The sequence below is a fragment of the Sulfuricurvum sp. genome, assembly GCF_028681615.1.
GTDB lineage: Bacteria > Campylobacterota > Campylobacteria > Campylobacterales > Sulfurimonadaceae > Sulfuricurvum.
In genome coordinates, this window is record NZ_JAQUHV010000001.1 from 343,527 (window position 1) to 401,197 (window position 57,671).

59 protein-coding genes and 1 tRNA gene (2 of these 60 cut by a window edge) are annotated in these 57,671 nt (G+C 44.0%); 12 read left to right on the forward strand and 48 right to left on the reverse strand.

What is annotated here, in order from left to right:
* The 3 genes in view from PHE37_RS01755 to msrP are tightly spaced (at most 11 nt apart) and all read right to left on the reverse strand, a layout consistent with a single transcriptional unit that may run on beyond the window.
* A protein-coding gene (locus PHE37_RS01755; protein ID WP_299993911.1) for an aminoacetone oxidase family FAD-binding enzyme crosses the window boundary here: on the reverse strand, window positions 1-405 show its 5' end (the start). It extends 744 nt beyond the left edge of the window; 405 of the gene's 1,149 nt are visible here — the first part of the coding sequence; it begins with the start codon at window positions 403-405; its stop codon lies beyond the left edge, outside the window.
* A complete protein-coding gene (locus tag PHE37_RS01760) occupies window positions 402-1,004 on the reverse strand; it encodes a ferric reductase-like transmembrane domain-containing protein (RefSeq protein WP_299993909.1) in 603 nt (200 codons plus the stop codon). Before PHE37_RS01760 ends, PHE37_RS01755 begins: the two co-directional genes overlap by 4 nt.
* Window positions 1,005-1,015: 11 nt before the next feature.
* A complete protein-coding gene (gene msrP / locus PHE37_RS01765) occupies window positions 1,016-1,936 on the reverse strand; it encodes a protein-methionine-sulfoxide reductase catalytic subunit MsrP (protein ID WP_299993908.1) in 921 nt (306 codons plus the stop codon).
* 51 nt (window positions 1,937-1,987) lie between these two features.
* On the opposite strand from msrP, the gene rimO reads away from it, so the two are divergent.
* Both rimO and tilS read left to right on the forward strand, forming a co-directional pair.
* Complete coding sequence (gene rimO, locus PHE37_RS01770) at window positions 1,988-3,304, forward strand: 30S ribosomal protein S12 methylthiotransferase RimO (RefSeq protein WP_299993907.1); 1,317 nt, start codon at window positions 1,988-1,990, stop codon at window positions 3,302-3,304.
* Complete coding sequence (gene tilS / locus PHE37_RS01775; RefSeq protein ID WP_299993906.1) at window positions 3,297-4,313, forward strand: tRNA lysidine(34) synthetase TilS; 1,017 nt, start codon at window positions 3,297-3,299, stop codon at window positions 4,311-4,313. Before rimO ends, tilS begins: the two co-directional genes overlap by 8 nt.
* On the opposite strand, the gene lon is transcribed toward tilS, so the two are convergent.
* Together lon and bamD are read right to left on the reverse strand one after the other, a co-directional pair.
* On the reverse strand, window positions 4,267-6,690 hold the full coding sequence (gene lon, locus PHE37_RS01780) for an endopeptidase La (RefSeq protein ID WP_299993905.1): 2,424 nt from the start codon (window positions 6,688-6,690) through the stop codon (window positions 4,267-4,269). The genes tilS and lon overlap by 47 nt on opposite strands.
* Before the next feature lie 19 nt (window positions 6,691-6,709).
* A complete protein-coding gene (gene bamD, locus PHE37_RS01785; RefSeq protein WP_299993904.1) occupies window positions 6,710-7,429 on the reverse strand; it encodes an outer membrane protein assembly factor BamD in 720 nt (239 codons plus the stop codon).
* Window positions 7,430-7,555: 126 nt separating this feature from the next.
* Between bamD and fliW the strand changes: the two genes are divergently transcribed.
* Window positions 7,556-7,945 carry a flagellar assembly protein FliW gene (fliW, locus tag PHE37_RS01790; RefSeq protein WP_299993903.1) on the forward strand — a complete coding sequence of 130 codons (390 nt, stop codon included), beginning with the start codon at window positions 7,556-7,558 and terminating at the stop codon, window positions 7,943-7,945.
* Window positions 7,938-8,699 (forward strand): pyrroline-5-carboxylate reductase, encoded by a 762-nt coding sequence (locus PHE37_RS01795; RefSeq protein WP_299993902.1) that lies wholly within the window; start codon window positions 7,938-7,940, stop codon window positions 8,697-8,699. The genes fliW and PHE37_RS01795 overlap by 8 nt, the downstream gene beginning before the upstream one ends.
* A 6-nt stretch (window positions 8,700-8,705) precedes the next feature.
* Here PHE37_RS01795 and PHE37_RS01800 read toward each other — a convergent pair whose 3' ends face one another.
* From PHE37_RS01800 to PHE37_RS01830, 7 genes are read right to left on the reverse strand one after another with little or no spacing between them, the layout of a single operon-like run.
* Window positions 8,706-9,224, reverse strand: coding sequence for a hypothetical protein (locus PHE37_RS01800; protein WP_299993901.1), 519 nt, complete (start codon window positions 9,222-9,224; stop codon window positions 8,706-8,708).
* Entirely contained in the window at window positions 9,221-9,745 is a 525-nt protein-coding gene (locus PHE37_RS01805; protein WP_299993900.1) for a hypothetical protein, read from the reverse strand. The genes PHE37_RS01800 and PHE37_RS01805 overlap by 4 nt, the downstream gene beginning before the upstream one ends.
* Entirely contained in the window at window positions 9,742-10,776 is a 1,035-nt protein-coding gene (locus PHE37_RS01810; RefSeq protein WP_299993899.1) for a hypothetical protein, read from the reverse strand. The genes PHE37_RS01805 and PHE37_RS01810 overlap by 4 nt, the downstream gene beginning before the upstream one ends.
* Window positions 10,773-11,624 carry a tyrosine-type recombinase/integrase gene (locus PHE37_RS01815; protein WP_299993898.1) on the reverse strand — a complete coding sequence of 284 codons (852 nt, stop codon included), beginning with the start codon at window positions 11,622-11,624 and terminating at the stop codon, window positions 10,773-10,775. Before PHE37_RS01815 ends, PHE37_RS01810 begins: the two co-directional genes overlap by 4 nt.
* Entirely contained in the window at window positions 11,614-12,237 is a 624-nt protein-coding gene (locus PHE37_RS01820) for a lysophospholipid acyltransferase family protein (protein WP_299993897.1), read from the reverse strand. Before PHE37_RS01820 ends, PHE37_RS01815 begins: the two co-directional genes overlap by 11 nt.
* Window positions 12,230-13,531 carry a tRNA (N6-isopentenyl adenosine(37)-C2)-methylthiotransferase MiaB gene (miaB, locus tag PHE37_RS01825; RefSeq protein ID WP_299993896.1) on the reverse strand — a complete coding sequence of 434 codons (1,302 nt, stop codon included), beginning with the start codon at window positions 13,529-13,531 and terminating at the stop codon, window positions 12,230-12,232. The genes PHE37_RS01820 and miaB overlap by 8 nt, the downstream gene beginning before the upstream one ends.
* On the reverse strand, window positions 13,531-13,773 hold the full coding sequence (locus PHE37_RS01830; protein WP_299927557.1) for an HP0268 family nuclease: 243 nt from the start codon (window positions 13,771-13,773) through the stop codon (window positions 13,531-13,533). Before PHE37_RS01830 ends, miaB begins: the two co-directional genes overlap by 1 nt.
* A 161-nt stretch (window positions 13,774-13,934) precedes the next feature.
* Here PHE37_RS01830 and nusA point away from each other — a divergent pair, with 161 nt between their 5' ends.
* Window positions 13,935-15,068 (forward strand): transcription termination factor NusA, encoded by a 1,134-nt coding sequence (gene nusA / locus PHE37_RS01835; protein ID WP_299994990.1) that lies wholly within the window; start codon window positions 13,935-13,937, stop codon window positions 15,066-15,068.
* Window positions 15,069-15,366: 298 nt separating this feature from the next.
* On the opposite strand, the gene PHE37_RS01840 is transcribed toward nusA, so the two are convergent.
* The 3 genes from PHE37_RS01840 to PHE37_RS01850 form a co-directional block, all read right to left on the reverse strand.
* Complete coding sequence (locus tag PHE37_RS01840) at window positions 15,367-16,320, reverse strand: ABC transporter permease (RefSeq protein WP_299994987.1); 954 nt, start codon at window positions 16,318-16,320, stop codon at window positions 15,367-15,369.
* Window positions 16,321-16,400: 80 nt separating this feature from the next.
* A complete protein-coding gene (locus tag PHE37_RS01845) occupies window positions 16,401-17,600 on the reverse strand; it encodes a porin (RefSeq protein ID WP_299994985.1) in 1,200 nt (399 codons plus the stop codon).
* 264 nt (window positions 17,601-17,864) lie between these two features.
* Complete coding sequence (locus PHE37_RS01850) at window positions 17,865-17,996, reverse strand: hypothetical protein (RefSeq protein ID WP_299994982.1); 132 nt, start codon at window positions 17,994-17,996, stop codon at window positions 17,865-17,867.
* 1 nt (window position 17,997) lies between these two features.
* On the opposite strand from PHE37_RS01850, the gene PHE37_RS01855 reads away from it, so the two are divergent.
* Entirely contained in the window at window positions 17,998-18,324 is a 327-nt protein-coding gene (locus PHE37_RS01855) for a hypothetical protein (protein ID WP_299994979.1), read from the forward strand.
* Between the two features lie 131 nt (window positions 18,325-18,455).
* Here the strand turns inward: PHE37_RS01855 and fabI are convergent, their stop codons facing one another.
* The 4 genes from fabI to gap are packed head-to-tail and all read right to left on the reverse strand — an operon-like array spanning window position 18,456 to window position 22,276.
* A complete protein-coding gene (gene fabI / locus PHE37_RS01860) occupies window positions 18,456-19,280 on the reverse strand; it encodes an enoyl-ACP reductase FabI (protein WP_299994977.1) in 825 nt (274 codons plus the stop codon).
* Window positions 19,281-19,286: 6 nt separating this feature from the next.
* Window positions 19,287-20,006 (reverse strand): triose-phosphate isomerase, encoded by a 720-nt coding sequence (locus PHE37_RS01865; protein WP_299994974.1) that lies wholly within the window; start codon window positions 20,004-20,006, stop codon window positions 19,287-19,289.
* Between the two features lie 29 nt (window positions 20,007-20,035).
* The gene (locus tag PHE37_RS01870) at window positions 20,036-21,226 is read right to left on the reverse strand and encodes a phosphoglycerate kinase (RefSeq protein WP_299994971.1); all 1,191 of its coding nucleotides are present in this window, start codon (window positions 21,224-21,226) and stop codon (window positions 20,036-20,038) included.
* 45 nt (window positions 21,227-21,271) lie between these two features.
* Window positions 21,272-22,276 (reverse strand): type I glyceraldehyde-3-phosphate dehydrogenase, encoded by a 1,005-nt coding sequence (gene gap, locus PHE37_RS01875; protein WP_299994968.1) that lies wholly within the window; start codon window positions 22,274-22,276, stop codon window positions 21,272-21,274.
* Between the two features lie 77 nt (window positions 22,277-22,353).
* On the opposite strand from gap, the gene nadD reads away from it, so the two are divergent.
* The 3 genes from nadD (at window position 22,354) to PHE37_RS01890 (ending at window position 23,959) form a co-directional block, all read left to right on the forward strand.
* Entirely contained in the window at window positions 22,354-22,899 is a 546-nt protein-coding gene (gene nadD, locus PHE37_RS01880; RefSeq protein WP_299994966.1) for a nicotinate (nicotinamide) nucleotide adenylyltransferase, read from the forward strand.
* Window positions 22,883-23,209 (forward strand): ribosome silencing factor, encoded by a 327-nt coding sequence (rsfS, locus tag PHE37_RS01885; RefSeq protein ID WP_299994963.1) that lies wholly within the window; start codon window positions 22,883-22,885, stop codon window positions 23,207-23,209. Before nadD ends, rsfS begins: the two co-directional genes overlap by 17 nt.
* 213 nt (window positions 23,210-23,422) lie before the next feature.
* Window positions 23,423-23,959 carry an ElyC/SanA/YdcF family protein gene (locus tag PHE37_RS01890; RefSeq protein WP_299994960.1) on the forward strand — a complete coding sequence of 179 codons (537 nt, stop codon included), beginning with the start codon at window positions 23,423-23,425 and terminating at the stop codon, window positions 23,957-23,959.
* 51 nt (window positions 23,960-24,010) lie between these two features.
* Here PHE37_RS01890 and PHE37_RS01895 read toward each other — a convergent pair.
* The 4 genes from PHE37_RS01895 to mqnP form a co-directional block, all read right to left on the reverse strand.
* Window positions 24,011-24,087: transfer RNA gene (locus PHE37_RS01895), tRNA-Arg, on the reverse strand.
* Between the two features lie 58 nt (window positions 24,088-24,145).
* Window positions 24,146-24,661 carry a hypothetical protein gene (locus PHE37_RS01900; RefSeq protein ID WP_299994958.1) on the reverse strand — a complete coding sequence of 172 codons (516 nt, stop codon included), beginning with the start codon at window positions 24,659-24,661 and terminating at the stop codon, window positions 24,146-24,148.
* Window positions 24,658-25,179 carry a hypothetical protein gene (locus PHE37_RS01905; RefSeq protein ID WP_299994956.1) on the reverse strand — a complete coding sequence of 174 codons (522 nt, stop codon included), beginning with the start codon at window positions 25,177-25,179 and terminating at the stop codon, window positions 24,658-24,660. Before PHE37_RS01905 ends, PHE37_RS01900 begins: the two co-directional genes overlap by 4 nt.
* The gene (mqnP, locus tag PHE37_RS01910; RefSeq protein ID WP_299994954.1) at window positions 25,176-26,036 is read right to left on the reverse strand and encodes a menaquinone biosynthesis prenyltransferase MqnP; all 861 of its coding nucleotides are present in this window, start codon (window positions 26,034-26,036) and stop codon (window positions 25,176-25,178) included. Before mqnP ends, PHE37_RS01905 begins: the two co-directional genes overlap by 4 nt.
* Window positions 26,037-26,187: 151 nt before the next feature.
* Between mqnP and miaA the strand changes: the two genes are divergently transcribed.
* On the forward strand, window positions 26,188-27,090 hold the full coding sequence (miaA, locus tag PHE37_RS01915) for a tRNA (adenosine(37)-N6)-dimethylallyltransferase MiaA (protein ID WP_299994952.1): 903 nt from the start codon (window positions 26,188-26,190) through the stop codon (window positions 27,088-27,090).
* On the opposite strand, the gene PHE37_RS01920 is transcribed toward miaA, so the two are convergent.
* From PHE37_RS01920 to PHE37_RS02030, 23 genes are all read right to left on the reverse strand, one after another.
* Window positions 27,082-29,439: a tetratricopeptide repeat protein gene (locus PHE37_RS01920; RefSeq protein WP_299994950.1), complete on the reverse strand. Its 2,358-nt coding sequence runs from the start codon at window positions 29,437-29,439 to the stop codon at window positions 27,082-27,084. The two genes, miaA and PHE37_RS01920, sit on opposite strands and share 9 nt — an antisense overlap.
* Window positions 29,440-29,469: 30 nt before the next feature.
* Window positions 29,470-30,975, reverse strand: coding sequence for an NADH-quinone oxidoreductase subunit NuoN (gene nuoN / locus PHE37_RS01925; RefSeq protein WP_299994948.1), 1,506 nt, complete (start codon window positions 30,973-30,975; stop codon window positions 29,470-29,472).
* Complete coding sequence (locus PHE37_RS01930; protein WP_299994946.1) at window positions 30,975-32,522, reverse strand: NADH-quinone oxidoreductase subunit M; 1,548 nt, start codon at window positions 32,520-32,522, stop codon at window positions 30,975-30,977. Before PHE37_RS01930 ends, nuoN begins: the two co-directional genes overlap by 1 nt.
* Before the next feature lie 9 nt (window positions 32,523-32,531).
* The gene (nuoL, locus tag PHE37_RS01935) at window positions 32,532-34,418 is read right to left on the reverse strand and encodes an NADH-quinone oxidoreductase subunit L (protein ID WP_299994945.1); all 1,887 of its coding nucleotides are present in this window, start codon (window positions 34,416-34,418) and stop codon (window positions 32,532-32,534) included.
* A 3-nt stretch (window positions 34,419-34,421) separates the two neighbouring features.
* Window positions 34,422-34,727 (reverse strand): NADH-quinone oxidoreductase subunit NuoK, encoded by a 306-nt coding sequence (gene nuoK / locus PHE37_RS01940; RefSeq protein ID WP_299994944.1) that lies wholly within the window; start codon window positions 34,725-34,727, stop codon window positions 34,422-34,424.
* On the reverse strand, window positions 34,727-35,305 hold the full coding sequence (locus PHE37_RS01945; protein ID WP_299994942.1) for an NADH-quinone oxidoreductase subunit J: 579 nt from the start codon (window positions 35,303-35,305) through the stop codon (window positions 34,727-34,729). Before PHE37_RS01945 ends, nuoK begins: the two co-directional genes overlap by 1 nt.
* Before the next feature lie 11 nt (window positions 35,306-35,316).
* Window positions 35,317-35,940, reverse strand: a complete 624-nt coding sequence (gene nuoI, locus PHE37_RS01950) for an NADH-quinone oxidoreductase subunit NuoI (protein ID WP_299994940.1) — start codon at window positions 35,938-35,940, stop codon at window positions 35,317-35,319.
* 12 nt (window positions 35,941-35,952) lie between these two features.
* The gene (gene nuoH, locus PHE37_RS01955) at window positions 35,953-36,942 is read right to left on the reverse strand and encodes an NADH-quinone oxidoreductase subunit NuoH (protein WP_299994938.1); all 990 of its coding nucleotides are present in this window, start codon (window positions 36,940-36,942) and stop codon (window positions 35,953-35,955) included.
* A gap of 2 nt (window positions 36,943-36,944) precedes the next feature.
* On the reverse strand, window positions 36,945-39,431 hold the full coding sequence (locus tag PHE37_RS01960; protein WP_300008128.1) for an NADH-quinone oxidoreductase subunit G: 2,487 nt from the start codon (window positions 39,429-39,431) through the stop codon (window positions 36,945-36,947).
* Window positions 39,428-41,680 (reverse strand): 2Fe-2S iron-sulfur cluster-binding protein, encoded by a 2,253-nt coding sequence (locus PHE37_RS01965; RefSeq protein ID WP_300008130.1) that lies wholly within the window; start codon window positions 41,678-41,680, stop codon window positions 39,428-39,430. Before PHE37_RS01965 ends, PHE37_RS01960 begins: the two co-directional genes overlap by 4 nt.
* A 12-nt stretch (window positions 41,681-41,692) precedes the next feature.
* Window positions 41,693-43,729, reverse strand: a complete 2,037-nt coding sequence (locus PHE37_RS01970; protein ID WP_299996701.1) for an FAD-dependent oxidoreductase — start codon at window positions 43,727-43,729, stop codon at window positions 41,693-41,695.
* 9 nt (window positions 43,730-43,738) lie between these two features.
* Window positions 43,739-43,963: an NADH-ubiquinone oxidoreductase subunit E family protein gene (locus PHE37_RS01975; RefSeq protein WP_299996704.1), complete on the reverse strand. Its 225-nt coding sequence runs from the start codon at window positions 43,961-43,963 to the stop codon at window positions 43,739-43,741.
* 12 nt (window positions 43,964-43,975) lie between these two features.
* On the reverse strand, window positions 43,976-45,202 hold the full coding sequence (gene nuoD, locus PHE37_RS01980; protein WP_299996706.1) for an NADH dehydrogenase (quinone) subunit D: 1,227 nt from the start codon (window positions 45,200-45,202) through the stop codon (window positions 43,976-43,978).
* Window positions 45,203-45,211: 9 nt separating this feature from the next.
* On the reverse strand, window positions 45,212-46,018 hold the full coding sequence (locus tag PHE37_RS01985; protein WP_299996709.1) for an NADH-quinone oxidoreductase subunit C: 807 nt from the start codon (window positions 46,016-46,018) through the stop codon (window positions 45,212-45,214).
* Complete coding sequence (locus PHE37_RS01990; RefSeq protein WP_298691925.1) at window positions 46,018-46,527, reverse strand: NADH-quinone oxidoreductase subunit B family protein; 510 nt, start codon at window positions 46,525-46,527, stop codon at window positions 46,018-46,020. Before PHE37_RS01990 ends, PHE37_RS01985 begins: the two co-directional genes overlap by 1 nt.
* A complete protein-coding gene (locus tag PHE37_RS01995) occupies window positions 46,509-46,898 on the reverse strand; it encodes an NAD(P)H-quinone oxidoreductase subunit 3 (RefSeq protein ID WP_299996713.1) in 390 nt (129 codons plus the stop codon). The genes PHE37_RS01990 and PHE37_RS01995 overlap by 19 nt, the downstream gene beginning before the upstream one ends.
* A 377-nt stretch (window positions 46,899-47,275) precedes the next feature.
* The gene (locus tag PHE37_RS02000) at window positions 47,276-49,012 is read right to left on the reverse strand and encodes an ATP-binding protein (protein WP_299996716.1); all 1,737 of its coding nucleotides are present in this window, start codon (window positions 49,010-49,012) and stop codon (window positions 47,276-47,278) included.
* Entirely contained in the window at window positions 49,009-50,553 is a 1,545-nt protein-coding gene (locus tag PHE37_RS02005) for a long-chain-fatty-acid--CoA ligase (protein WP_366881101.1), read from the reverse strand. Before PHE37_RS02005 ends, PHE37_RS02000 begins: the two co-directional genes overlap by 4 nt.
* Entirely contained in the window at window positions 50,550-51,752 is a 1,203-nt protein-coding gene (locus tag PHE37_RS02010; protein ID WP_299996719.1) for an outer membrane protein transport protein, read from the reverse strand. Before PHE37_RS02010 ends, PHE37_RS02005 begins: the two co-directional genes overlap by 4 nt.
* A complete protein-coding gene (nfo, locus tag PHE37_RS02015; protein ID WP_300008132.1) occupies window positions 51,752-52,600 on the reverse strand; it encodes a deoxyribonuclease IV in 849 nt (282 codons plus the stop codon). The genes PHE37_RS02010 and nfo overlap by 1 nt, the downstream gene beginning before the upstream one ends.
* Window positions 52,601-52,630: 30 nt before the next feature.
* The gene (locus tag PHE37_RS02020; RefSeq protein WP_299997903.1) at window positions 52,631-53,779 is read right to left on the reverse strand and encodes a pyridoxal phosphate-dependent aminotransferase; all 1,149 of its coding nucleotides are present in this window, start codon (window positions 53,777-53,779) and stop codon (window positions 52,631-52,633) included.
* Window positions 53,766-54,266: a hypothetical protein gene (locus PHE37_RS02025; protein WP_299997905.1), complete on the reverse strand. Its 501-nt coding sequence runs from the start codon at window positions 54,264-54,266 to the stop codon at window positions 53,766-53,768. Before PHE37_RS02025 ends, PHE37_RS02020 begins: the two co-directional genes overlap by 14 nt.
* Window positions 54,238-55,254: an aldo/keto reductase gene (locus PHE37_RS02030; protein ID WP_299997907.1), complete on the reverse strand. Its 1,017-nt coding sequence runs from the start codon at window positions 55,252-55,254 to the stop codon at window positions 54,238-54,240. Before PHE37_RS02030 ends, PHE37_RS02025 begins: the two co-directional genes overlap by 29 nt.
* A gap of 94 nt (window positions 55,255-55,348) precedes the next feature.
* Here PHE37_RS02030 and PHE37_RS02035 point away from each other — a divergent pair, with 94 nt between their 5' ends.
* Window positions 55,349-55,678 (forward strand): hypothetical protein, encoded by a 330-nt coding sequence (locus PHE37_RS02035; RefSeq protein ID WP_299995732.1) that lies wholly within the window; start codon window positions 55,349-55,351, stop codon window positions 55,676-55,678.
* A 118-nt stretch (window positions 55,679-55,796) separates the two neighbouring features.
* On the forward strand, window positions 55,797-56,651 hold the full coding sequence (locus PHE37_RS02040) for a DUF234 domain-containing protein (RefSeq protein ID WP_300008134.1): 855 nt from the start codon (window positions 55,797-55,799) through the stop codon (window positions 56,649-56,651).
* On the opposite strand, the gene PHE37_RS02045 is transcribed toward PHE37_RS02040, so the two are convergent.
* Both PHE37_RS02045 and aguB read right to left on the reverse strand, forming a co-directional pair.
* Window positions 56,634-57,422, reverse strand: coding sequence for a J domain-containing protein (locus PHE37_RS02045; protein WP_299995735.1), 789 nt, complete (start codon window positions 57,420-57,422; stop codon window positions 56,634-56,636). The two genes, PHE37_RS02040 and PHE37_RS02045, sit on opposite strands and share 18 nt — an antisense overlap.
* Window positions 57,423-57,474: 52 nt before the next feature.
* A protein-coding gene (aguB, locus tag PHE37_RS02050) for an N-carbamoylputrescine amidase (protein WP_299995737.1) crosses the window boundary here: on the reverse strand, window positions 57,475-57,671 show its 3' portion. It continues 652 nt past the right edge of the window; the window shows 197 of its 849 coding nt (coding positions 653-849); the start codon falls outside the window, past its right edge — the gene reads right to left on this strand; it ends in the stop codon at window positions 57,475-57,477.

Sequence of the window (57,671 nt, forward strand, 5' to 3'; positions counted from 1 at the left end):
TTCCCCCTCAACCAAAAGAATCTTATGGTTCAAAAGCATATCGCTCCCCTGAGCACGTCCGAGTAAAATCGAAATCACCTCATCACTGCTTTTGGGGCAAAAATAGTAACGCTCTTTCCGGATCACCGGACGCAGCCCTCTTTTGTGAAAATACTCCAGAAGAGCCTCTTTGGAAAAAATACTCAGAGCATGGGAAACCAATGCCTCATCACCCAAAAAATGGCTGGTATCCACTTCCACATTGGTGAGGTTGCACTTCCCTCCTCCTGAGGCTTTTAGTTTCAATGCCGGACGGGAATTTCCCTCAATAACGGCTACACTCAGCGAACTATGCTCCCGAAGCTGTGCGGCACACATGAGGCCGCTTGCACCGCCCCCTAAAATGATGACATCGTACTGCTTCATCGTTTAATCAGCCGAAGAACCAGAAGAGATATAAGAACCCCGCCCATGGCAATATTGTCCCATGTGATCGTTTTATGGCTCATCAAATAGTGGACCACAATCAACACGACAGCGATATAGACCATTCTGTGCCATGTTCTGAACATTCCGAACAGTTTTTTGCTCGAGGTAAGCGCCATCGTGAGCATAATAATAAAAGCCCCCATCCCGTAAGCAATAAAAGGCTTCGTCACCACTTCATGGATCACACCGTGAATATGAAATTCCTGATCAATCCCGATAAAAAGCATCGCATGAATCAACACATAAAAAAAAGAGAACAATCCGGCTGTACGGCGATATCGGATAAGATTGAGTTTTAAAAATACGCGTACGGGGGTAAATGTCAGGGTAAGTGCTAAAAGCCAAAATGCACTGTTGCCCGATAAATTGGTTAGAAACTTTAAAGGATCGTTCGGGAATTTGGATAGTGTTAATGGGACAAAATGTTCTAAATACATAAAAAAACCATGTAACCATTCCGGCTGAAATTCAGCACTGAAGCGCAGCAATGCATACACAATAGGAAGTAACGCACCTATCCAAATAAGTATTCTCATTTAACCTCTTTTTAGTAAAACTTTTTTAAATCCATATTTTTATACAAATGCGCCACATCTGCGCCATAGCCGTTAAAGGCCAGCGTATCTTGTTTAAAAAATTTTCCAAGTACCCGTTCGCGCGCTTGAGACCACCTCGGATGATCGACGGCAGGGTTGACGTTGGCATAAAACCCGTACTCATTTGGTGCTAATTGATTCCACGTCGAACGTGTTTGGTGTTCGCTGAGGGTAATTTTGACAATACTTTTAATACTTTTAAACCCATATTTCCAAGGTACGACAAGCCGAATCGGAGCACCGTTTTGAGGTAATAATTCTTTGCCGTATAAACCTACTGCTAGAAGAGTAAGCGGGTGCATCGCTTCATCGATTCGAAGCCCTTCTCGGTATGGAAACGGAATATTACCAAAAGTTTGCCGTTGTGCCGGAAATTGGGCTGGATCAAAGAGCGTTTCAAACTCAACGTATTTGCTTTTGGAAGTCAATCCGGCTTGTTTTAGCAAAGATGAGAGACTAAATCCCACCCACGGTACCACCATCGCCCATCCCTCAACACAACGGAAACGGTATATCCGCTCTTCCAACGGTATTTTTTTAATCAGTGTATCGATATCAAGTGTTTGTGTTTTTTGCACTTCTCCTCCGACATGAAGCGTCCATGGCCGGGTTTTAAGATTTTTGGCAAGTTTTGCAGGTGATTCTTTATCGGTACTGTATTCATAAAAATTGTTATACGTCGTAATTTGATCAAACGACGTCAGTTCCAGAGGGCTTTTGGCTTTTTCATATCCCAGTGCCGCCATTAGCGGTGACGTTCCCAACAGCGCTGCCGCCGCACCCAGTTTCATCAACTCCCTCCGTTCACGGTAAACCTGCTCGGATGTTATCTCAGATGAAGGTATCACATCATAATTGGTTCGTCTAAGCATCTTCAACCTCCAGTTGGCTATAATTGCACTATATTATCCAAGGGTTGGTAAATGTCCAAAAAGCTCCACATTGTCTCTTTAGGCTGTACTAAAAATCTCGTCGATACCGAGGTTATGCTTGGACGGCTGAAAGATTTTGAAATGACCGATGCAAGCGGTGAGGCGGATGTTATTATCGTCAACACCTGCGGATTCATCGATGCTGCAAAACAAGAGTCGCTGAACACTATCTTCAATCTTGATGCGGGACGTAAAAAAGATTCGGTTCTGGTTATGGCGGGATGTCTTTCCGAACGCTACAAAGAGGAACTTTCCAAAGAGCTCAGCGAAGTCGATATCTTCACCGGTGTCGGCGATTACGACAAGATCGACGAGCTGCTCGCCGCCAAACAAAGCCGTTTTACCCCTGAAGTCTATCTCATTGACGGTGCGGAACGTGTTGTTACGGGTTCGACCTATCACGCCTACATCAAACTCTCCGAAGGGTGCAATCAAGTGTGCAGTTTCTGCGCCATCCCTTCGTTTAAAGGAAAACTCCACTCGCGCGATTTGGAGAGCATCGCAAAAGAAGTCGAAGGTCTGGTTACAAAAGGGTATTACGATTTCAGTTTCGTATCCCAAGACTCCAGTTCCTATCTGCGTGATCAGAATATCCAAGACGGCCTTATCCACCTCATCAAACGGATCGAACTGATCGACGGAGTCAAAAGTGCACGCATTTTGTATCTCTATCCTTCGACAACAACGCTGAAACTGATCAAAACCATCGGCGATTCAAAAGTGTTCCATAACTACTTCGACATGCCGATCCAGCACATCAACGACGAAATGTTGAAAATCATGAAACGCGGATTCGGGAAAGAGAAAACGCTGGAACTGCTCAATGCGATGAAAGCATTGCCGTCCTCATTTATCCGTACCAGTTTCATCGTCGGTCATCCAAAAGAAAGCGAAGCGATGTTCGACGAAATGGCAGAGTTTGCAAACACTTTCGGATTTGACCGTATCAACGTCTTCAGCTACTCCGATGAGGAGGGGACAAGCGCCTATACGATGGAGGATAAAATCCCTTGCAAAGTGATCAATGCACGTGCTAAAAAACTGGGGAAAATCGCCTCGAGTGTCGAAGATGAAAGTTTGAAGAAATTAGTCGGCCAAGAAATCGCCCTCGTCATCGACGGAGAGAGTGACGAGCACGAATACCTCCTTAGCGCACGTGCATTACTCTGGGCTCCGGATGTGGACGGTGAAATCTATGTTAACGACCGAGAGATCGAGGGTGAACTCACTTTCGGAAAAATCTACCGTGCCCGCATTACCGAACTCGCCGAGAAACGGCCTCTTGCTACCGTAACGGGCGATGTCTGATCTGCTCCATCTGGATCTTCTAAACGAGGGAAGAGTCCTCCTTGCCTTCTCGGGAGGGGTCGATTCAACCGCCCTATTCCATCTGCTCTGTGAGCATAAAATCGCTTTCGACATTGCACACGTTAACTACCATATGCGCGAAAACAGTGATGCTGAAGAAGCAAGTGCGATCGCTTTAGCCCAAAAACACTCGATGCAATGCCATCTCCATTCCTGCCGTCTCGGCGGTGCCAATTTTGAATCCCGTGCCCGTGACGAGCGGTACCGATTTTTTAACTATCTGATGAGCAAACACGGATACACCTATCTCCTCACCGCACATCAGCTCAATGACCGTCTGGAATGGCTTATGATGCAGATGTGTCGCGGATCTGGGCTGCCTGAAATGCTGGGGATCCGATCACACGACAAACGTGACGGAATAGAAATTTTACGCCCCCTGCTCGAGTGGGACCGTGAATCGATCGAAGCGTATCTGCACCGGCACAGCATCCCTCACCATATCGATGAGAGCAATGCGGATGAACGCTATACCCGTAATTTTTTTCGTCACCGTTTCAGTGCTCCTATGATGCGTGAATACCGGGATGCGATTCGTCGAAGCTTCCGTTATCTGGAAGAAGATAACGACGCATTGATAGAAACAATGGACTTTACAACCATAGATCAGCTCTCCTATGCCCATAATCCATCCTCCCTCCGTTCCCTTCTCTACGGTATTGATACGTTTTTTAAAACGAACGGATATCTGTTAAGCCAACATGACAAAGAAGCATTAAAAGGGGGAGGAGAACACATTATCGGAAGACGTTTTGTTGTCTCTATTGATACAAACTATACGTTTATTGCTCCGTATGAGCATAGTGTTGTCATGGATAAAGGGTTTAGAGAAGAGTGCAGAGAGTTAAAGATCAGTTCAAAACTGCGAGGCTACCTTTACGGTGCCCCGAGGGCATATGATGTTATGCGTCGATTAAAAGGCGCTCTAACACCTCTTCGATTCGACTGACACCGATAATCTCGATTGCCCCTTTTACTTCATCCGGGATATCGTTCAAATCGCGATCATAATTTTTTTGTGGAATCAATGCCAATTTCATCCCGGCACGATGCGCCGCAATCAATTTTTCTTTGAGTCCGCCGATCGGAAGGACATTTCCGGTGAGGGACACTTCACCGGTCATCGCGATATCAGCACGTACTTTTTTGTTAGCCAAAATAGATGCAATAACCGTGGACATTGCAATCCCCGCACTCGGACCGTCTTTAGGTGTAGCACCATCCGGAACATGCACATGCAGATCAAAGCGCTTATACACTTCACTCGCATCGAGCGGAGTATCACTTTCCCTCTCAGCAGGTGAAAGAGGGATGATCGAATGATCCACACTGATTTTCCCTTCATCGATTAACGTTTTAACGACAGAAAGTGCAATTCGGGCTGACTCTTTCATCACATCACCCAAACTACCTGTAAGCTGGAGCGTTCCTTTCCCGTTAATGCGAATTGCCTCGATTTTCAGAACATCTCCGCCGACTGCCGTCCAAGCGAGCCCGTTAACGACACCGATTCGGTCAACATGGTCGGTACGGTCGATCTCAAAAATCGTTTTTTCCAAAAAGTCTTTAAGATTTTTCAAACTCACATTGACTTTTTGAGTCGTCGGCTCTTCGAGAATCTTTTTCGCCGCTTTACGGACGATATCCGCCACACGGCGGCGAAGGTTACGGACTCCCGCCTCACGGGTATGTTTTTCGATCACTTCAGCCAAAGCCGTTTTCGAAATGGACAGTTCGCTCGGTTTAAGCCCGTGCTTTTTCAACTCTTGGGGAATCAAATATTGTTTTGCGATTTGGAATTTCTCCTGCGGCGTGTAACTGCTCACAGAGATAAATTCCATACGGTCGCGCAACGGTCCCGGAATCTGTCCTACATCATTTGCCGTAGCGATAAAAATCGCTTTGGAAAGATCGAGATTGAAATTGAGATAATAATCTCTAAAATGGGTGTTTTGTTCCGGATCGAGAATTTCGAGCAATACCGCCGTCGGATCGCCGCGATGGGATTTTGCCACTTTATCGATCTCATCGAGGACAATGACCGGATTCATTTTTTTCGCTTCGATAACCCCTTGAACAATACGCCCCGGCATCGCACCTATGTAAGTACGGCGATGTCCACGCAATTCATTGACATCTTCGAGTCCACCCAATGCAATCCGCACCAACGGCCGTTTAAGCGCTGTTGCAATGGAATTGGCCAACGAGGTTTTACCGACACCCGGAGGGCCCGCAAAACAAAGGATCGCACCGCGTCCCTCTTTATCGGCAATTCCGCGCAGCTCCAGAAGCTCTTTGACCGAGAAAAATTCTAAAATACGCTCTTTCGGTTTTTTGAGAGAGAAGTGATCTTTGTTGAGCTGATTTTCGACATCGTGAATATTGAGCGGTTTTTTCGACTCTTCACCGTACGGGATTTCCAATACCCATTCAAGATAGGTCTGAATCATCCCAGCATCAGCACTGTCAGGGTGCATACGGGCAAAACGTTCCAACTGTTTGTTGATCTCTTTATACGCATCCGGATGCATTTTCTCTTTTTTGGCTTCGAGCTTTTTACGGAATTCTTCGATCTCTTCGTCACGATGGGTATCGGTGCCAAGCTCTTTTTGGATCTGTTTGAGCTGCTCTTTGAGGAAATACTCTTTGTTCACCTTTTCAATACGAGTGTGTACTTTTGAACGGATCTCTTTTTGAAGCTTATTCGCTTCGGTCTCTTCGATCAATTCATCGATTAGCATCAAAAAGCGTTTTTCAGGATCACGCTCGATAAAGAGTTTGTACGCATTCTCTTTCTTGATTTTAATCGAACTGCAAATGAGATCGACGATTCGGTTATACTCGTGATTTTCTTCGATCGTACGGAGCAAATCGGGAGGGAAATAATTACTTACCTGCGACAAAGCACGGACTTTTTCGCGTAGTACTTCCAAAATCGCATCCATCTTCAGCTCATTCACTGCATGTGATGCAATCAAATCGACATGAGCACGTAACGGATTATCATTGACCATTTCGATTACATGCCCTCGGGCAAGCCCTTGGAACAATACTTTAATCCGCCCGTCAGGCAGAACTACTTTACGCATGATCGAACCGATGACTCCGGCATCGTAAATCGAGCCGCCCTCGCGTTCTCCTTCATGTTCCGGTTTTACCGGGCATACAATAACGAGAGAATTATTTTCAATCGCTTCGGCTGCCGCAGCAATATTTTTTTCATCGTTCAAAAAGAGCGGTGAAATCATAAATGGGTATAGAAAAAGCTCATCTTCCGCAATAACCGGTAGATTTGTCGGAAAAGAGCTGTAGTTACTAAGTTGCATTAAAAAAATTCCTTAAATCTTATTTGCTCTCATTGTCTTCCATTGAGATGACACTGCGTGTTTTCGGGATCATAAAATCATACCAGCTGCTGCTGCCGTCCCCTTCGAACATTTCACGGTACCATGGAATATTCGCAGTGACCACTTCATCCGGTTTAATCCATGTGACCGGAGCCATAGAACGATAATAAACCGCACCTTTTGGTTTATCCAAACGTTCGTACAATTGGGCGATCTGTTCATCGAGCACCCCACGAGCGAGTTGCAATTGTGTTTCCATCGTGTTGACTTGAGAAATATAGATCGAATAGGGATAATTCATTTTGAATGTATCAACCCCTTTTAGGGTCTCATCGATCAGCCCTTGATCCCGTCCAGGATTCGGCAACGCCAAAAATTTTGCTTTGACTTTCAAAAACTCGGCAAACTCACGTCCCTCTGGAGTTGCATAACGTCGGATATACTCATCTAAAAAGTGCTCGGCTAATAAATATTCATCATGCGCCATATGCGCCTGCGCCATAATCATCGTCGCTTCTGCCAAAAATGGAGACCCAATATGTTCACTTTGCAGGGAACTAAAATAGCTGTCCGCTTTTTCCAAATTCCCATTGGAAACCGACGTAACCATTTTTTCATACCAATATTCTGCCGGTTTGTTATACTCTTCCACTTCTTTACTGCCGCATCCGGTCATTAGGATAAGGAGTGCCATCGCGACTAACCACGTTTTAATCATTGTTAAACCTACATTTTTTAATTATGGGGCTATTTTACCGTAAAGTAATTAAACACCTCTGCCATAAGTTGAAACTTTTTACTTTCATGTGTTAAAATCAGACCATTATGATACAAGAAGGTAGTTATGCAGTTTGATTTAAAGCTTCCGTTGCTCGGTTTCGAAACGGTCTCCAAGATGGAACTCCAAAAAATAGACGAAATATTTTTACGTCTTGAAAGTATTGGAGAAGGACCATCCTTTACCCTTATCAACCCTTTTGCCTTGCGTGAATACTCTTTTGACATCCCCTCATCGCTTCAGGCATTAATGGGAATTACCCCCGAGAGCAATTTGCTCATTTATAATATCATGATATTGCAGACACCGATTGAAAAATCAACCATCAATTTTGTCGCTCCGCTCATTTTCAATACGGACAATCAAACAATGGCACAAATCATCATCGATAACCGAGCCGATTTCGGAATTGCAGACCCGATTAAAAATTATCTCAAAGGCTCAGACAATGTCTAAATCCATCACCTTTGTCGGCAACGGTAAAATGGCTTTGGCCCTCGCCAAAGGGTTATGTGAAGCCAATGTGATTGAAGTGATCGGTCGTAGCATGGGTGCAATGGAACAGTTTGAACGAGAACTCAGAGCCCCCGTCAAAAAAACACTCTACAGTTCTGCAGATATTACCAATAAAACGGTCATCTTATGTGTTAAACCTTCTAACCTCAGTGAAGTTGCTCCGCTTCTCAAAGGGACAGCGCAAACACTCTATTCGGTTTTAGCCGGAACGCCTCTTTCAGCCCTTAAAAGCATCCAAGCGCACCATTACTGTCGTGCTATGCCCAATCTTGCTGCTGAAGCCGGTGCATCTATGACATCATTGGTCGGAGACGATGAGATTTCTGCCAATGCTATCGCTTTGTTTAATACCATCGGCACAACACTATGGCTAAACAGCGAAAAAGAACTGGACATTGCTACCGCCCTTGCCGGAAGCGGCCCAGCATATCTGGCTTTGATCGCCGAAGCACTCTGCGACGGAGCCGTACGAGAAGGATTAAAACGCGACGATGCGATGGTGTTGATGCGAGGGCTCTTTGATGGGTTCGGCAAACTGATCCAAACCGTTCATCCCGCCATTTTAAAAGATAATGTTATGAGCCCGGGCGGTACAACGGCTGCCGGGTACGGTGCGCTGGAAAAAGGAAATGTTCGCGAAGGGTGCATGGAAGCGATCCGTGCCGCTCATGGCAGAGCCAAAGAGATGAAGTAAGAACGTCTATTTCTTACTTTCTTTGCTATTATGGACTCGCATTGTAAAGCTTGAACGTATTTTGTCTCCGTCCCGTTCAAAATGAATCGGGAAATTTACTCCGATAATCCACTTGCTTTTATTGATATTTTCTAAAAATGTATAAAAACTTTGCGGTGACGTGATTTTGGACGTTGCGTTGACTTCGTACACTTTGAATGTGCCGTTACTGTCAAATGTCGTTACTTCAGTCAAATAGAGATCCGAAAACTCTTTTTTATACAACCGTTCAAATTGATCCGGATTAAAATGGGTATTAAATGCCGTAATAGTTTTGGCATTTTGGAGTTCAATCTCTTTGAGTCGACTTTCGGTATTATCAAACTTATTTTGTGCCAGTTCGAGTTGCTGAAACTCTTTTTTGCTCTCCAAACGAAGCGATCTGTATTCTTTTCCCTTCGGTATTAACAATAAGAATGAAAAGCCCACCACCGCACATAAAAGGATGAATGAGAGGATCACCATATAGAGTGTTTGGCGATTCATTGTATCTCCTCAGCAGTATCTTCATCCAAATAATTCGAAGATACAAAACGATACCACCCGTTTTCAATCGGATAGAAGCTTGTATAGGTTCGGTGGAAGATAGAACGCAATGGAGCATGTAGCATGTATTCATACGTATCTTTATTCGGTGTCATCCCGTATAAAATGAGTGACGATGCATCCAATTCCGCTTTATCCAAAGTGATATCGTCCGGAACCAAATCAAAAAGATTTTGGATACTCTCTTTCATCACCGTATTTTCTGTTGTCACCTGATCGGCAGTTTTCACCTCTGCTTCAATCAATATGATTCGTTCTTCCATCTCATTGATTGCTTTGTTCAGTGCTGATTGTTTTTGAGAGACACTTTCTCTCTCATACACGAAGGCATAGGTTTTATATTGTAAGAAAAGATACGTTCCCACCAACATCATGATTGTCACAATGAAAAAGAAAAGGACCAGACGCAATTCTCCACTGATGAGTCGTTTTGGGCGAGGAGAGATAAAACTGTGTCTCACAACCCCTCCTCTTCATCGATGGTGAGTGATATCACTTCGTCAACAATATCTATACGGCGAATAAGAACATTTAAAAAGAGTTCTTCTTCCAAATATCGTTTTAAATCCGTACCACTCCCATATGCATCGGCAATGTAAACTGTTTCGACAAATCTATTTTTGCACTGCTCTCCCGCATAAAAATCTGAAAGTGTTTTTTCGATCAATTCGAAGCGGGCATAGTCATCGTTAAAACGGTCCAACTCCCCTTTGACTTCATCCGCATGAGGAGCAGATGCATGTTTTTCGATCGAAGTCGGGGCATCATCACTAAATTCGACAATCTCTTCAAGTGCATCCAAATCTTCAATATCACTCAAATCATCCAATTCATCGATGATGTCCAGATCGTCCAGACTTTCAATATCGTCGAGACTGATCCCTTTGTCGCGTTCTTCCTCTTCTTCGACACCGAGAGAAAAACCTGCCGGATTTCCCCCCTCTTCGACAATCATCGAAACGCTGTTTTGATGCATAGGATAATGGTGGGCGAATTCGAGTTTTCCCTCTTCGAAAAATCCGATACTGAACGAATCTTTCAGCGCAAGTGCATACAGGGCCAATCCCCCTGTAATTTTATCCGCAAAGAAACGCTCGATGATTGAAAACGGTGAAAAAATAAAATCCAATCCCACCGGTGCAAACTCTTTTTGCAGCTCTTCCAGCTTTCGTTCAGAAGTATAGAGTGTCCATTTGTTATTGCGACAAACCGTTTTAGATCCATTGAGAAGATAATTATTCTCACGTGAAAAACATTCCGCTAAAGCCCCTTGATGAGGGGATGGATTTAATAATGCCACATAGTGCAACGGAGATTCTTCGGTCTGCTTACGGACAAAAGAGAGGGTATCGTTTAAAGCGGAGTCTCCTTCATAATGTTTACTCTGTTTGTTGATAAGTTTTTTTTGTTTTTGGGTAACGACGCGTACATCATACGCACTGCCGTCATAAACAATAGCGATGAAAATTTTCTGATACAGCCAGCCGATCACTGAGGATCCTCAGGAGAATGGCACAGTGGATGCGATTTGAGATAATGATCCATCTTTAGCGCGTTTCCCAATTTGGTATAAATCTGTGTCGTAGCCATACTTGCATGACCTAATAATTCGCTAACATCGGCAATACGCGCACCATTGTTTAACAGCTCAGTAGCATACGAATGACGCAATTGATGAGGAGTCACTTTTAGTCCAACCTTTGCGAATGCCTTGGTAATCATATATCTTAGACTATTTTCGCTTAATTTTTCACCTTCAAGCTCAAAAACGTATGCTTTGGAAGGGGACACTCTTTGGTAAGCCATTAGCATAGACACAATATCTCCAAGCATCGGGACATCCCGTTCTTTGTCCCCTTTTCCCCGAATACGACACCATTCGCCTGAGATATCATCTACTCTCAAATGGGCAAGCTCAGAGATTCTAAGTCCCATTGTATAGAGCATTGTAATCGCCAATTGTGTCATTGGATCGGCGTTCTGTAATGCATGGACAATGTGTTCATGTGATATCGGTTTAGGGAGTGTTTTCGGAGTTTTTACACTCTCGTCTCCGCGTAATTCTACCGTTTTATTTTGAGATCGGAGGTATTTGACAAAACTGCGGATCGCACTGAGTTTTGCGGCGATTGTTTTGGATTTTAAAGGTGCGATACGAAGTCGAAGCGGCATCAGATTGATCATGAGTATGCCTGCTTCATCGTGTATTTCAGCATACATGAGCATCTCTTCAATCGCATCATGATAACTTCGAATCGTGAGAGACGAATATCCCCGTATTCCGTCAAGATATTTTAAAAATTCTTCTTTTGCACGATGCAGTTCATTTTCAGAAGACATGTTCCATCAATTTCTCTTTGATAACGGACTTTGCCGCTTCCATCTCCAGCCCTTCAAGATTGATCGGCTCACTTGCATAAAAATCGAGTGTTCCAAACGGTTTTGGAACTGTAAAGCGGTCCCAACTCGGTAATTGCCAATAGCGCGACGGCACACAGCTGTAGACGATGACCTTGGTTTTACGTTTTTGCGCCATAATCACCACTCCGTCGCTCATTTCATGCCGAGGTCCTTTCGGACCGTCGGGAGTGATACCGATATCGTATCCCTCATTCAATGATTTAAGGGCCTGTATCAATACTTTCGCGCCCCCGCGTGTGGTTGAGCCGTGAATTGTTCCGAGCTTAAAGTAGCGCATAATCCGTGCGATAATTTGGCCGTCAAAATGATCCGAAATGAGAACGTTTGCTTTGGGAGATGCACGAAACTGATAATAGAGATACGGCTGCAGTAGAAGATCCCCGTGCCAAAAGGCAAAAATCACGGGCTCAGATGGGACCACTGTAGGAAGATGAAACCGTTTTTTGTTTGTAAGATAAATAAAACGGATCAACAGCGTTCCGATCGGCGGAATCAACCACAATGCCAAAGAGCGTAGAAAACGCTTACGCAATGATCTCTCCGTACTGAACAGATCTTGAGACTCCCGTAATTTTCACTCGGGCTATTTTGCCCAGCCATTCTTCGGAACCTTTGACTTTTACCATGATGTTGTTATCACTTCGTCCAGCTATATACCCGTCACTACGCAGTTCTTCAAAATAGACCTCAATCTCTTTGTCCATCAATCCTGCCGTAATCGAATCCAAAATCGTGTCTTGAAACGCTTGAAGCCTACTCAAACGCTCCGAACCGATTTCCGAATCAACCGTATTCGTAAATCCTTCCGCCTCCGTCATAGGTCGCGGAGAATATTTAAAACTAAAAATCTGCTCAAACCGAACTTGTTCCATCACATCAAGCGTATCCTGAAAATCTTCCTCGCTTTCACCCGGAAAAGCAACGATGATATCGGTGCTGATATTCACATCCGGAACCAACTCGCGTAATTTTTTCGCACGGTTTAAAAACCACTCTTTGGTGTATCCGCGTTTCATCGCTTTGAGAATATCGCTTGACCCGCTTTGAAGCGGCATGTGCATCGATTTGCAGATTTTAGGGTTACGGGCAAACTCTTCGATAAACTCATCGTCCATATGCAAAGGGTGAGGAGAGGTAAATCGGATACGTTCTACCCCCTCAACCGCACTCACGCGCCGAAGCAATTCGGTAAAGTTCATCTTTTCGTTTTCACCTGAGAAACGTCGCCCGTAATTGTTGACGTTCTGTCCGAGCAAGAATATCTCTTTAGCCCCGCCTGCAACCGCTTTACGCGCTTCAGCAACAATCAAGTCCGCAGGGATAGAAATCTCATCGCCGCGTGTTTTCGGGACGATACAAAAGGTGCATTGTTTGTCACACCCGATCGAAATATTGATATACGCTTTATAGGGGCTGCTTCGGAAGTCTTTAAACGCAAACTGAGATTCATCATAATCAATTTCGACTTCAACCGCTTTATCCCGATGCAGTACGTCAGCGATTTTCGAAACATTACGAGCACCGAGGACAAAGTTAACATACGGAGCACGTTTGATAATCTCTTTTCCCAGATGTGAAGCCGTACATCCGCATACGCCGATTTTAGCATCCGCCTTTTTGAGTTTGTTAAAGACACCCAACTCAGAAAAAAGTTTATGAACTGGTTTTTCACGGACGGAACAGGTATTGATGAGGATTAAATCAGCTGAAGCGGCATCATCGGTGAGTTCATATCCTTCATGAGCATTCAACTCAGCGATCATATGCTCGGAATCGCGCACATTCATTGCGCATCCAAGCGTCTCGATAAAAAGTTTTTTAGACATTAGAGGATGTGAACCTCGTACATGTATTCATTAGCGGAAAGTCCGTATTTAACTTCACGCATGTAAAAACTTTTCCCTTCGCTTTCAAAATGATCTTGAAGGGCAAGAAGATCTTTATGTGAGTTTTCACGATCAAAATAAAGGATCGATGAATTGCTTTTTTCGACCATTTCAGTGATTTTTTTAAGGTCGATTTTTTTTGGTTTGGCGTCGTGTTCGCTGCGTGCGATTTTTAGTTCCATGATATTTCCCTTGATAGAGTTCTTGATATTAGGGGGATTATAGCGGGGATAGGATAAATATCCTATTAAGAGAAATTAATGTATAATACATATCCTTCATAAAAAAGCTTTCCCAACCAACACAATTTTTTATGAGTTACCACCTAAAAGAGGATAGTCCTATGGAAAATATTTTAGACATTATTGATTCAATTGCCAATGAAAAAGGGCTTAGCCGCGAAAACGTCCAAGAGGCTATCAAAACTTCCTTTATCCAAACCGCTAAACGGATTATCAATCCGACATTTGCTTTTGAAGCGGATATTGATGACCGTACCAAACAGGTAAAATTACGCCAAATTATCACGGTTGTAGCCGACGATGCTCCTGAAATCGAAGGAGAAAATGTCGGAGCCTATATGGGTATCACTGCCGCACTCGAAATTGACGATGAAGCTGAAATCGGCGATCAGCTCCAAATGGAACACGATATCGAGAGTTATGGCCGAAGTGCGTTCGCGACACTGCACCGTGAGATTGAATTTCATATCCAACGCCTCGTAGAAAACGAGCTCTACGACAAATACAAAAGCAAAATCAACCAAATCGTCTCCGGTCGTGTCACCCGTGTTGACAGTGAGCAAAATACTACCATTGAGATCGATGAAATTCGTGCCGTATTGCCGATGAAAAGCCGTATCAAAGGGGAAAAATTCAAAGTAGGCGATGTCGTCAGCGCACTCGTTCGCCGTGTCCATGTCGATAAAAGCAGCGGTATTTCGATGGAACTTTCCCGTACTGCTCCTAAATTCCTCGAAGAACTTTTAGCCCTTGAAGTCCCTGAGATCAAAGACGGTATCGTCGTGATCGAAAAATGTGCCCGTATTCCGGGTGAACGTGCTAAAATCGCACTTTACACCAACCGTCCGCAAATCGACCCGATCGGTGCGACAGTCGGTGTACGCGGTGTCCGTATCAATGCGGTAAGCGAAGAACTGTGCGGTGAAAACATCGACTGTGTTGAGTACAGCGCTTCACCGGAACTTTTCATTTCTCGTGCCATGAGTCCAGCAATCATCAGTGCGGTTACTGTAAGTGAAAATGAAGCAGGTGAGAAAAAAGCAACCGTCACCCTTCCGAGCGATCAAAAGTCCAAAGCAATCGGAAAAAGCGGTATCAATATCCGTCTTGCCTCAATGTTGACCGGTTATACCATCGAGCTTAATGAAGTAGGCGGAAGTGCGCAAATGGGTGAAAAAGCTCAAGAAGAGAAAAAAGAGGGATTGAGTTCGCTCGAAGCGCTTTTCGGGAACTAATATTTATACATACTTTTCTTTTTCATAAGAAAAGTATCAAAAGAAAATCGTCCTCCGAGCAAATCGCTCGTGCGACTCTCGCATTGCTGCTTCGCGCACGGCTTTTATGGATGCGCAGAAGACAGATTATTATCTATTTTCGCCAAAGCGAAAATCATTCACTTCAAATCTTTTTGCCCTCATACCACACCAAGAGCAAGGTCGCTTGCCGAACGGCAAAGCGTACTGCCAGCGTTCTGGTGTGAGGGCGCTTTTCTTTTCGTTCTTTTCTTTACTAAAAAGAAAAGGACATAAAAAACTATCGTCTCACAAATGGATTTAATTTGAGCAAGACTGCATCCGCAATCTGATTGCCGATGAGTGTCAAAAACGCACTCATCATCAAAATCCCCATAATCACCGGATAATCCCGACTCATCGCAGAGAGATAAAACAGCTGTCCCATCCCCTCGATTCCAAAAATCGATTCTAAAATCACCGATCCTCCGATCAATCCCGGCAACGAAAGTCCCAGCATCGTCACAATAGGAGGCAAGAGATTCGGCAAAATATAATAACGGATAATTTTTCCCTCATCAATCCCGCGAGCACGTGCAAAATAGATGTAGTCGCTTTTAAGGATTTCGATTACCAGTGAGCGGACATATAGGGCTAAACTTCCAATCCCTACAAAGATCATAACCGCTATCGGAAGCGTCAAATGCCACGCCATATCGAGATAATATCCGATCCCTTCCGGTGGTTCGAGTGAGTGCATTCCCGCGATAGGAAACCATCCTAACGTAACGCTCAGCACCATCATTGCAACCAATGCCAGATAATACGAGGGCATTGCGAAGCTTAGGAGTGAAATTTGGTTTAATACTTTATCCGTTTTTTGCCCATAGGTCATTGCCCCTTTGATCCCCATCCACAATGAAATGACAAATGTCACGACCAAAGTAACGGCATTCATCCACAGCGTTACAGGGAGACGATCTGCGACCACCTCACTTACCTGAGCCCCGTTAACAAACGAGATACCGAAGTTGAGGGTCAAAAGGTTAAAAACCCAATCCATATACTGTTGAAATAGCGGTTTATCGAGACCATAGATAGCACGCAGCTGAGCTATCGATTCGGGAGTCATGTTCGGATTGAGTTCTCCTCCCATAAAACTGTTCGGAGCCAAATGGATCGCACCAAATGAGATTAAAGAAATCAAAAAGAGCATAAGGAAGGTATACAATAGTGATCGGATAAAATATTTCATAAGAAGATTATAACGAAAGAGGAGAAAAAAAGTAACAAAGAGGGTTCATCCCCGAAGGGATGAAAAGCGAAACAGATCTCTTAGAAGTTAAGAGTTAAGTAAGCTTGAAGAGTGTTATAGCTTGAAGCAGCGTCTGCTTTTGTATTAATATACGCCAAAGTTGTATCCAACGGTCCGAATGATTTTGTAGCAGTTACAGCTACTTCACTCAAATCTCCAGATTTATTTGCCCAATCAGTGTTTACATTGGTATAGTATGCACCCAACTTAGCAATACCTTTTGCATCATACTCAGCTGTAAGATTCCATGCTGTTGCATCTGGTGCTCCAACATATCCATAAGACCACCAGCTTTCAGTGTAAAGTTTTGATTGTGCTGCACCTTGAAGATCAGTTGCAACGTTTTGAACTTTCAATGGACCTTTGTTATTCACGTCAGAATATGCAGCTGAAACATTAAGAGCATCTACAGCATAAGCAAGTTTTACAGCAAATGCTTTAGTATCATCCAATCCATTCAATAGACCTTTTGGAGACATGTCAGCATATTGTACGCCTACTTTTGCACCTTTAATCAATTGGCAATCCCAATCTGCTTGTAACCAGTATGCATCAGCGATATTAGAAACATTATAATACCATGCTTGTGCAACAAGAGGTTTTAAAGAGTTGTTTACGATAGCCGCTGCATAAGCACCATCATTAACAAATGTATTAAATGTACCTTTCGAACCTACAACGTTAGCTCCACCGTTGCCTTTGCCTACCCATGCGCCGACCAAAGTTGTATCAGGAATATCTTGGTTGATAAGTACCGCAGCTTCAAAAGTATTTGGTGTAATGTTCCATGTTTCAGTGAATGCTAATGGAGTATCCAATGTCATACGACCTAATTTTGCAGTCGTTTTACCTAAAGTAGCCGCCAACCATGCTTCACCGAGCCATGCTTCATCATTAACTGCTGCACCAAATCTCGATGTGTTACCAGTTACCGTATGCGCACCAGACCAAATACCACTTACGAGATTATTTTCAAGACCAAGTGTACTAACACCATATCCAGTTAAGCCGAAAGATACACCTTTAACCAAATCACCTGTTACACCAACACGTAATGCAGTATCTGCATAGCTGCTGTCTTTATCAAAAAGACTATATGTACTACTATCATTAGTACCATAGAAAAGTTTAGCGTCACCGCTTACTTTTACATTGTCGATTGCGAATGCACTTGCTCCGAGCAATACTGCTGCCGCAAGACTCATTTTAACTAACTTCATTGATTCTCCTTAAGTTAAAGCTTGACCTTATGTTTTTGTTTCGTCGGGGTTAATTGTAACGCCGCTATTCTTAAACACAGCTGTAAAAAAATAATTTTGTTTTCCGTTGGTTTACTTTATGCAAATGCCCGTCTCAGGGAATGTGACAATTTTGTAATGCTAGAGTTTTTATACCCTTCACTATCATTTTGTGGCGAATATGATATAGTATGCAGTTAGTATCAATTTATCAAATAGTCTAAAGGAATCGAACGTGAAATCTTCTCATATGATCATCATCTCTCTATCCACATTAGTTCTAAGTGCATGCTCGAACCATGTAGAGGTATCTCCCTCACAAAACAGTTCATTAAGTGCCGTTACTCCCAATACTGCAGCAGAGGCTAAAGGTGGCATAATGCAAAAGTCCCTTGATAGCTGGCTCAAGGAGGAGTGGACCCCACAAACAAGCGTTAAAACCTCGACAGCTTCGGATGGAACGGTGACAACAACAAAAATCGAATCCGATAAAGTTGTAACCACCAAAACAGCACCAAACGGTACAGTTGTGATTACAACTGCTCCGGTTGTTCAAGAGCCTGAGGATACCACTCCGTTTACATTGCAAAAGTATGTGGATAAATGGAAAACATATCAAGAAAATCAAGCAAAGATGAAAGAGGGACAGCCGAAAGAGCCTTCGGAGATCGATAAAGTGAACAGTTTGCCGGTAATTGGAAAGTAACGTTTCGTAACGTTATCTACTTTTCTGTTTAGTCAGAAAAGTACCAAAAGAGCATACCATGATCCAAAAACGCTACGTTCCTCTCGGCACGACTGCCTTCGGAACGGCTCTGGGTATTGGATCACGGGAATTTATTTATTAGAATCCCAGACAAAAACACTTTTGCCTTCAGCGTTTTTCTCTACCGCAGCCATACCCATAATGTTATAGCCCGCATCGACATAATGCACTTCACCGCTCACGCCGCTGGAGAGGTCGCTAAGCAAGTACATGGCAGAATTTCCAACCTCTTCGATCGTGACGTTTTTACGAAGCGGTGCATTGGCTTCGTTCCAGTTGAGGATTTGTTTGAAATCGCCGATTCCGCTAGCGGCAAGAGTTCGGATCGGTCCGGCGCTGATCGCGTTAACACGCTGACCTTTGGATGCACCCAATTCTACCGCCATATAGCGTACCGTTGATTCAAGTGCCGCTTTTGCAACACCCATCACATTATAATTCGGGATGTATTTCGGTCCGCCGAGGTAACTGAGGGTAATAATCGATGCTCCTGGTGCCAAAACGCTCTCAAGACGATTGGTCAAATCGATCAACGAATAGACAGAAACATCCATTGCGATTTGAAAGGCGCTTTTTGAGGTTTTCATAAACCCTTCCGTGAGTGCCTCTTTCGGTGCAAATGCGACAGAGTGAACCAAAAAATCGATTTGACCGAAATCTGCCGCAACTTTTGCCGCAATAGCTTCCATGTCTGATTCATCCGAAACATCCAGTTTATACACAGGACTGTTGTCAAATCCTGCTGCAATAGGCTCTACCCGTTTTTGTAACGCTTCATTAAGATAAGTAAACGCCATTTGCGCCCCTTGTACATGAAGAGCCTGTGCAATTCCGTATGCGATCGATTTGTCATTTGCCAATCCTACGATTAACCCTTTTTTACCTTGCATTAACATCTCTATTTATTCTCCTTTTTCCGTGTTTAATTCTGAAGCTTGGGCAACCATGTCACAAAAATCTGACGCACTGAGTGCCGCCGACCCGACAAGGATACCATCTACATTTTCAAGAGCCATAATTTCACCCGCATTTTCCACTTTGACGCTTCCGCCGTATAAAAGCGGTGCGGATGTTTTTGCCCGCAATGCACTGTGAACCTGCTCGATGTCTTGTGACGAAGGGGTTAATCCCGTACCGATCGCCCATACAGGCTCATACGCCACTATCAAATCGGAATAGGTTAGATCAATCCCCTCAAACTGTGTTTCGATATAGTTCATCAAAGATGAAAAACCCTCTTCGCGAACGGATAAAGGTTCTCCCACGCAATAAACGATTACAAACCCCTGTTCAGCGAAAAAACGAAATTTTGCTGTAATCTGTTCTTGTGATTCACCCAGGACATGACGACGTTCAGAATGCCCGATAAGAATTGTTTTCACTTCAAATTCTTCAAGCTGTTCTAACGTGATTTCACCGGTAAAAGCCCCATTTTGAGCTGGATATGCATTTTGAACACCGATCAATACATTACGAGGAAGATGTTCCAATGCCGTAAATGGAGGGAAAACTATGATCGTATCATCAATATCGTTTGCGCTTACAAAAGATTCTACTACTGCCATATAGGCTCGAGTTTCTTGACGCGTTTTGTTAGCTTTGAAATTTGCACACACTATCATTTTAGCTTCCTTATATTTTGGAAAACGTTTTATTTCATTAATGGTTTTACGCCAGGGAGAATTTTTCCTTCTAACAGTTCCAACGACGCACCGCCTCCCGTTGAGATAAACGTCATCTCCTCATCAAGCCCGATACGTTGAACCAAATCAGCCGTATCACCGCCGCCGACAACGGTTGTAGCATACGAATCTGCAACAAAGTGAGCGATTTTATTCGATCCGCGAGCAAAACGTTCCATCTCATAAACACCCATAGGCCCGTTCCATAAAATCGTTTGCACATCTCCTAGAACCTGACGGTACAATCTTACCGTTGCGGGCCCGATATCTAACCCCATCCAACCGGCCGGAATCTCTTGTACACTGCATAAACGGCTCATTGCATCCGGAGCGAATCTCTCTGCCGCAACAACATCAAAAGGGAGATAGAACTTGACACCGAGACGTTTTGCTTCATTCATAATGTTCGTTGCTTCGTCTAACAAATCGTCTTCAACCAAAGAATTCCCGACATCGTAACCAAGCGCTTTGAGAAATGTAAATGCCATTCCCCCTCCGATCAACACTTTATCAACTTTCGGCAACAAATTAATCAATGCTTCGAGCTTTCCGGAAACTTTACTCCCGCCCACGATGGCTGCGAACGGTCGTACCGGACGTTCCAAAAGAATATCAAAGAACTGGATCTCTTTTTGGAGTAAAAAACCTGCTGCCTTATGCGCCTCATCAAAATACTCAGTAATCCCAGCAACCGAAGCATGAGCACGATGGCTCACACCAAAAGCATCATTAATATAGATCTCTGCCATTGACGCCAATGCACGGCTCAGTTCAGGATCATTTTTTGTTTCACCTTTTTCAAAGCGAAGATTTTCCAACAACATCACTTCTCCGCATTTAAGTTCAGAGGAAAGTTTCATGGCACTTTCTCCAACAACATCCGTAGCCATTTTTACATCGATTTTAAGAAGTTGATGCAGCCGTCTGGCAACAGGAGAGAGAGAATATTTCTCGTCTATCTCCCCTTTCGGTCGCCCAAAATGTGACGCAAGAATGATTGCACATCCTTGATCCAAACAATAACTGATAGTTGCGAGAGCCGAACGGATGCGGCGATCATCGGTAATATTGCCGTAATCATCCGTAGGGACATTAAAATCACATCGAATAAATACTTTTTTGCCGTGGATGTCGCACTCTTTAATACCGAGTAACTGCATTTTTTTCCTTCTTACTGTAAGATTAAAAATTAAATATATTATATTTTATTGTTTATTAATAAACAATGCCATTTCAATGAGACGGTTTGAATAGCCCCATTCGTTATCATACCACGCCATGATTTTAATTAAATTTCCGTCGATTACCTGTATCAGGTCATCTGCTACTGTAGCACTGAAACTCGAACCTACGAAATCCTGCGAGACACGATAACGTTCATCTACCTCTAAAATCCCTTGCATCTGATGATGGGCGTACGATTTAAAAAGAGCACTGACTTCTTCTTTACTCGTCCGCTTTTTCACCACAACATTTAGATCGACCATCGACACATCCGGAGTCGGGACACGGACACTTTGTCCGTGAAGTTTCCCTTCCAGATTCGGCAAGACAAGACTTAGGGCTTTAGCGGCACCTGTCGTCGTCGGAATCATATTGAGTGCTGCTGCTCGGGAACGACGTTTATCGCTTCCGTGTGCCGAGTCGATAATCGCTTGACCGTTGGTGTACGCATGAATCGTGGTCATAAGCCCTTTTTCAATCTCATACGTTTCATCAATAATTTTTGCAATCGGTCCCAGACAATTGGTCGTACACGAAGCATTAGAAATAATACGTTCGCCTGCGTAAAGGTGTTCATTAACACCCAATACAAACGTCGGGATAGTACTGTCTTGCGTAGGGGCGGAGAGAATAACTTTTTTGACCCCTTTATCCAAATGGTGACGTGTTAAAGCTTCCGTCAAAAACAGACCGCTGCATTCCAAAACAACATCAGCACCCAGTGCGCCGAAATCGAGATTTTCAGGGTTTTTTTCACACAATATTCGGACTTTATTTCGCCCGATTTGTAGATACTCATCCTCTACCATTGCCACATCCGTTCCAAAGGATCCATGAACCGAATCGTTTTGGAGGAGATAAAGTATCATATCGATTGAAGCCATATCGTTAATCGCTACGAGCTCAATATCTTCGCGTGAAGCGATGATACGGGTAACACAGCGACCGATACGACCGAAACCGTTAATAGCAATCTTCAATGCCATCACCTTTTTCCTAAAACTAAATAGGGGGGATTTTACCAAAAATCGGTTATAATTACGATTAAAAGAAGTTAAGGCTTATGAAGCTTGCTCTCTATGGCGGAAGTTTTGATCCGCCGCATGCCGGACACGTCCGTATCGTTAATGAAGCGTTGAAGATTCTGCCTGTAAATCGGTTGGTAATCGTCCCAGCATCACGAAATCCATTTAAAGCTACAGTACGCGCGAGCAGCGCCGTACGGTATAAATGGCTAAAAAGTATTTTTGCTGCTTATCCGAATGTCGAAATCAGCGATTTTGAGATTCAACAAAATCGCAGCGTCCCGACAATCGAAACGGTCAAACATTATGCGACTTTATACGATGAAATCTACCTTATTATCGGGGCAGACAATCTAGAGAAGCTTCATGAATGGCATCGATTTGAGGAATTAAACCGTATGGTACACTGGGTTGTAGCTTCACGGGGCAATATCCCTATTCCGAAAAATATGATTTCCCTCAATGTCAAGGAGGAAATCAGTTCAACCGATTTTCGTTCATCCTTCAGCTCTCTAGGGCTTGAACCGAACATCGAAAATGACATTATCACTTACTATAAGGAACTCAATGAATCCGAGAATTGAAAAAATAAGCGCTATCCTCGACCAAAATAAGGCCGAAGCAATCGAGGTTTTTGACCTCCACGGAGGCGATTATTTCGCTGACTACGTTATCCTTGCCACATCGTTAGGGGAGCGCCATACTCTTGCCTTACTCGACCATCTCAAAAAAGGGCTCAAACCTGAAGAGCAATTTTTGTATGTCGATGAAAGCGGAGACTGGGTAGCTATCGATTTAGGCGATATCCTAATCCATATCCTTACCCCTCAATACCGGGTCAAATACGATTTGGAAAGCTTTTTAGGTGAGATTGCAGCCCGAAAGAATAAATAAAACGTGTTTGTTCTAAAAAAACTTATCTCTAGTTTTTTTACCCCTTTCGGTATTTTTTTTATACTGAGTGCAATCAGTCTCCTTTTTTGGTTTAAGAAATCGCATAAATCGGCAATAGCAACAGCCATTTTTGCCTTTCTTTGGATCAGCCTACTTAGTTATTACCCATTTAGTTCCCAATTACTTTCCCCTTTAGAACAAAGCTATCCAGCCATGAATACTCCTCCTGCATCAGTGCATTATATCCATGTATTAGGTTCCGGACATGTCTCTAATCCAAAATTTCCGCTCTCCTCCCAACTTGAAATCAACGGTTTGGTCCGCGTCATTGAAGGGATCCGGCTCTATAAACTTTCCAAACAATGCAAATTGATTTTTAGCGGGTATGCCGGAAAAGATCCGATTTCAGAAGCGCAAATAAATGGAAAAATGGCAATGGCAATGGGGGTGAGTCCATCTGATATCATTTTACTTGATGCGCCCCGAGATACATTTGAAGAGGCGATAGCCGACAAGACAATTTCAGGCAATGAAACTGTCATTTTAGTCACCTCAGCATCGCATATGCCACGGGCAAAAACCCTTTTTGAAAAAGCCGGAGTCCGCGTTATTCCGGCTCCAACAGATTTTGAAGCTAAAAAAAGGGAACCTTATTGGAAATTTCCATCTGCTGAAGGGTTAGAATGTTCCGAAAAAGCATTTCATGAATATTTTGGACTTATTTGGGGAAGATTGTCTGGGATTTTATAAGAAAACTGTTTATGATTTATAACTGAAAAAGAAAGAGGTTTCTAAAGAAGATGGTGCGCCCGAAGGAATTCGAATCCCTGACCGCCGGTACCGCAAACCGGTGCTCTATCCAGCTGAGCTACGGACGCATCTTTTAAAGAGAACGAAATTATATCTCAAAAAGCTTAAAAAAGCATTAATGGTCTTTTAGCGAAGTTGATTGATCTTTAATACAAACTCTACTTCCGCTTTTGACAATCTAAGCTCTTTGGCGATAGCATCCACTTCAACCCCTTGATTGTAGCGACTGATCACCTTCTCATCATCCAAACCGCTGATTGAAGTAGGGAGAGAAAGGTTACGAATTCGCTCTTCAAGATAACGGAGTCGATTTTCCGTTTTTTCTTTATACGCACTAAAGCTCCCCTCAATTTGACCGAGAGACTCCAAAATAGGTATCGATATTTCATTCACCTCTCGTCCCAGCTCTGCATGCAGCGAATGTTGTTCACGGGGGACACTTTCTTGAAGTGACGTGATAATTTCCAACTCTTGCTTGAGCCGCTTATCCAGCATGAACAGTTCACGGTGCAAATCTTCAACCGCTTTCGCAACCGCACGGATCTGAGAAGTCACTTCCCCCTCTTTTGTAATAACGTAATAGATAAGCCCTACAACCATTACCGCCAATGCGATTAGGGCAATCTCTATCGTATGATTCATTCAAGCCCTTTCATCTGACGGATCATAGCCCGTTCGCACGCTGTCATATAATATCCCCACTCTTTTTCGTCCCGAACGTGCATTTTTTCAATTTTTGCCAACGACGAATCGATGGCTTCAAAAAAGAAAGCTATTTCACGTTTGGGGAATGTTGCTATTTCGACACGGCCGTAATAATGTTTACCCGGCTCAAAACCTTCCGTGCTGAGCTTGAAGTGTTCCAAACCGATACTCTCGATGAATGCTTCCTTTGCAAGCGCTAAACGCTTAGGATATCCCTTAGTCAGCAGCAACTCGATTTTATCGATTTTGCGGTAAAGCTCTACCAACAGATTGAGCATCACCGCATCGTTATCGTTCGTTTCACCTCGAATTTTTGCGTGTTTTACCCATTGTCCGATAGAGTCTTCATCCGTTTCGCTGATCTCATTAAACTCCAGCTCATATTTTTCGCTATCTGTTCCTACTTCTTCGTACACCAAATCAATCGTTGCGGTTACAAGTCTTATTTCACTCATACTATCACCTTATCTAAAATTATTAATCCGATAAATACAAATCCCAAATAGCCGTTTACCGTAAAGAATGCCCGATCGATCTGGGTAAAATCCTTACGTACCAAATAATGCTCATAGGTGAGCATAGCCCCCGAAAATACAACTGCCAGTATGGCAGGATATCCCAAACCGGCTTCAAATACAAAAAGTGCCCAAAAAAGGACACTAAGGATATGAAACGATGCCGATATTTTTAGTGTCGCGCTGCTTCCGTAACGGGAAGGGATCGAATGCAGATTATTGGTCCGATCAAAGTCCATATCCTGCAGTGAGTAGAGCAAATCAAATCCGGCAACCCAGAAAACTACTCCGATACTCAACCAAAAAGACCATAACGGCACATAGCCCAGTACGGCGATTGCACCGGCAATGGGAGCCATTCCCAACGAAATACCCAATACGATATGTGCCATCGAACTAAACCGTTTAAAATACGAATAACTGAGCAATACAACCAATACCGGTACGCTCAAATAAAACGCAAGCTCGTTAATGAAATAAGCGACTGCTATAAATACGACAGCATTGACAGCCGTAAAAATGAAGATGGATGCTCCGTCCAATCGTCCGTCTACACTCGGCCGCCCTGCGGTCCTAGGGTTATGTTTGTCAAATTTGCGATCCACGTAGCGATTAAAACCCATCGCCGCATTTCGTGCACTGATTGCCGCTAAAGCGCCTAACAGCAAAAGTTTAAATCCGAACCATCCGCCGGCTGCAACAATCATAGCAGTAAAAATAAAAGGTAAAGAGAAAACGGTATGTTGAAACATAACCAGTTCATTAAAATCTCGTAATCTTTTCGCGATTCGCTGCACAGAAAGCCTTTGATAAATGAAGTCTATTTATTTTATCGTAATTTCTCTTTTACATCATAACAATGAGCACATATGTGCTCATGAGCCTACTGCTGAAGTAAACCCAGTGTTAATGTAGTCTATCGGGATTTTATTCCGATAGCGTTATAATATGAATATGAAACAATTAGCACTTATCGGTTCCACTGCTTCCGGAAAAAGTGATCTTGCTCTTGAGCTTGCACTGAACTATAATGCTCTTATATTATCGATCGATTCACTCAGTATTTACAAAGAGATTAATATCGCTTCGGCTAAACCCTCTTCCGAGGAGCTCAGTCTTGTTGAGCATTTCGGTATCGATCTCTTATACCCTTATGAGAATGCCAGTGTCATTACCTTTATCGACGAATACAACCGTATTCGAGACAAGGCATTAGAAGACGAAAAAAACCTCATCATCGTAGGCGGAAGCAGCTTTTATCTAAAAAGTATGATAGAGGGTCTCTCAAATATTCCGAACTATTCTCCTGACACGATTGCACGCGCTAACAGTATGCTCACCGACCTTTCTGAGTGTCATACGATGCTCAAAGCTATTGATCCTCTCTATATGGGGAAAATTGCTACCAGTGACTCCTATCGGATCGAAAAGATGCTCTTAATCTATCTGGAAACAAACACTCCACCCTCTGAATGGTTCCGTGCTCATCCTCCTCAACCAATCATTACTGAATGTCCCGTATTCGAACTCAAAATCGACAGAGCAATTTTACGTGAACGCATAGCCCTTCGAACACACAAGATGGTTCAAGCAGGACTGATCGATGAAGTAGCAGAGCTGGAACGGCTTTACGGAAGAATTCCCAACAGCATGAAAGCGATCGGTATACTTGAAACGCTGGAATTTTTAGACGGTAAAATTACTAAAGATGAACTGATCGAGTCAATAACAACCCATACAGCGCAACTCGCCAAGCGACAGCAAACCTTTAACGCTAATCAGTTTAGTCTAAGTGGAAGTGGAGAAGCAAACAAGATAAGAACCAATGCGGAGGAAATACTCTTACAATAACCCCAAGGCATCTTTTGCCAGTTTTCCCCATGCAGAGGTTTTATCCGCTTTGATACTTGCGTTAAAGGCATCACGGGCTTCGCGTTTGTGCCCTAATTTTTGTTCGATCGCACCGATAAGGTATTGTTGTCGAGCACGTTTCTCTGTTTCGAGTTTTTGCTTGTTTAAGGTTTTAAGCACCGAAAGTGCCTCGCTGTCTTTCCCTAAATTTTGATAGGACTGGGCAAGTGTAAACTCGATATAAGGACTCTGGGTATAGGTTTTAGTTCTATCCTGCAGAGCACTTACCTTACGCCCATACGTTTGAACCATCCCTTCGTCTTTACGTTTAAGTCCCAAACTGACCATTTGTGTATATCGCTCGATATCTTTAAAATCATTTGGATAGGCACTTTCAACCGATTTTATATGACGAATCATCCCTTCATCATCACCCACTCGTTGGGCTGCATCAAACATGGTTCGATAGATGTCATTCAAAGGGGGATTTTTCTCAACACCCAATAGGGTAATAAGTTCTTCTCCCCCTTTAATCGCCTCTTTATATTCACCGAGTCCAAACTGGGTTTTCACCATACGTGAAAGCCAAATCTGCCGTTCGGCAATCGATTTTGATTTGAGGTGGCTTTGGGCTATTTTTTTTGCAGCGGCGTATTGGGTTGTTTTAAGTTCGCAATTAAATACATATTCATCCCATTCAGGGAGTAGCCGAATTTTATACATTTTTTGCAGTGTCATCGCTTCCGTGCATTTCCCCTCTTTGAGACGTGCTTTTTCCAAACCGATGGCACTTTTTGAGATCATGCTGTTTGTTTCCGGATATTCGGTAGATTCCAAGCGGTACAAATCACTTTCAATATCCAAAATCGCTTGATATTTTTGTTCTTTAAAGAGAAGCTGTGCTTTTTTGTAAAGGGCTTTTTTACCGACACTGTCATTCCCGTAGCGCTCTATCAACTCATCGTATTTTTTGATTTCTTTTGTCGAATTTTTATCACCCTCATCAAAAAATAAACTGTCTTTTGCCCGACGTACTTCTTCTACAAACTGACCGTATTTATAATTCTCCAAATACTCATTAAACCGTTTTAATGCTTCCGACTTCTTATCGGCTTTTGCCAATTCAACTCCAAGGGCTTTTAGGATCACCTCATACTCAGGAGACTTTTTATCGGTTGCATTTAAAAGAGATTCGCTAATGCGTGCTGACGTTTTAGGATCATTCTTTTCAAAGAATGTCTGTGCCATGGCCATGGCATTGTCTCGAACTTCTTTGAAATAATTCGGATTCGCCAATGCAATTTTGTCAACATATTGTGCCGCTTTTTTTGTATTTCCATTATTCAGTTCGATTTGGGCCAGTTTGAAAGCGGCTTCAGAAGCAACAGGCACATCTTTACTGGCTTCAAGAGCTTTTTGATACAGCTGAATCGCATTTTTAATCTCTCCTGAACCTTCCAACTGTTCAGCTTTATAAAGCATCCCTAATGATGCAAACGGACTGTCCGCCTGTTCATCAAACAAACGGTCGAAAAAGTAATCCGCATCGACACTCTGACCAATTTTTCCATATGCATCGGCGATATAGGCCAAGACCTCTGCAACACTTGGATCCGAGGAGTAGTCTCGCAAAAACTGCTTAGCGATTTCAATGAGTTTTTCAGAATTTTCTTCGTGATGCAACGCACGAATTTGATAGAGAAGTAATTCATTTTTAAATACAGTCTTCGGATAGTTCTTAAGAGCATTCGTACTGAGATCGAGCACTTTATCGTACCTCTTTGCCTCATATGCTTTTTTCATCTCCATATAATCAGTGACGTCTTGTACCCGTGCAATTTTTATCGGATTGCCTTTGAGATCAAGCCCTCCTACAATAGGTCTGATATCTTTTTTAATATTTATCGGAAAGTTAATTCCCGACTCCGGCGTTTGATTCATTGTAATCAACGGAAGAGAGTATGTATATCCGACCACACTCCAGTGCTTTGCTTTTCGAATGCTTCCTTGAAACGTTTCGGTCTCTTTTGAAAGATCAAATGCAAGAGGAATCAATTTCATTTTTGCTTTGGGAAGGATAGTGATGGTATATCCCTGAGGTGAAGAAATACCTGTGATACTAAAGTGAGCGTTGTTTATTGGAGACAAGGTCTGCTTTGTCGCTTGAGGTATACGACAATCGATTCGGCGTGTTTCGCCAAACTCATTATTTATTGCGTTACACGCGAATGGGTAAGCGTTTTGAAGGTGGAGGATACTAAACTTTTCTCCCTCTTCTTTTCCGGTTTGAATGGAGAGATCCATGGCAAATAAGGGGAAACAAAGGCATAGAGCAATCCAGTGTCTCAATCCTTCCCCTTTTTTTCCTCATAGTGAGGATTAATAGCCGCTATTATACACGAATAGAGTAATAACTTTCAACAAAGGATTGACCGCAAATACGGCGAATATTGTTCCGACTACAGCAATACCGATAATGGTTTTTAGAGAAAGAGAGGCATTCATAAAATACATCTTCTCATATCCGATCTGCGGTTCTTTCATAAACATAAATACGATAAGTTTCAAATAATAATACCCTGCTATCGCCGAGTTCAATGCCATAATGAGAGCCAGTCCTGTGTACCCTGCAGAGACGGCAGAGCCGATCATATACAATTTACCCCAGAATAAACCAAACGGAGGAATTCCGGCGAGTGAAAGCATAAACAGACCCATCATCACCGCACCCATCGGCATGGTTTTTACCATACCTGAGAATTTCTCATACGGATGATCCGAACTTTGCCCCGGAAGAAGATTTTTCTGTCGATTCACCCAAAGCATGGTAAAGGCTCCGAGGTTGGTAAAGCTAAAGAGTGCCCAATACAAAAACAATCCGGTATTGGCTTGGGTCGTGCCGATCAAAATTGCCGCCATAACAAAACCTGCATGACTGATCGAACTGTACGCCAGCATACGTTTGACATCACTTTGAACCAACGCCCATATATTTGCTGCCGTCATTGTAACAACGACTCCAATATAGAGAATGACTTGAAGCCATGCAACTCCGCTGTGAACCAAAAATTCAAACAAGCGCATTGCAACTACAAAACCTGCGATTTTAGGGACGATTGACATATAACCCGCAAGTGCTGCAGATGAACCCTCATAAACATCAGGTGTCCACGTATGGAACGGTACCATCGATATTTTAAATCCGATCGCTCCGATCATAAAGGTAACAGCGATCAAAAGATAGCCTATATTACTGTAGTGATCTTCTGCCAATACCGTTGCAATCTGATTGATTTCAACAGAACCGCTGATCGCATAGAAAATCATCGAACCGAAAGCGAAAAAGCCTGCGGCCAATGCACCCATCGTAAAATATTTCACTGCCGCTTCAAATGATTTTGTACGGTTATGCAATGCAATAAGGGTATAAAGGGCTAATGACGCCGTTTCCAATCCGATAAAAATCAAGATTAAATTGTCGGTTGCAACCATAAACTGGAAGCCCGCAATCATGAATAAAAAGAGGGCAAAATATTCCGGATAGTTGTATTCATGGAACCGTTTTGAGGTCAACGCCAATGGGATAAAGAGCATTGAACCCACTACGATAATGATCTGTGCCAAGATTGCAAGACCATCCATAAGCATAACATCAAAGAAACCTAATATGGTTCCGTTTTTAAGAAACAACCCAGCAAAATCAACCAATGAACCTAAATCTAATAGTAAAAATAAAAGGCTGAGCATGACATACAACGATTTATGCAGTCCTCCTTTAGCCATATCGATCACTAAAATAACCAGCGCACCGACAATCGCAATGAGCATCGGAGCTAACGTCGCTAAATTAAGCGACGCAAGCGAAACATGAATCGGCTCTAACATTAGTGCGCCTCCTGCAATGAAATGATCTTACTCGAATCTGAAAGGTTAGGGATACGCTCTTTTGCCTCAGGACTTTGAGCTTTGTCATGCATGAGCTGTATAATCGACTCAACGCTGTTATTGATCGGTCCTAAAACCGGTTTTGGATATACACCCAGCCAGATTGCTACGATAACCAAAGGGACAAGTCCAAGAAGCTCAGTTCTGTTTACATCTTTTAAATTTCGGTTTTCATCATTGGTAACAGGGCCAAAGAAAGCTTTTTTATATGCAGAAAGCATATAAATCGCTCCGACGATAATTGCGGTACCTGCAGTTAATGTAATCATATGAGATTGTTTGTAGAACCCAAGCAAACTCAAAAACTCTCCGACGAAATTGATCGTAAGAGGCAAGCCCACGGAAGCCATCATCATAATACCGAAGATGGTTGCATAGCGTGGCATGACTGAAGCCAATCCGCCGAATTCTGACATCAGTTTCGTATGACGTCGGTCATAAATAACCCCGACCAAAAGGAACAGTGCTCCTGATACAACCCCGTGAGCCAGCATCAAGAATACCGATCCGCTCACCCCTTCTACATTCAACGCAAACGTACCGAGGATAATAACCCCCATATGAGAAATCGAGCTGTAAGCAACAACTTGTTTAATATCCTCTTGGGCATAGGCTACCATCGCCGTATAGATGATCATAATAATGGCGATGATCGCAATCGGAAACATGAAATAGACGGATGCATCCGGGAACATCGGCAAAGAAAAACGGACAAATGCATACGTTCCCATTTTAAGCAAAATCGCTGCCAAAATAACCGAACCAATAGTTGGAGCCTGTCCGTGTGCATACGGCAGCCAAGTGTGGAACGGAAACATCGGTACTTTGATCGCAAAGCCGATAAAAAATGCCGCAAATAACCAAAGCTGGAAATTCTCCGGCAAAATCAGGCGATACCATTCAAGGATCGAGAAGCTCCACATTCCGGTTGCTTGATTGTAAAAATATGCCATAAAAAGCATACCGACCAACATAATCAATGATCCGGTAAATGTGTAAAGGAAAAACTTGATGGATGCATATATACGCAACGGTCCGCCCCACGCACCGATAATGTAAAGCATAGGAACCAAAGAGAGCTCCCAAAACACGTAAAACACAATCGCATCCAAAGCGGCAAATACACCTACCATTGTCATTTCAAGGAATAACAAGGTAATAATCAAGTTTTTAATGTGACGCTTTTCAGTCAACGATGCAATACCGATCAACGTGAAAAACGTTGAAAGGATAATAATAAAGAGTGAAATACCGTCCACACCAAGAAGATAATTAATACCAAATGCCGGAATGAGAGGCATTGACTCCATAAATTGCATACCCGAAACCATCGGATCGTACGCATACCATAGCCACAAAGAGAGGACAAATTCGATGAAAGCAACGGCTATACCGTAGGCTCTCATACTGTCTTTAGTGACGACAAATCCGAGCATTGCAGCCAATGCAGGGAAGAAAATTAAAAGTGTTAAAATATGATCTATCATCATTACTCCTTAAGCGCTGACCGCGTTGTACCCGATGGTAAACGCAACGGCAAGTGCTAATAAAACAACCAAACCGAAAACCATCCAACGAAGCATCGTAGAGAGATTTCCGTTTTGAATATCACGTGTATTTTCACCCGTTTTATAGATTGCATTTGCAATCATATCTACGGTCGCATCAACAATTTTAAGATCAATCTGTTTCCACGCGATCTTGGAAAGTTCCAAATACGGTTTGGAAAAAACTTCCTCGTAAAATTTCGGAATGTAATATTGATTCCAGAGTAATTTGTATCCGAAACTGTTTTCCATTTTAGAAGTACCATCCGGAACACTGCTCCAGTTGCTGTATTTTTTGTACGCAAACAAAATGGCTGAAATAACAAACAATTGAGTTCCGATCGTCATAATCCAGAAAGTCACTTCATTATGTACATGATACACCGTTGTCGGAAGCAGATTCGTTACCAATTGATAGTAGGTCATTTTAAATGAACCGGCAATGATTGCCAATACCAGCAACGGACTCATAGCAACCAACATAAATTTATAGGCTTCATGCGGGTGAATACCGAAAAGTTTGTAGCGCTCTTCACCGTGGAAGATCAATGCGACAAGACGGAACGAATAAAACGCAGTCAATCCTGCGGTCAACAACAATACGGTATAAATAACATAATGGTGTTCTACAAATCCGACTTCCAAGATTAAATCTTTAGAGAAGAACCCGGCAAACGGGTAGATACCTGCAAGTGCAACGGAAGCGAGGGTCATCATAATAAATGTCCCTTTCATCACTTTGCGCAAGCCCCCCATTTTAAACGGATCGAGTTCATCGTGCATAGCGTGCATAACGTTACCGGCTCCGAGGAACAACAATGCTTTGAAGAATGCGTGTGCCATTAGATGGAACAATGCTACCCAATAGGCACCCAAACCTGCAGCTACGAACATGTATCCGAGTTGTGAAAGGGTTGAATACGCAATAATCCGTTTCATATCACGGTTAACGAGTGCCATAGATGCCGCAAAAAGAGCAACAAACGCTCCGAGACTTGCGATGAAGATTCCGACATTCGGAATCAAATCATAAATCGGATTGGCACGAACGACCAAATATACACCGGCGGTAACCATGGTCGCAGCGTGAATCAGTGCCGAAACCGGAGTAGGACCTTCCATCGCATCGGCAAGCCATGTATGTAGCGGAAACTGTGCCGATTTACCCATTGCACCGATAAAGAGGAAAATTCCGATCCATGTTGTAATAACTACCGGAAGATTTCCGATTTCTGCAAACACAACATCGTATTGGAGAGAACCGACATTCCAGTACACCATGAAAATACCGATCAACATCCCAAGGTCGGCTATACGGTTCATAATGAACGCTTCGTTAGCTGCCCAAGTCGCCGATTCTTTGTGATACCAGAATCCGATGAGTCCCCACGAACAAAGACCGACCCCTTCCCAACCAATGAAAAGTCCGGCAAAGTTGTCGCTCATAACCAAAACCATCATCGAGAAAACGAATGCAGAAAGCCATGAGAAGAAACGGTTGAATCCTTTGTCGTGATCCATGTAACCTACTGAGTACACGTGAACAACGGTTGAAACGATCGTTACAACCATCATCATCACTACACTCACTTGATCAACAACGAAACCAAACGGAATGTAAAGGTCACCCGTCGCCATCCATGTCATTAGTTCAACGTGTACCGTATGCCCGCCCATGACATAATTGAGCAATACAAGACTGCTCAAAAAAGAGGTGAACAGCAATCCGGAAGCGATATAACCTGTCACATTCGTTTTAGGTGACATACCGAACAGCGCTGAAAATAATGACCCTACCAACGGCGCGAAGAGTGCAATATATAAATAAAGTTCCATAGACTATCCTCGCATTGAATTCATTTGATCTAGGTCGATTTTACCGGTACGTTTATACCAAACGATAAGCAATCCTAACCCGATTGCGACCTCAGAAGCCGCAATAGCAATAATAAAGAATGCAAACATTTGACCGCTTAAATCTCCCAAATAATGCGAAATTGCTGCAAATCCGATATTGGTAGCATTGAGTAAAATTTCTGTTGCAAAAAAGAGCATTAAAAGATTTTTACGTCGCATAATACCGATCAATCCGATTGTAAACAAAATGCTTGACAATACAAGATAATGGGTGAGTGTAATTTCCATCAGTGTCCCCCTTCTTCTGCTCGATAGCTGTCGTCCATCATGCCGATCTCTTCTTCCGCCATCAATGTCAACGATTTATCCATTTTCTTACCTGCCATAATGATCCCGCCGATCATCGCAACGAGAAGCATAACTGCAGCCAGCTCGAAAGGGACAAGATATTTGGTAAAGAGAACCATGCCCACCGCTTGTGAGTTACCGACAGCTGAATCAATCGGATAAAGCGCTTGAATGTTATCAGAGATGATCGGTGCAACAAAAATAGCCACAACCATTGCAGCTGCCAATACACCTAGAACAAAAACGATTTGCGGGTTGACTTTCTTTTCAACGACATTACGAGTCGTGTCGAAAAACATCATACCAAACGCATAAAGTGCCATGACCGCTCCGGTATAAACGATAATCTGGATAGCTCCCAAAAAGTCGGCACCCAGAATAAAGAAAAATGCAGAGATGAAAATCATCCCCGCTGCCATTGCGGTAATGGCGTACAGTGCTTGGCTGGTCATAACCGTGATAGTAAACATCACGATAGTGAGGACCGCAAACAGATAAAAAGCGATTGCTTCAAACATACTTTGACTCCTTAATAGGCAAGCGGGGTCTTTTTGACCGACGCGTCGCTTCCTGGGATGATGGCACCGAAGCCCGGGTACTCAGATTGATCGCCTGCTTTTAGTAGATCAAGCGGGGTGAGCATATCGTCTTTGATGACGAAATGGGCACGTTGTTCAGAGGCATTTTCATAACGTCCGCCATGAACAATTGCCAATTCCGGACATACTTCCGCACAATATCCGCAGAAGATACAGCGTCCGAGGTTGATGCTGTATTCCGTTACTTCTTTACGGCTGTTCTCGTCGATGCGAGTATCCATACGGATACAGTCGGAGATACAGATTTTTTCACACAATCCGCATCCGATACAGCGCTCATATCCCGACTCCCACAAACGGAGCAGTTTATGGACTGCACGGTAACGCGGCCCGATCGGAAGTTTTTCTTTCGGGTATTGGACAGTGTGGATATCAAATTTGATCATCTCGCGCATAACAACCCATAAGCCGACAAACAATTCGCCTTTTACGGCACGTTTGACAACCTGCTTAAATTTATCCCATCCGGTAACCGGATAGTTTTCGATATCGACGTAATAATAAGCGCTGTGTTCACTTACATTTCGGTCTGTAAATACTTCTTCATGATGCATCGCACAACCTCCTTAGAACATCATCACGATGCCGGTGACAACCACGTTGAGCACCGCAATCGGCATTAAAACTTTCCAACACAACCACATCAACTGGTCAGGTCGGACATCCGGCCATGCGGCACGTGTCCAAAGGAAAAAGAAAAAGAAAAACGCTACTTTGAGGATCAATTGGAATGCTCCTGCAAAAGTGCCGTCACCAAAACCGCCCAAGAATACAATAGCGATCACGAACGAGATAAAGAACATATTTGCGTACTCTCCGATAAAGAAGAGACCCCATCGCATACCTGAATACTCGGTTCCGAAACCGTCAATAATTTCATGGTCGTTTGCTACAAGGTGGAAAGGGGTACGCCCTGTTTCCGCAAATGCCGCAATCCAGAAAAGGACAAATGCAACCGGCTGTGACCAAACGATCCAGTGGGTGATTCCGCCTACTTGGTAATTGTTGATATCAACCAATGACAATGAACCTACCATCATGAGCGGTGCCAACAATGAAAGACCCGTGATAACTTCATATGAAATGAAGATAGCCGCACTACGTGCCGCAGAGATCAATGACCATTTGTTTGCCGATGCCATCCCTCCAAGGAGCGGTCCGTACAGTCCGATCGCCATAACCCCGAGCACATAAAGGATACCGACATTGATGTCCGCGACGATCGGATGAACGGTATAGCCCATTACGGTAAATTGTGGCCAGAACGGAATAGCTGCAGAAGCCATAAACGCCGTCGCAGCCGTAATGACCGGAGCGATTTTAAAAATCGGTTTTACGACGTTTTGCGGGATAATATCCTCTTTTGTAAAGAGTTTAATCCCGTCCGCTGCGACTTGAAGCAAACCGAACGGCCCGACATGCATCGGCCCCAAACGACGTTGCATAAACGCCAGCACTTTACGCTCAAAATAGGTCCCAAGACCCGCGAGCGCTGAAAAGATTAACAAGATAACAACGATTTTAGCAATCGTTTCAATGATAAATGCTACATCCATGCTTACACCTTTTGAATTGATACGCACGCAAAACGGTAACCGTCAAACAGTGCTTCAGAATTGATACCGGTATCAAATGTCGGGAGATAGGTAATATCCCCTTCGATTTTACCGTCGGCTATAACGTTGAGACTTAGCTCGCCGCGTGCCGTTTTCACATTCACGCGATCCCCTTCATTCCAACCGTTCGATTCCATGAACGTTTTAGAGACATAAAGACCTCCATTTTCTTGTAGTTGATGCGAAGCTGCCGTAAACGGTGAAAATTGCAGAACCGGATTCGCCAAATACACAACACGTTCGTTGATTGCTTTATTTGCATCAAATGCCGTTACGCTTTCATCTGTGCTGACAGTGACCGTTTTGATATCCAAACGGTAACCCCGAACCTCTTCACCTGAGTTGGTGTAGTGGTTCGGAAGTGCGTCAAAACAGGTTGCTTTAAATCCTGCATCAACCGGAAGCTGAGCAGTATAGTCAACCGTATATTTAGAGCTTAGACCTAACGCATTTGCAATATCGTTGAGGACATATCCGCCAAACGCAAGTGCCGCATTCGTCGGATTTACCCGTTTATCGATATTGGTCAACGTCCCCTCTTGCTGATTCAGCGCTGGCATATCCAAATCACCGCCGCCGAGAGCACTGAGTGTGAAGTTTCCTGCCGTGTTATATCCGATCGTATAACTTCCGCGCTCAGAATCGAGATCACAAATCATGGCAACACCGAGGGTATTGGAGAGATTTGGGATCATCGTAACGCTGAACTGCGTATATTTTTCGATCAAAGCGACCAAACGGGCACAATTTGCCGCATTAGGGTGTGTGTATAAATCCGGTCCGACCATCAATGAAAAACGCTCTTTTTTCGCCATATATTTAGTCAAAGTATCGCTAAATCCTGCCGGAGCATTCAAAAGGGCGAAAAGAGCGTTTTCATCTACTTCCACCTCTTTTGAAACTTTTTTCTTCACGGTTTTGGTAACCTCTTCGCTTACCTCTTCTTCCACACCGGTCTCTTCGTTGAGAACTTTTTTGACAACGGTTTCGGTCACTTTTTCATCAACCGTCTCTTCAACCGTTACGGTCTTAGTCGAATGAAAACCTGCCAAATATTCGCTCACGGAAGAAGGCATTGCCGCTTTGTCACCGAAAAGATCAAGGATCAAATAAAGTGCTGCTTCTTCCATCATCGGTGCATGATTGAACTGCGTTACACTTTTTGACATACCGGCAATGACCGGATCATTGATCGGATGGAAATAAAGACCTGCACCTTTATTCATCGACAGTGCATTGTTCATCGCAAAACGGGCATTCGGATTGTCGGTTTTAAGAGCGCTCCCGATTGAGACGACAAAATCGGATGCATGGACTTCACCCAAATCGCCACCGTAAAGAGACGTACCGCTTAGGGCACTGTACGCATTAAGGAACGACTTAAACGCACGCGCTTCTTCATTAATCAGACGGTATCCGAATTTTTCTTTAAGACGTTGAAGGATCAATGCCTCTTCGTTCGTAATAGTTGATGTAAATGCAATCGTATCCGCTTGTTTGAATGCTGCAATCGCCGCTTCAAAAGCCGCAGGATCTTTTGTCACATTTTTATTTTCAAAATCGTATCCGTAACGTCCTGCACCGCAAAGTGATACATAATTCCACTCGTTTTTAACACGGTAGATTTTGTGTTCAGGATTTTCGACAGAGGTGTGCTTGATATCGTAGCTAAGCTGGCATCCTGCCGAACAATGCGCACACGTTGCCGGGATTTGTTTATGTTCCCATGCATTGGATGTGTATTGGTAATCACTGCTTACCAGTGCACCGACCGGACATACCGATGTACACTCTCCGCAATTTGTACAATCCAATGTGTCACCTGCATTCGGAGAAATAAGCGATTTATTGAGCTTATTCCACATCGCATACGCATCTTTCGGCATTGATTCTTTGAATGCCGCTTCGATTGGATCTGAGCCCCGTGCAACGGTAGAGAGTGCCGCATCACCGATCATATCTTTACAAACGGTAATACAACGCTCACACATAATACACAATGCAGGGTCATAATGGATCAATCCCCAATCTTGGGCCGGCTTATGGGTATCTTTGATCGCATAGGTTTGTTCATCTACACCCATCTCAAGGGTATAGTTCTGCAACTCACATTCACCTGATTGATCGCATACACCGCACTCAAGCGGATGATTGACATCATAAACTTCCATTATTGCGCGGCGTTCAGATTCGATATTCGGAGTGGTTGTCGTAATTTCCATCCCTTGCTTCGCTTTGGCATTACACGCATAAACCTGTTTACCGTCCGCTTCAACCAAACAAATACGACACGCCAATGTCGGTGAACATCGTGTTAAATAACAAATCGCCGGAATAAAAATCCCATTAGCACGCGCCGCATTAAGAATATATTCACCCTCTTGCGTCTGGACAGTGCGGCCGTCTATGGTAATCGTGATTTCATTCATGATTCATTCCCCATCCTCATAATTTTCACCTTTTCAAAACGATATTTTTCATTCATCGCACCGTATGCGATATCGTATGCCGGTACCAATGCTATGGTACCCTTCAGTGATGCATCCAATTTGAAAATTCTCTCTTGCATCTCACCTGCAAATACAATTTGAATTTTATCACCATCAGCGATTTTTGCAGCAGCCGCAAATTGGGCTGAACCGCATAAAGCTGCCTCTTTTTCGAGCTGTGATGTACGCGCGGTGTACGCGTTAAACTGATTAACCGGATTACATCGGTAAACAACGGTGCCGTTAAACTCCGGTAAATCTTCAATCTCTTCCAAAGAACCGCTGATTTCAACATCTATATTTTCTAAAATATAACCGCGGTTATCTTCTCCGAGTGCACCGTAAAAATTTCCTAATTCATCGAAAGACGATCCGTTAAATCCTTTTGAGACCGGAAGTTGAGCTGTATAATCAATGGTGTTTACCGCTTTCAACCCTAATGCATTCACAAGATCATTTAACGTATACCCGCTAAAGGCTACTGCGACGTTTGTCGGAAGCACTTGGTGATTGATACTTACAAACGTCCCTTCTTGTGAGTTTAGAGAAGGGAGTTTCAGCATTGCATCACCGATGGAGCCCATCGTATACTCGCCTTCTGCATTATAACCCACAACACGCTCACCGCCGTTATCGACATCGAGATCACAAATCAATGAAACACCGATTGTATTGACGCTCGGAGCGACGACAACAACAGAGAACTCAGTATACGTTTCGATCATTGCACATAAACGAGCTATGTTTGCAGCACGTTTGTGGGTTAACACATCGCTTCCGATGATCAGCGTTTTTCGTTTTGCTCTGCTCAACGATTTAGCAATCCGGCTGAATTCTTCATCCCCGACATTGCTCTCTGCACACAGATAGCCCTCATCAAGATCCGCGAAAAAGTTACGCGCCTCTTCATCGATATCGGCATCACGAAGAAGTGTAGACGCCAACATCGCGATTACACCCTCTTCCGTTCCTACTTCGTATTTGACAAATTGTGTCACAACGTTTTGAAGCAACGTATCTTCAATCGGGTGCATGTAAACGACTTTCGCCCCGTTATGACGTGCCGCACTTGTCATTGAATAGCGAACGACCGGATTATCAGTTGTGATACGTCCACCGACGACAATGATCCCGTCACTTTGTTTGATCGCATCCAGACTTCCGCCGAATCCCATTTTTCCGCAAACAGACGCGTATGCTGCCATAAAATTTTGATACGCACGAGCCTCTTCGTTGTAGAGTTTGATCCCTAACATTTTTTTGAGCTGCTGAAGAATCATCGCTTCTTCATTCGTAATCAATGAACTAAAACGGATAGCGGAGGCATTGCGGATCGCATCAACGGCTTTTTCGAACTCTGCTTCGTTTTTTTCGCTTTGGTGATCAAAATCAAACCCGAAACGTCCGGCACCGCATAGAGTCATGTGCTCAAAATTATTGGTCACGCGATAAATGCGATCGTTTGCATTCGTCGTTGACGTATGTTTCACTTCATAATTTAGAGAGCATCCAGCCGAACAATGGACACAGGTTGCAGGAATCTGACTTAGTTCCCACGCATTTGCCGTGTACTGAAAATCAGAACTCACCAACGCACCGACCGGACATACTGCGATACACTCACCGCAGAACGTACAATCAAGTGCCTCACTGTTTTTCGGGATAACAGCCGATTTGTATCCGCCGAATTGGAGCGTAATCGCATCATCACCGATAATCTCATTACAGACATGGACACATTTTTCACACAAAATACACAAAGCGGGATCGTAATTGATCATCCCCCAGTGTTCAATCGCACGATGCTGATCTTTTGCACTGAAATGTTGTGCAGAAACTCCGAACTCCAACGTTTTGTTTTGAAGATCACACGCGCCTGATTTGTCGCATACACCACATTCTAACGGATGATTGACATCATACAGACGCATGATATTGGTTCTCTCAACTTGGAGACGATCCGAATCAATCGTTACCGCCAATCCTTCCGTCGGAGGAGTTTGACAACTGAGGATGAAGCCGTCTGTTTTATCGGTCTCTACCACACATAAACGACATGATGCACATGGAGTCGTTTTTTCAAGATAACACATTGTCGGAATGTAAAAGCCCGCTTTGCGTGCTGCCTGGAGAATCGTTTCTCCTTTAAGCGCCGTTACGGGTTGATTGTTAATTGTAAAGTTAATCATCCATCCCCCCCCTTAATGTGCGACCATCGCGATGTAATAACAGCGCATGCAGCGCTCTGCTTCAGCTAATGCTTCTTCCTGAGTAAATCCGTATTTGACTTCACGGTTATTGTCGCGCCGCTCCTCAACTGTCAGAACTTCACTGTGCTGACGCGGCAAGCCCGGAAGCCAACCTTGGATTTTCTCTTTTTTATCGTAAACTTTGAGTTTACGGAGATGATCTTCCATAATCTCATCATCCGTCAATGTGATTTCGCCGGTTTGTACGTAACGAGACATGACCGATGCCGCACGCTTCGCCTGACCGACCGCATTAACGATTGTCATCGGTCCGTATTCGCAGTCACCCGCCGCAAAAATCCCTTTGCGGGAAGTCATGTAATCTTTCCCGTTTGTTTTGATCGTTGCCCATGAGGTACGTTCAATTTCCCACTCTTCAGGAATCAGCTTCAAATCGGCACTTTGCGAAACGGCAGGAATGAGATAATCACACTCCATCTCAAACGAAGCTCCTTCGATTTTTTCCAACTGAGGACGTCCTCCGTTCGGATCCGGAACCAATTCATAACGATCGATAATCAATGATTTTAGAACATCGTTCTCATCATTCATTTTTGCAACCGCAGAGTGGAATATAAATTCAACACCCTCTTCGACCGCTTCGTGATACTCTTCATACGTCGTATTTTTGATGATCGTTGCTTCGTCACGACGGTACAACATAACCACTTTTTTTGCATTCGCACGAATCGCACATCGGACAACGTCCATAGAGGTGAATCCGCCCCCGACGCACACCAATGTTTTGCCGGTTAAATCAACAAAATTAGCCGGCAGCATATGACGTTTTTGATCGGCTTCCGGTACCATGATGTCGTATTTGACTTGGAGATTGACTTTATCTAAAAAGTCGATTGCTCCCCAGTACCCCTGAATCTCAGGACGTTCATTATCACAATAGACTTTTTTAGAGATACGGGTTCCGGTGGCTACCAGTGTCGCATCGTAGTCGTTTTCGAATTGACGCATCATATCCGCATTGACTTTGGTATTGGTGATGAAATTAACCCCGAGATCACGCACTGCTTCGATATCTTGGTTGTATTTATCAATCGGCATACGATATTCAGGAACTCCGACCGCTACCTCACCGCCGAGAACCGGAAGTTCTTCGTACACATCGACATCAATTCCGTCAAGTGCCAAATAATAAGCACCCGTCAACCCTGCAGGACCTGCACCGATAACGGCAACTTTTTTACCGACAGACGGTTTTTTCTCACTTGGGTGAAAGAATCCGAAACCGTGATCGGTCTCATAATCCGCGCCCAAACGTTTGAGTTCCATGATCGAAATCGGCTCATCTAGGTTGGTACGGCGGCACTCTGTCTCACACGGGTGTGGACAAACACGTCCGCACGTATGGGCCAACGGCATCGTTTGACGCGTTGCCATCAATGAATCGTCAAAACGCAAATCTCGTACACCCTCGATATATGCCGGAATATCGACATGAGCCGGACATGCGTCCATACACGGTGCGGTGATTTTTGCGATGTAATTGGTATCTTCCATGTGATAATGTTTGGAAGGTTTTTGCTCGGTAATACACGCCATAAACTCCGACTCGAAGTGAGTCATAAGATCGAGCAACGGATTAGGAACCGTTTTACCAATCTCACATTTAGACGTTTCCTGCATCGTTTTGGACACTTCTTTGAGGTGATCCATATCGGATACCGACCCCTCTCCGCGAGCGATTTTATCGAGTAAATCGTATAAAATACGGCCACCCCATCGCCCTGGTGCACAACGTCCGCATGCTTCGGAATACACCTGATATTGCGCAGCATACTCCGTCGCTAAACGAACTACGTCAACATCCGGATTAAAAAGTGCTACACCGTCCCAGCCGATGAACGCTTTTGAATGGGCATGTTCGTTATATTCCAACGGAAGGTTATAAGCAGATTTTTCCCAAGCATCGTCACTTTTGCCGATGTTGTTAATTTGCTCGCCCCGCCACGTGGAGAAATAGACTTTACTCACAACGTTTCCTTATTTTTTGACCACAATGGTCCAGTCGGCTTCGTTAAACTTCAACGAATTCATGAGTTCACACCCAAGCTCTTTAACCAAATCAGCCGATTTTTGAATCGGGGTAAAATCACCAATTTCAAACAAAAAGATCAGTACTTCTCCGTTTGCAGGTTCTTGTTTGATAATATCAGACATGCGATCGTAAAAATTTTCTTTCAAATGACGTAAATCGTAACGTTTCACTGCATGCTCCTTTTAGCGGTCTACTTCACCGAAGACGATGTTAGTCGTCCCGATGATAGATACAACGTCCGGAATGTAGTGCCCCGGTAATAAATCTGTCAAAATCCCGGTGTGCCAGAATGACGGCGCACGGAGTTTAAGACGGTACGGATACGCTCCACCTTGAGAGTTGATGTAATAACCAAGCTCCCCTTTCGGTGATTCGGTCGCGATATATACTTCCCCTACCGGAGGACGCATCCCTTGAGTCACAAGGACAAAATGTTGCATCAACGAGTAGTTTTGAGTCATGATATCGATTTTAGGTGCCGAAATGTATTGAGGTGCATGCGCCATCAATTCCGGAGATGTCCCCTCATACATATCAAGGACTTGATACAGGATTTTTGCCGATTCGCGCATCTCTGCCATGTAGAGTTTATAACGGGCATAGTTATCCCCTTTATCCGAAACCGGAACATTGAACTCTACTTCATCGTAAAGCTCATACGGCTCTTCTTTACGAATATCCCACTCAACCCCTGAAGCACGGAGCATGATTCCTGAACATCCCCAGCTTTGAGCCATCTCTTTTGAAATCACACCGACATTTTCCATACGCATCAACCAGATACGGTTGCTGTCGAGAAGGTCTTCGTAGTCTTTAATATTCTCCGGCAATTTGTCGAGGAATTTGCGAAGATCGGCGATAAAATTATCCGGCAAATCGAGTGGAACCCCACCGATACGAACCGCAGCATGGGTCAAACGGGCACCGCAGTAATCTTCGATCAAATCCATCAGATATTCACGCTCACGGAATGCGAACAAGAATACGGTCATCGCTCCGATATCCAGCGCCGTTGTCGCCAACCAGAAAAGGTGAGACATAAGTCGGTTGGTTTCAAGCAACATCATGCGGATTACTTTTGCACGGCGAGGAACTTCAAGTCCGATCAATTTCTCTACCGCCAAAGCAAACCCGTAGTTGTTTGAGCTTGAAGCGATGTAGTCCATACGGTCTGTGGTCGGCATAAATTCATTATAAATCATGTTCTCCGCCATCTTCTCCATACCGCGGTGAAGATACCCGATGTCCGGATGGGCTTTCGTGATCTGCTCTTGCTGTAAATGGAGCATCAAACGTAATTGTCCGTGCGCCGATGGATGCTGAGGACCGAAGTTGAGAATCAACTCATTGTCGTCTCGGTCAAAGGTAATATTTTCGAAAAAAGGTCTAAGTCTATTGGCTTGTTGCATACGTGATCCTTAACGGTCGCGATCAGAGATCACGACACTCTTCTCTGCGTCAAATTTTTCGATCAAGAAGACACCATCGTTCTCTTGGTAACATAATGGAGTATCCGGTTCGCCCTGACTGATATCTGCACCACGCGGTACTTCATGACCCAATCGTGAGAATCGTTCGGTATCGTATCGGTCAACCCGTGCCGGATCGCGGTTTTCAGGCCCGATAATCTCACGTGCCTCTTTACCGAAGATTTTATCGACTTCATACCATTGTGCAAACTCATCCCCTTGAAGCGGATAGGTTTTACGAAGCGGGAATCCTTCCCAGTCATCCGGCATTAAAATACGTTTCATAAACGGATGGTTGTTAACGACTACACCGAACATATCGTACATTTCACGCTCGGACCAATCGGCTGAACGGAAAAGTTTCTCAACACTTTGGATTGACTCTTTCTCACCGATTTTACATTTCACGCGAACACGCTTGCGTTTAGACATGCTGAGCATTTGGTAGAAAATTTCAAATTTCCCTTCCGTTGCCAACCAATCAATTGCAGACATTTCCGAGAGTTGATTATAATCAAGCTCATTTTTCATCATCTCGATAACACCGAAATTATCCGCTGCGTTGATGATGACCACCATTTGACCCACTTGGATATACGCATCCAATACGTCAAATTTTGACTTGATTGCCTCAAGGTCTGCTGCAAATACCGCATCTTCACTGACATCGCTTTTTGCTACTTGAGGAGCTACCCAATAGCGGTCCGTGTAGTACGGTTTTTTCTGTACGTCGTCTTTAGGGGTGTAAGCTCTCATTACATCAGCCTTTTTGGTTTTTGAGCACGTGATGCGCTCTCTTTACGAATTTTTTGTTGTAACAACAATACGGCATATTGCAAGGTTTCAGGACGCGGTGCACATCCCGGCAAATAAAGATCGACAGGGATAACACGATCGACCCCTTGAACCGTTGCATAGGTATTGAACATACCGCCGGTATTGGCACATGAACCCATAGAGATAACCCATTTAGGTTCTGTCATTTGATCGTACAAACGGCGAATGAACTCCGCATGTTTTTTCGTCAACGTTCCCGCGACAACCATCAGTTCCGCTTGACGCGGTGATGCACGGAAAATCGTACCGAAACGGTCAAAGTCATAACGGGATGCCCCGGAAGCCATCATTTCGATACCGCAGCATGCCAAACCGTATGTCAATGCCCAGATAGAGTTTGATCGACCCCAGTTGACTACTTTGTCGATTGTCGTCAATGCGACGGGAAGTCCGCCGTCTTTTAGATAATTTACTTGATGTTGTGCCATTCGAGTGCCCCTTTTTTCCACGCATAAACAAAACCGATAGCCAACAATACGATGAACATCATCATCTCCGTAAAGCCGAACCATCCGAGTAATTTAAAATCAATTGCCCACGGAAACATGAAAACAATTTCCACATCAAACAATAAAAACAACAACGCAAACAGGTAAAACTGTGTCGAAATACGGTTCGGCTGTTTGGTGACCTCCGGTCCGCATTCGTAGACCGAGAGTTTTATTTTTTCAGTATCTTTGGCCGCTAGAGCGCGGCTGGCTAAGCGTGCGATGACCGTTGTAGCATAGAATGCTCCAAACGTTAACACAAACAGTACAAATACCCCAAAATAAGGATTTGCTACGTGGTAATGCTCCATAGTTCTGACCTTTTCGTGGTTAATGGCCTATCCTGAGACAAGAAAGCTTCCTGCCACTGGATACGGTTTTAGATAAAAACAGTTGTTGCACTATAACAAAAAGAGAATTAAAGCAAACCCTTAATCATTTATCAATCATTTATCTTTTTTTGCTGTTGTCACTATAAGAAACACATAAAATGCGTGCTTTGCTATCAAGTGTTATTTTTTGTAACAAAATAGAATACTACGCATCAAATATGTCACGATTTTCTACATTTCTATAAAAAATATTTTTATTGGGCATTGATGAAAGAGTATCAGTAAGTATGGGGGCAAAGTACTTGCGTGAGGTAATAGGATTAGAGGATGACAACATCCTCTGAAAAATCGGTCATTTAGTGGTTAATGAACCCCATCGATTTCTCCCCTTCGAAGCTCCCCGAACGCTCTTTTTGGATCTCGGCAATGAAATCTTCATGCTTGAATATCCCTTCTTTTCTCGCAGCAACGTGATACGCCGTATTTTTGACAATCAGGTTGATTTGTCCTCCCGTGAGCGGATAAGCTGCCAGTTTTTCAATGTCAAATCCTTTTTCGTACGGCGCATTTTTAGGAAGCATCATATTCCATAACGTAAGACGCTGTTTTTGATCCGGTTTTTTAAACTCGATTTTGTAGTTGAAACGGCGTGAAAATGCCTGATCGATGTTTTCGAGCAAATTGGTCGTTGCGATCAGGATGCCCTGAAATTTTTCGATCTGTTCCAAAAAGATGTTTTGCATCTGATTGTGCATCTGGTCGGCAGAGGAACCGATCCCGGCTGAACGGGACGAGAGAAACTGATCGGCTTCGTTTAGCAATAAAATCGGCTCGGTTTTTGTTTGGCGGGTCAAATCGGCATAGGTATCAAAAATTTTGCGAACATTTTTTTCCGATTCGCCCACATACATCGAGAGGATTTTAGAACAGTCGAAGCTAAGTACCTGCCGTTTCAATGATCGTGACAATGAATGCGCCGTAAGGGTTTTCCCCGTACCCGGAGGGCCGTAAAATATAATACGGGCGTCAATCCCCGCTTTTTTATCTTTGATCCCCCATTCATGGAGTCGTGAAATCACTTCCCGATCGAGTTGACGCATCAAGTTTTGAAGCGTTTGTTCCGTTGTAGGGTTCAAAACGACATTTTCAAGTGACGTCGTCGGTTCGATCAGCTCGAAAATCTCCTGCTCTTTAATCAGCATATCAAGTTTGAGTTTGCGCACTTTTTTCTTTTTCTGCGGATGCATAATCGACTGAAGCACCTCATCGACGATGTAAAAAGCACGGCTGATTCCGCCGAACGGGTTCAGCATCTCCTCATAGTCAATCACTTCTTCGTTAATCAGGCGGGCACCGTCTTCGAGAAGAGCACGGTTTTTGATCCGCTCGTAATCGTCAAAGCTGATCAAATCGATCAGAGTATTCATTTCCCGCAGATTCCCTTCGGTAGCACTGTACTCCTCTTTGAGCAGTGCTAAAAAAATCACCTGCTCTTTGGGTTCCAGTTTCTTTTGTTTGAAAAAACGATCCAATACTACATCCAGCGATGTCTGAGCAATCCGCTCATCAATCCGTTTTTCGAGAAGATCGAGCTTGTTTTGGATACGGTTAATCCCCAGAGAATGTTCATTCCCGTTGTGGCGGATAATCGACATCTTTTGATACAGCTCGATACGGAAAAACTGATCTTGCAGATATTCCAAATGATCGGCGTAAGGTTTGATGTCGGGAAGCGTCATTTCTAACGACCCCTCTTCGAGGAGTTTCATAAAGACCGATGTAAGTGCGACCGGCGTGTTATAAAGCTCCAGGTGTGACATATCGCTGATTTTGATCGGGGTAAAAGAGTGATGGGTAATCCACCCTAGTTCCAACAACGTTTTTACCTCTCCAAAGTGGCTAAGATACGAATAATCATCCGCACCGTGAAGTTCTTGGAGAAGTTCGGCGACAATAACATCTTCTTGAGACTGTAAAAATTTCCGGGTCAAAAGCTGCAAAATTTTTGCCTCTTCTACCGTACATTTGAGCTGCGAAAAGATATGGGTTTTTTCAATGGTTTTGTTTTCTAGAAAATCGATAAGGTATTTCAATAGTTTCCTTGTTTTAAGACTCGTTTGAGTACTTTTCCTGTTGCGGTCTTCGGTAATGATTCTACCACGGTTATGGTTTTAGGGATTTTAAACGCAGCAAGATGTTCTTTAAGCTGTCCCTTTATTTCAGACGCTGTCGTTTTTTCATATCCCTCTTCAAGCTCAATAAAAGCGATGGGAACTTCTCCACTATGAGGATCATTCACACCGATAACCGCAGCCAGCTTGATAGAAGGAAGCAACATCATTTGTTCTTCAATCTGCCGGGGATAAATGTTTATCCCTTTAGAGATGATCAAATCTTTAATCCGATCAACGATATAAACATAGCCTTCCTCATCGACTTTTGCGATATCGCCTGTGCGAAGCCAGCCGTTTTGGATCGTCTCTGCAGTTGCTTCCGGATTGTTCAAATACCCTTGCATCACACAATCTCCACTGACGATTAATTCACCCGCTTCTCCAATCGGAAGTTCCATCATCTCCTCATTGACTATTTTAACTTTATAGCCATAAAGGGGCAAACCGACCGAAAGCGTTTTTTGTTTCTCAATCGGATTAACCGCTACCGCAGGAGAACATTCACTCAGTCCATACCCTTCCAGCATCGTCGCACGCCTGAAGGTCGCTTTGAATTTGCTCAAAGTGTCTTCACTCAGTGCCGAACCTCCGGACACAAAAATACGTATCGAATTGAACCACAAAAAATACCACGGAAGCTTCGCACGGATAAGTGCATTGTAAATATCAGGAACCCCCATAAATACTGTTACCCGTTTCAATAAGGTTTGTTTGATGATATTGCTAAACGGCAAAATCGATGGAACAATGACAAGGGAAGAACGCATAAAAAACGGTAACACAACCATGATAGCAAATGTAAACGAGTGAAACATCGGCAGATAGACGATAAAGCGGTCATTTGTGCTCAAATCAAATCTCTCGCGAGCTGCTACAAAATTGGAGAAAAGATTACGGTTGCTGATCATCGCACCCTTGGGGTGTCCCGTCGTACCGGACGTGTAAAAAATGACGGCCGTATCATCGAGCTTTGCCAGGCTTGGGGTATGTATATGCAGATGGTTGGTAAGAATTTCATCCAACACCAGATGGCACGTATTCTCCTTCGGTGCTTTATCGATCCATATCGTATGTTCGATTGAGGCAACACTTTCGCATAAACCATCCACCTCTTTGGCAAACTTAGATGCGGTAATCAATATTTTTGCACCGCAGTCATCCAGAATATAGCGATACTCCTCATTTTTCAGCATCGTGTTAATCGGTACGATTACCGCACCGAGCTTGCTAACGGCGAAAACACTCATTACAAATTCTGCACTGTTAGGACAGATAAGGGCAACCCTATCCCCTTTTCCTACACAAACAAGTTCGAGTGCACGCGCCAGCCGATCAACACTCTCTAAAAATTGGGTATACGTATAACTCTTATCCTCGATAAAGATAACCTTCTTGGATGACTTTTCCTCGGTAATGAGAAAAAGCATTTCATAAAAATTCTCATACGGATAGTGGATCAAAAGCGATACTCAATTCCGGCCGTGACCAAATACGCCCGTGCGTTGGTAAATTCACCGTTAATCGGGTTGCTGCCGGTACTTTGATGTACCTCACGGTTTTGCTTCATGTCCAGCAAACCTGCTAAACCGATATTCCATGATTCATCGATTTTATAGCGGCCGCCGAGAGATACAATCCATGCATCCGAATCGGGAAGTTCATAGCCAAGAGTTGCTTCCGGTGTAGGAGTTTCATCATACGCTATCCCTGCCATCGCCGTCCATTGATCATATTTTTGGGTCAAACCAAGACGGTAGCTGTTAGTACTTTCATAATTTTTTGGAATGGCTGTGCCAAAAGCAACCGTTGCAGCACTCACGGTACCATCATAATTAAAATCTAGATTTTTATACGCCGACCAAAAAGTTCTCTCATAAACAGCTTCTACCGTAGTTCCAGAATCAAACGAATAAGCAGCCGCAAGATTAAGAGCTGCAGGAAGTGGAATCGTTACACTGGCAGCACCGCTGTAAGTTGAAGGCCCATATTGAAGGTTAGCACTTCCTTCCACGTTTAAATCAATTTTTGAACGATATGTTGCTGCTAAAGATACATTCGATAACGGACGGTAATCTAAAGCTAAATTATATCCATAGTCAATCGCGTCACCTGTCAAATCTCTTGATGCAGGGCCAGGAGCTGTACTCTTAACAACGCCATCGGTCCGAACAATTCGAAATCCGACACCCATACTTACTGTATCGCTTAAAGGTACTGCTATAGAAGGATTAATCTCTATCGTTTTCAGGGTAAATTCTTCTGCACTATAAACAGCCGGAGCACTCGTCCAACGCTTCGACAACCCTGCCGGAGCCACTATACTAAATCCTAAACGTGCACCATTATCTCCTAATTTTTTAGAACTATAATGGAAAGTCGGCACCAAAAAAGATTCGTTTTTTGAATCAATATTAGCTGATCCGCTTGAAGTTGCATAATGTATCTTTGAAAGTCCGATATACGTCGCATCCACTTCGAGCAGGTTTGCATCATCGTTGTAGACCATTGCCGCAGGATTATAGTACGCTGCATCGGCACCATGAGCATTGGCCACATACGCTGCGCTCAGCGCGGTAGCATTAATCGAACTCTCAGGGATCGCATATCCCCCAGCCATAACCGTCGCTGCTGCAGCGGACAGTAATACCAAACTTCTCATTATTTCTCCTGTAGTGAATAGAGTAGTTCTATCTCCTGCGCCCAGATCGTCTCGTCGATCGTTTCCAGTACCAGAGGAATGTCATCCATACGCGGATCGTTCATAATAAATCCGAACGGCTCAACGCCCAGTTTCCCTTTTCCGATTGAGTCATGCCGATCGACATGACTTCCCAAATCGGGTTTGGAATCGTTGATATGCATCCCTTTGAGATAGTTAAACCCGACTATTCTATCAAATTCCGCCCAAGTTGCATCATACGCTTCACGGGTTCGGATATCGTAACCTGCCGTAAACATATGACACGTATCGATACACACACCCACCCGTGATTTGTCCTCTATACGCTCAATAATGGCGCTCAGATGCTCAAAACGCCATCCTAAATTGCTCCCCTGACCCGCTGTATTTTCGATTACCAAAGTGACACCGTTGGTAACGCTTAAAGCTTCATTCATACTCATAGCGATCCGTTCGATACACTCTTCTTCACTGATTTGCTTCAGATGACTCCCCGGATGGAAGTTCAAACGATCCAGTCCAAGCTGATCGCATCGGTTGAGTTCATCAATAAATGCTTCGAGCGATTTTTGCCGTTTGTCCTCTTCGGGATGTCCCAGATTGATCAGATACGAGTCATGAGGAAGAACATGTTTAGCCAAGATACCACTTTTGGCAAGATTGTCTTTGAACAATCCTATCGTCTCATCATCAAGCGGTTTTGCCGCCCATTGCTTCTGATTTTTCGTGAAAAGGGCAAACGCGTTTGCGCCGATTGCCATTGCGTTGAGAGGGGCGTTAAAAACTCCGCCCGAAGCGGAAACGTGAGCTCCGACAAATTTAGACATAATCAATTCCTGATATTTAGTAATGGTATTTTAGCAAAGTTTACGGATTCTCTCCGCCGCTTCTTCGAGTACATCGAGAGGTTTAGAGTAACAAAAGCGAACCATATGACGACCTGCATCGTCGTGATAAAACGCCCGTCCAGGAACCGATGCAACCCCTGTTCTCTCTAAAATTTCCATCGCTTTTTCAAAGTCATCACTCCCCGCAACCGTGCTCACATCGGTCATGACGTAATATGCACCACCAGGAATACTCGGGATCAGACCCGCATCCCGCAAAGCACCGCAAAAAAGGTCGCGTTTATATTCATGAATACGGGCAAGCTCACTGTAATAGCTATCTCCCAGTTCTTCCAACCCGACCGCGGCACCGATCTGTAATGGTGCGGGGGCACAAACGTAGATGAGATCGTTGAGCTGTGCCATCGCTTCGATAACACTCACGGGCGCGATCGCGTACCCTAAACGCCATCCGGTGATACTGAACACTTTTGAGAAACCGGAGAGGACAACGCATCGATCTTTGAGGCTCGGAATATCCAGAGCCGTGATGTGAACGGCATCGCCGTACAAAAAGTGCTCATACATCTCATCGGCAAAAACAATCAGATCATGTTTCTCGGCAAATACTCCGATTTGCTCCAACTCATCACGCGTATACACTTTACCGCTCGGGTTGGCGGGATTGCAGATCACCATCGCACGAGTTTTAGAGCTAATGACTGCTTCGAGCGCTCCCATGTCGAGCTTCCATTCCGGTGCTTCGAGACGTACATATGTCGGTACGGCTCCGAGTGACGCGAGTGTAGAGCGGTGATACCCATAATAGGGTTCGAACAATATTACCTCATCACCGGGATTCAAAAGTGCCATACACGCCGTATAAAACGCCCCTGTCGCACCGTCTGAGACCAGTACTTGTTCGGGCACGATTTCGACGTCATAAAAGCGTTTCATTTTCGTAGATATTGCGTTTCTCAATCGGGGCAACCCTTCTGTCGGGGTATAAATATTGATCCCCTCTTTCATTGCCGTATACGCCCCCTCGATCACCTCGCGGGGAACTTCGAGATCGCAAACCCCTTGTGCCATATTGATTCCACCCAGTGCGTTGCACGCTCTTGTCATTGAGCGGATGTGGGATTGTTCGATTGTTCCGCTGCGTTCACTGAGTCGCATTATTGTCCTCTATATCACTGATTTTTATAATAAGGCCGTTCATCCGGTCTTTAAAATAGGTTTCGTCCGGTCTGAGACGATAGACGATATCCGTTTTATCGTTTCGGATGTATTGGGTTCGTATCCCGCTGCACTGCTCGCTTGTGTTTTGTCCGCTATAGATCTGTTCGCCGAGAAGAATGCGTCTAAGTATATCTTTCGGATATTCCGGAGAGAGATAATCCCGTACAAATGCCTCTTCACTCATGCACCCGCTGCTAATACACACTTTATCGTCAATCGAAATCTTCTCTACCGCAACTCCGGCCGTAAACAGTTCTGCTTCGACGCTCTCACCGCTGGAACGGATGTATCCCGTATCGGCGAATTTGATTTTCGGCGTTTTTAGAACGATCAGTTTGGGCTTGCTGATTTCATAGTGTTTTTGCGCACATCCCCCGATCAACAGAACGAGGAGACTACCCCATAGGATAAAGAATTTTTGCATGAACACCATCCAACGCTTTCAAAATTTCACTACTGAGTGTTACATTCATTGCCGAAAGCGATGCATCAAGTTGCTCAGGTGTCGTGGCTCCTATAATCGTCGATGCGACAAAATCGAACTGCTTGCTCCATGCAATCGCCATCGTCACCGGATCAAGCCCGGCTTCATGGGCAATACGAAGATATTCTTGGGTCGAAGCAAGCGTTTTATCGTTCAAAAATCGCGCTGCCATAAGCCGCTGACGGTTATTCGGCGATTTCACATACTCACTGAAGCGTCCGTGGACATCGGCACTTTGGTTGTACTTTCCGCTGAGAACCCCGCCCGCCAAAGGAGAATACGGCAAAAGCGAAATCTTCTCTTCACGGCACAATGCGCCGATTTCGGTCAAATCGCGGCGATTGAGGAGCGAAAAATTATTTTGGATCGATTCAAAGCGTGCCAATTTCTCGTACTTGCTCACCATCAGTGATTTCATCGTACCCCGCGCCGTATCGTTCGACGTTCCGATATAGCGGACTTTTCCGCTTTGCACCAATGCGTCAAATGCCCGCATCGATTCCTCAATTGGGATAACAGTATCGGGCCAATGCATCTGATAAAGATCGATATAATCGGTACCGAGCCGTTTCAGCGACCCTTCGATCGCCCGTTCGATGTGAAAACGGTCAATCGCCGTGTATCCGTGACGGATCGGCGGAACAAACCATCCCGACGCCGCACCGGCAACTTTTGTCGCCAAAATAAGACTCTCACGCGGTTTGGACTTTAACCAGCGCCCCACCATCTCCTCTGTCAATCCGGCAAGTTTCTCTTCCGGCGGAACAGGATACAATTCGGCCGTATCGAAAAAATTAACTCCTGCCTCATACGCCTTATCCATAATTTTAAATGCCGTTTTTTCATCACACTGGCTTCCGAATGTCATAGTGCCTAAACAAATCGGCGATACGCGTAAACCGCTGCGCCCGATATAGCGATACTGCATAATTTCTCTCTTTATTTAATCATTATTTTGTAATTGTATTCTACCGTTTTTTGAGATACAATATAAGTTCGTCATATTTTAACAGGGGACAACGATGAAAAATGTTTTAAGTGAGGCAAAAAAACAATTTCAAAATATCAGCAATTTGCTAAGCAGTCAGGAAAAAAGAAATAATGACTATTTTACAAAACTGAGCATTGCAACAGAAGAGGCTTATTTTACTATGAACAGTGGCATGTGTTCGAATTCGACGGTATGCCATGAATGTGCCGACCACCGTGATTTCGTCCGTACAATGATGGATGTTCTCGGAGAACTCGAAGTAAACGCATCGGCTGCGAATACCTATACCAATAAATTGTCCCAATACTCAGAACGTGTCAACAAGATTTTAAAAAACATAGAAACCGTGCTCGCTTCTTAATGGCGAACACTCCATTGCCTTATTCTTCCTCTAGTGTACCGTTCAGATATTCGTTATAATCTATTCAATGAATAGAAACCTTATAAGCGATTTTTTTCATCGTAATTTGCCGAAAGATATGGAGCAGTGCATTGAACTGTTTGCCATTTTCGGCGGTTATGATGAGCCCATTGACGCCGATGAGCTGATCGAATCGCTTATTTCCCGCCATATCCTGACACCGTTTGAACTCCATCGCGAACGACTCCTCACCCCTTTGCAAAACGAACCGCTCTACCTTAACCTTTTACACGCAATCGCGGTGGGGGATCGGCGTCAGGGATCGGCATTTCGTCGTGCCCGCATCGGCAAAGAACGGGGCAATGAGGCGTTTGAGTTTTTACGCTACAGCGGCTATCTGACACTGGAGCGTTCACGTGAAATGCCCTTGCAGCGCGCGCATCCGAAACAGCGGTTCAAAAAAGAGATCGAACACCATCGCATCTCACACAAATTTCGCTTTACATCCCCTTTCTTGCGTTTCTGGATTGCCTTCGTCGAACCCTTCGGTAAACAGATTCAAGAAGGCAATACGGAACGTTTTTTTGAGCATTTTCATACCTATTTCAATGCATTTGTCGGCTTTACCTTCGAAGAGTTATGCGATCTGTACATCCGAGATATTTTGGCACCGAAATTTCAAAGCGATATCCTCGATTCAGGCAGTTATTGGGATCGTGAAGTGGAAATAGACCTTTTCACCGAAACGATGGAGGGGGAAACATGGGTCGGAGAGTGCAAATGGACAAACCATAAAGTGAATAAAAAAGAGTTTCACAAACTCGAAGAAAAATGCACCAAACTCTCCATCGCGCCGGATAAAATTTTCCTTTTTACCAAACGGGGTTTCTCAAATGAGTTAAACGCCCTCCGGGACAAACGGCTCTATCGTTTCAGTGCCGAAGATTTATCTGGCTTAACTGACCGCTTGTAGTGCGCCGTACGCTTCTTGGAGAAGCTGAAATTTTTGTGTGTATTTATTAATGATTTCAGGACTTTTCGTTTGTACACGATCCGGGTGGTAGCGTCGTGCCAGCATACGGTACCGTTTTTTCAAATCTTCCGGCGCTGAGCCCATCGGAATTTCAAAAATAGCATGATAACGGATCATCTTATCGATCGCATCGTTTCCATATCCCCATCCGCGATAATTGCCGTACAATCGGCTCATAAACGCATCGTCGTATCGGTAGTTGATGATGAAATGAAGTACTTCGCGGCGGTTAAGGGTTTTTTCGAGTCGTGCTTTGGCAAGCGAAGAAGATACATCGATATAAAGATCCGTCGATGTGGAGTTGACCAACAGCGAAGAGAGCTGCTGTTTGAGATAGCGCATCACCCAGAGATTCGGAGTCACAAGAGAAATCTTCACCCGATCAGGTCCATAGGCATAGAGTTCGACATCCACTTTTTCACTTTTTCGATACGGCACTTCGATACGGACAGCCGCCGTTTTGCAGCGCTTTAGGGATCGGCTGTAAAAAGAGCCTGAGAGTTCATTGGCCTTTGCATAGCGTTTACCGAGACTCTCTAAGAATTCTTCTTTTTGATTTGCAGAATTTTCATTATTGAGCACCAATACGCCGTTATCCAAAAACAGCGTGTTATGGATGTGATGGTCAAAAAACTCCTCCATCCACGGCTCTTCGAGGGTTTTTGAACTCCCTTGGACGAAGATAGCGTTATTGCGTAACACAACTTTCATGGAAACCCCCGTTAGTGATTCATTACCTCACTAAAGCAAAAGGAGTTCCACCTTATTGTTTCACAATCTCTCCATAACACTCCGGACGGCGATCGCGAACAAGACCCCAATAATGGCGGTGTTCGCGAATCGATACAGGATCAAACTCGCTGTAGAGAATCTCCTCTTTCTCACGAGAAGCTTCGGCAACCTTTGCACCCGTATGATCGGTGATAAACGATGAGCCGTAAAAGGTCAAAGTACAACTCT

What these genes read in the sequence shown, in the direction of transcription:
- lon (WP_299993905.1), bottom strand. Translation starts at nt 6,690, where the DNA reads ATGCAACTTAGTAACTACAGCTCTTTTCCGACAAATCTACCGGTTATT.
- nuoI (WP_299994940.1), bottom strand. Translation starts at nt 35,940, where the DNA reads ATGCATCATGAAGAAGTATTTACAGACCGAAATGTAAGTGAACACAGC.
- nuoD (WP_299996706.1), bottom strand. Translation starts at nt 45,202, where the DNA reads ATGCAACAAGCCAATAGACTTAGACCTTTTTTCGAAAATATTACCTTT.
- msrP (WP_299993908.1), bottom strand. Translation starts at nt 1,936, where the DNA reads ATGCTTAGACGAACCAATTATGATGTGATACCTTCATCTGAGATAACA.
- tilS (WP_299993906.1), top strand. Translation starts at nt 3,297, where the DNA reads ATGTCTGATCTGCTCCATCTGGATCTTCTAAACGAGGGAAGAGTCCTC.
- PHE37_RS01795 (WP_299993902.1), top strand. Translation starts at nt 7,938, where the DNA reads ATGTCTAAATCCATCACCTTTGTCGGCAACGGTAAAATGGCTTTGGCC.
- PHE37_RS01965 (WP_300008130.1), bottom strand. Translation starts at nt 41,680, where the DNA reads ATGATTAACTTTACAATTAACAATCAACCCGTAACGGCGCTTAAAGGA.
- PHE37_RS01800 (WP_299993901.1), bottom strand. Translation starts at nt 9,224, where the DNA reads ATGAATCGCCAAACACTCTATATGGTGATCCTCTCATTCATCCTTTTA.
- PHE37_RS01905 (WP_299994956.1), bottom strand. Translation starts at nt 25,179, where the DNA reads ATGAGTGAAATAAGACTTGTAACCGCAACGATTGATTTGGTGTACGAA.
- PHE37_RS01865 (WP_299994974.1), bottom strand. Translation starts at nt 20,006, where the DNA reads ATGATAGTGTGTGCAAATTTCAAAGCTAACAAAACGCGTCAAGAAACT.
- PHE37_RS01990 (WP_298691925.1), bottom strand. Translation starts at nt 46,527, where the DNA reads ATGGCACAACATCAAGTAAATTATCTAAAAGACGGCGGACTTCCCGTC.
- PHE37_RS02020 (WP_299997903.1), bottom strand. Translation starts at nt 53,779, where the DNA reads ATGCGACTCAGTGAACGCAGCGGAACAATCGAACAATCCCACATCCGC.
- nuoN (WP_299994948.1), bottom strand. Translation starts at nt 30,975, where the DNA reads ATGTTAGAGCCGATTCATGTTTCGCTTGCGTCGCTTAATTTAGCGACG.
- PHE37_RS01985 (WP_299996709.1), bottom strand. Translation starts at nt 46,018, where the DNA reads ATGAGAGCTTACACCCCTAAAGACGACGTACAGAAAAAACCGTACTAC.
- PHE37_RS02030 (WP_299997907.1), bottom strand. Translation starts at nt 55,254, where the DNA reads ATGCAGTATCGCTATATCGGGCGCAGCGGTTTACGCGTATCGCCGATT.
- PHE37_RS02010 (WP_299996719.1), bottom strand. Translation starts at nt 51,752, where the DNA reads ATGAGAAGTTTGGTATTACTGTCCGCTGCAGCAGCGACGGTTATGGCT.
- PHE37_RS01930 (WP_299994946.1), bottom strand. Translation starts at nt 32,522, where the DNA reads ATGATAGATCATATTTTAACACTTTTAATTTTCTTCCCTGCATTGGCT.
- bamD (WP_299993904.1), bottom strand. Translation starts at nt 7,429, where the DNA reads ATGATTAAAACGTGGTTAGTCGCGATGGCACTCCTTATCCTAATGACC.
- PHE37_RS01830 (WP_299927557.1), bottom strand. Translation starts at nt 13,773, where the DNA reads ATGGAACTAAAAATCGCACGCAGCGAACACGACGCCAAACCAAAAAAA.
- rsfS (WP_299994963.1), top strand. Translation starts at nt 22,883, where the DNA reads ATGAATCCGAGAATTGAAAAAATAAGCGCTATCCTCGACCAAAATAAG.
- rimO (WP_299993907.1), top strand. Translation starts at nt 1,988, where the DNA reads ATGTCCAAAAAGCTCCACATTGTCTCTTTAGGCTGTACTAAAAATCTC.
- PHE37_RS01870 (WP_299994971.1), bottom strand. Translation starts at nt 21,226, where the DNA reads ATGCAGTTACTCGGTATTAAAGAGTGCGACATCCACGGCAAAAAAGTA.
- PHE37_RS01845 (WP_299994985.1), bottom strand. Translation starts at nt 17,600, where the DNA reads ATGAAGTTAGTTAAAATGAGTCTTGCGGCAGCAGTATTGCTCGGAGCA.
- nadD (WP_299994966.1), top strand. Translation starts at nt 22,354, where the DNA reads ATGAAGCTTGCTCTCTATGGCGGAAGTTTTGATCCGCCGCATGCCGGA.
- gap (WP_299994968.1), bottom strand. Translation starts at nt 22,276, where the DNA reads ATGGCATTGAAGATTGCTATTAACGGTTTCGGTCGTATCGGTCGCTGT.
- fliW (WP_299993903.1), top strand. Translation starts at nt 7,556, where the DNA reads ATGCAGTTTGATTTAAAGCTTCCGTTGCTCGGTTTCGAAACGGTCTCC.
- PHE37_RS02035 (WP_299995732.1), top strand. Translation starts at nt 55,349, where the DNA reads ATGAAAAATGTTTTAAGTGAGGCAAAAAAACAATTTCAAAATATCAGC.
- nuoH (WP_299994938.1), bottom strand. Translation starts at nt 36,942, where the DNA reads ATGGATGTAGCATTTATCATTGAAACGATTGCTAAAATCGTTGTTATC.
- PHE37_RS01760 (WP_299993909.1), bottom strand. Translation starts at nt 1,004, where the DNA reads ATGAGAATACTTATTTGGATAGGTGCGTTACTTCCTATTGTGTATGCA.
- PHE37_RS01890 (WP_299994960.1), top strand. Translation starts at nt 23,423, where the DNA reads ATGAATACTCCTCCTGCATCAGTGCATTATATCCATGTATTAGGTTCC.
- PHE37_RS01995 (WP_299996713.1), bottom strand. Translation starts at nt 46,898, where the DNA reads ATGGAGCATTACCACGTAGCAAATCCTTATTTTGGGGTATTTGTACTG.
- PHE37_RS01900 (WP_299994958.1), bottom strand. Translation starts at nt 24,661, where the DNA reads ATGAATCATACGATAGAGATTGCCCTAATCGCATTGGCGGTAATGGTT.
- PHE37_RS01815 (WP_299993898.1), bottom strand. Translation starts at nt 11,624, where the DNA reads ATGTCTTCTGAAAATGAACTGCATCGTGCAAAAGAAGAATTTTTAAAA.
- PHE37_RS01855 (WP_299994979.1), top strand. Translation starts at nt 17,998, where the DNA reads ATGCAAAAGTCCCTTGATAGCTGGCTCAAGGAGGAGTGGACCCCACAA.
- miaB (WP_299993896.1), bottom strand. Translation starts at nt 13,531, where the DNA reads ATGTCTAAAAAACTTTTTATCGAGACGCTTGGATGCGCAATGAATGTG.
- PHE37_RS02040 (WP_300008134.1), top strand. Translation starts at nt 55,797, where the DNA reads ATGGAGCAGTGCATTGAACTGTTTGCCATTTTCGGCGGTTATGATGAG.
- miaA (WP_299994952.1), top strand. Translation starts at nt 26,188, where the DNA reads ATGAATATGAAACAATTAGCACTTATCGGTTCCACTGCTTCCGGAAAA.
- PHE37_RS02025 (WP_299997905.1), bottom strand. Translation starts at nt 54,266, where the DNA reads ATGCAAAAATTCTTTATCCTATGGGGTAGTCTCCTCGTTCTGTTGATC.
- fabI (WP_299994977.1), bottom strand. Translation starts at nt 19,280, where the DNA reads ATGTTAATGCAAGGTAAAAAAGGGTTAATCGTAGGATTGGCAAATGAC.
- nuoK (WP_299994944.1), bottom strand. Translation starts at nt 34,727, where the DNA reads ATGGAAATTACACTCACCCATTATCTTGTATTGTCAAGCATTTTGTTT.
- nuoL (WP_299994945.1), bottom strand. Translation starts at nt 34,418, where the DNA reads ATGGAACTTTATTTATATATTGCACTCTTCGCGCCGTTGGTAGGGTCA.
- PHE37_RS01850 (WP_299994982.1), bottom strand. Translation starts at nt 17,996, where the DNA reads ATGCCACCTTTAGCCTCTGCTGCAGTATTGGGAGTAACGGCACTTAAT.
- PHE37_RS01945 (WP_299994942.1), bottom strand. Translation starts at nt 35,305, where the DNA reads ATGTTTGAAGCAATCGCTTTTTATCTGTTTGCGGTCCTCACTATCGTG.
- nfo (WP_300008132.1), bottom strand. Translation starts at nt 52,600, where the DNA reads ATGTCTAAATTTGTCGGAGCTCACGTTTCCGCTTCGGGCGGAGTTTTT.
- PHE37_RS01960 (WP_300008128.1), bottom strand. Translation starts at nt 39,431, where the DNA reads ATGAATGAAATCACGATTACCATAGACGGCCGCACTGTCCAGACGCAA.
- PHE37_RS01840 (WP_299994987.1), bottom strand. Translation starts at nt 16,320, where the DNA reads ATGAAATATTTTATCCGATCACTATTGTATACCTTCCTTATGCTCTTT.
- nusA (WP_299994990.1), top strand. Translation starts at nt 13,935, where the DNA reads ATGGAAAATATTTTAGACATTATTGATTCAATTGCCAATGAAAAAGGG.
- PHE37_RS02045 (WP_299995735.1), bottom strand. Translation starts at nt 57,422, where the DNA reads ATGAAAGTTGTGTTACGCAATAACGCTATCTTCGTCCAAGGGAGTTCA.